Below are 57,671 nucleotides of genomic sequence, written 5' to 3' on the forward strand. Positions count from 1 at the left end.
CGAAGCGACTGATTGTGCAATCAAGCGACCAATGCCACTACCGAAGCGACTGATTGTGCAATCAAGCGACCAATGCCACTACCGAAGCGACTGATAACGCAATCAAGCGACCAATGCCACTACCGAAGCGACTGATTGCGCAATCAAGCGACCAATGCCACTACCGAAGCGACTGATTGTGCAATCAAGCGACCAATCCCACTATCGAAGCGACTGATTGCGCAATCAAGCGACCAATGCCACTACCGAAGCGACTGATAACGCAATCAAGCGACCAATCCCACTATCGAAGCGACTGATAATGTGCGAAGCGTGTTTCATGCTCCATGATTAACCTATAAATTTACGAATTAAAACAAACTAATATACGAATAGAGAGTATTTTGCATATATTTTTGAATAATAGTCTGAACATAGTGAACAATCTTTGCGTATTACTAGATTAATTAGTATAGTTGCTATAAGCTTCCATCTTTTAAGGTGAAAAGACCTCATAGAGAACCATTTTCAAGTCAAACATGTAAGCGCTTACAAGGTGGAGGGAATGTTACGAGGGGGTTACGAGTTGAGGAAAAAGAAAATGCGTGCATTAGTATCTGTATTATTCGGAGTAGTGCTTGTTCTTTCTGGATGTGGTGGAGGAGCAAAAAATATTGCAATAGGGCCTCCAGCAAGTGAAACGAATAATGTGTCGAAATTGATTTTGAAAGCCTACGAAATTGAGGATGATGATTACAAAGCATTCCTGGAAGGTTTTGGGGACGCCGCAGATGGAGTCCAAGATGGAAACATTGATGTTTCCATCGGGATACTTGGACTGCCGGCTGCAAGTATCGAAAGTTTGCAAGCTTCTGTTGGTGACGTGAAAATGCTTGGACTTTCAGATGACGCGATAAAGTATATCGAAGAGAACTCAGGTTATAAAAGACTCACAATACCGAAAGAAACATATGACTTTTTAACAGAAGATATTGAAACGGTTACCGCATATGCAATTCTTCTAGGCAATACTGACACGATTGATGAGGAACTTGGCTATGAACTTGCCAAAAGCATGATCGAGAATGCCGATGAAAATACGCATGCCCAAGCCAAACAGATGACGTTGGAAAATGCACTTAGGGGTGCGGAAGGACTCTTAATTCATCCTGGAGCCAAAAGATATTATGAAGAACAGGGGCTGACGGTTGAAAATGAGGTAGCGAATTTGACTGCGAATGCAAAGGATAGGAAAAAGGAGTTCATCCTCGGGACAGGTAGTCAAGGCGGAACGTATTATCCGCTTGGAGGAGAGATGGCGAACCTTTGGAATAAGAATATCAATGGGATGAATGTAACGAATACGGAAACAGGTGCTTCGGTTGAAAATCTTTCGTCGATTCGTGATGGGCAAATGGATCTTGGAATGTCAGTGCATGTTCCAGCCCAGCAAGCGCTAAAAGGAGATGCCGATTTCAAAGGGAATGAAGTGAAAAATGCGGCTTTCATCGGTCATATTTACCCCGAAGTCGTTCAAATCGTCACAAGGGAAAAGTCGGAAATAAATAACCTTGAAGAATTGAAGTAAAACGGATTATAGGACTTATCTGCAAACAGGAAGGGGGCGGAGTATGAAAGGTCAGAAAGTCATTGAAGCACAAGATATTCTTGAAAAGTATGATAAGGAGAATCAGTTTCGTACTGAAATTGGAAAGTGGGCATGGGTTGTAACATTTCTCGGTGTCGCACTTACAATTTTTCATTTATATACGGGATACTTCGGGGTTCTCCCTTCACAAAAGCAGGGGGCGGTCCATCTCGGGACTGCGCTAGGAATCATATTTCTTCTCTACCCCGCAAGAAAGGCATGGAGAAAGACACAAAAAACAGTGCCTTGGTATGATATTATTCTTGCATTTATGGCGATGTATGTGACATATCACAAAATCATTTTCTTCGATTCAATTTTACAAAGCAGGATTTCCGGTTATAGCACGCCTGATATGATTATTTCACTGCTCGGAATCGCCCTCGTTCTTGAAGCGACGAGAAGGACGGTTGGTCTTCCGATTGTTATCGTGGCTAGTGTCGCAATTCTGTATGCGATTCTCGGAAACTATGTTCCGACACAAATCCTTTCGCACCCAGGGTTTTCGGTCGATCGGACTGCAACGAATCTATGGTATAGAGAAAGCGGTGTGTTCGGAACACCGATTCAAATTTCAGCGAAGTTCATATTCCTCTTCCTATTTTTCGGAGTGCTTCTTGTCAATACGCCGATTGGTAAGTTTTTTAATGACCTCGCTTTCTCATTAACTGGAAAATATACAGGTGGGACAGCAAAAGCAGCAGTGGTTGCGAGTGCACTTCAAGGGACGGTTTCCGGTAGTTCGGTTGGGAATACAGTCGCAACAGGATCATTTACAATTCCGATGATGAAAAAAGCTGGATTCAAACCAGAGTTTGCAGCCGCAACCGAAGCTTCAGCTTCAACAGGGGGGCAGATTATGCCTCCGATGATGGGAGCGGCTGCATTCATTATGATGGAGTACCTAGGTGTCAACTATTCTACAATCATGTTAGCTGCCCTTATTCCTGCTGTGCTCTATTTCACTGGTATATTCATCGGTACGCATTTCGAAGCGAAAAAATTGAAAATTTTTGGTTTACCGAAATCTGAATTACCGGTATTTAAGAAAATTATGATTCAAAATGGGTATATGCTTACCCCATTGTTTGTTATTATTGGTACGATTATGTCAGGTTCTACACCGCAACGCGCAGCCCTTTATGGTATTCTAGCAGCTTTCCTCGTCTCGTTCATCCGAAAAGATTCACGTATGAATTTCCGAAAGATTGTCTATGTATTAGAACAGGGAGCTAGAGTTGCATTGCCTGTCGTTGCGGCTGTGGCGACTGCCGGAATCATTGCGGGTGTTGTCAGCATGACGGGTCTAGGTGCGAAGTTTGCTTCAGGTATCATTGCTTTGTCGAACGGACATCTCATTTTAGCACTAATTTTCACAATGATTGCCTGTATTATACTTGGAATGGGGCTACCAACAACGGCGAACTATGTGGTGACAGCGACGATTGCCGCGCCTGCATTGATTAATGAGTTTGGCATAGCTCCGATAGCTGCACATATGTTCGTATTCTATTTTGGGATTGTTGCGGATATTACACCACCAGTCTGCCTTGCTGCCTATGCAGGTGCGGGCATCGCGAAAGCGAATCCATTTAAAACGGGTGTCACAGCGGTAAAGCTAGCGATTGCGGCTTTCATCATCCCGTATGTGTTCATCTATAACCCAATACTGGTTTTTGTCGATGTCACTCCAATGAAGCTTATATTGGGGATAACAACTGCATTACTAGGCATGATTGGAGTGAGCAGTGCTGTTATCGGTTATTTCATACGTAATTCAAGAATGTGGGAACGTTTTACCCTGTTCGGCGCGGGGCTTATGCTGATTATTCCTGAACTGTTGTCAAGTGGAATAGGCCTTGTTTTAATTGTTCTCATATGGTTTATCCAAACGAAAAGACCAGAAGAAGAAAATGTTACTGAAGTTCTCACTGTTTAATGGCATTCAGCAGGAGTCACCCACTTCAATAAGTGGTGAGAGTTTGCAAAGTGTGTAGACAATTTAGTGGAGGTTCACCCCCCTGTTGGCCTAAAGACTCCGGCGTAGACAGGCAATTTTGAAAGGAGTCAATTGAGCAAGCTCACTTCCTACTTGATGGCCTACACGATATAGGTCATGTCAACAATGCCACAGGACACTGCGGCGTTGTTGACGACTCAGGTTAGTTAGCGGGGAATGTTCATCTTTTTAAAACTTCGTAATTTCACCATCAGATTGCCTTCCTTCTTTTATATCGAATTTGCCACTCGTTTTTCGTAGGAATGAAAGTGCTGCAAGTAGTATCTAACTTGTATGGCAGTTAGTAATTCTATGAAAACCATCCACAGAAAAATGGTCAATAGACGATTGAATCTCCTAATCGGATTGAAAGGATATGCATGAGCGCTTTCCGTACACTCATATTCCGTGGGATATACTTAAGAAACAGTCCCATTGCGGCAAGTGGTGTTTACGAAGTAAGAAGCAGAACTATAAGAATGAAAAAGATTTGTACGACTTCGAATCCAGAACTGATTTCCTCTAAAAGGATACTGGTCGTAGCTCGGGCAATCGCTCAAACTATCATGCAATCACAAAACAATTACAAAAAAGCTTTCCTATATAATAGGAAAGCCGTGAATATCAATTAAGCCGATTAAAACGTTTGAAGCCTGTGAATTTATCTTTCCAGTATATTGAACTAAGCGAAGTGATTTCAACTTTTTTAGTTCCGGAGTGGATGAAATTGTTTCCCCCAAGAAAAATCCCTACATGTGAGATGCCGCTCTGATATGTATTTTCGAAAAAGACTAGGTCCCCAGGCAATGGCTTGTCCACATAGTAGGAATTGGTATACATGCCGAGCGTGTCCCATCTAGGAATATATAATTCTGCATTATTGAATACATGGTATATAAATCCGCTACTGTCGAAACCCTCCACCGTTGATCCTCCCCAAACAGAGGGAGTATCAAGAAAGGGGAGTGATGCTTCGACTGCTGCAAACTGAGTCCCTTTGGAAGAGGTGGATTTTTTTGTAGCGGATGTCGTCTTTGTACCTCCGGACTTGCTAAGGGAACTAGCCGGAGGTAATGTTTTTTTTGGCACTATGGATGACTTCGGGTTCGAAACCTTTCCAGGTACAATTAATTTCTGATTGACATTTATTGTGTCTGAGGTAAGTTTGTTCAAGGTCATCAATTCATCTATGGTTAAGTCGTGTTGCGAAGCGATTTGCCAGAGTGTATCACCTAATTTGACAGTGTAGAAACTAGTCGTTGAAGCTAGATTAGCAGTGAATGTGTTCTTGGGCACAACGGATGATTTTGGATTTGAAATTTTTCCAGGTACAGTTATCGTCTGATTGATTTTTATTGTATCAGATGTAAGATAGTTCAAGTTTAACAATTCGTCTATCGTTAATTTGTGTTGCTTAGCTATTTTCCCAAGTGTGTCACCTGCTTTGACGGTATAGGAGGCAGTTGTTAACTTCGGATTAGCGGTTACTGTTTTCTTGGGAACTATGGCTGACTTTGAATTAACTTCTTTCCCATATATAACTAATTTTTGTTTAATTTTTATTGTATCAGATGTAAGATTGTTCAACTTTTTCAATTCTTCTATAGTTAAGTTGTGTTGCTTAGCTATTTTCCCAAGTGTATCACCTGATTTGACAGTGTAGTAGTCAGCCGCTGCATCTGCATTCCCTGTTGTGATGAACGTCGCAAGGACAAGCATCGCCAGCAGTGGAAAAAAGATCCTCTTCTTCTTCATCATTATCCATCTCGTCCTCTCTATGATAATCTGTTAGTTCACATTCCTTATTCCTCTATTCTATCGGCCTATTAGGCGACATTTCCATATGCAAAAGAATTAAATTTGTATTACAAAAATATTACGATAGATTTATTGTAATAAGTGTCAAATTTCTTTGCGATAAAGGATGAATCGTTTTTTGAAATTTAATTACAACAAATTGCGCTATTTTGAGGATGTTACTATTACCATCATTAACCTTAAATGGGTTCCGAATGGTAACTGTAACGGTGATAACCTATTCGTACATCAAATTTACTTCGCTTAGCTCTTGTAAAGGTTCCAATCTAAGATATACTTCTATTAACCATTGGTCAAATGGGGAGTGAAACGATGCCATCTCATAAATCGGCATCTCAAGAGTTAACAAAAGGGATGATCGTACAAAATGCTCGTACATTGTTTGTTGAAAAAGGTTTTCAGGGTGTATCTATGCGAAGCATCGCTAAGGAAGTTGGCTGTACGCATGGCGCGCTTTATTATCACTTTAAAAATAAAGCAGAATTGTTTTATGCAATTAAAGATCAGATGGTAGAAAAGAATATCGCTGAACGATTATGGGACTTGTTTGAAGAGCTTTTGGACGTTGTCATTACTGCGCTGACTGAATCGGGAACTGTTGACATCCTAGCCTTCAAAAAGTCTCCTGAATATATACACATCAAGGAGTTATTTGAGGACTCCTTTTTGGGGAATCAGTTATTTGGGGACGATAAAGCTGCTTAACGATGCAAATTGGAATAGGGGAAAAGCCTTATGATGGCGCGGGAATTCAGTGGAAAGTGCTGCTTGTAAATCCCATGTTTAGGGGTGCGAAACTTAAGTAATTTCATTTAATTTACTTGCAAGGAGGAATCTGGTTTATTTATCCTCTACTGGGATGGGGAATTGGGATTGTGGTACACGGTTTTTCCGTTTTCGGAGGCCGTCTGTTTTTCGGGGCTGATTGGGAGAAACGGAAAATCGACAAGTATATGAATAGGAAATCATAAGTACTCTTTTACCGAAATATAAAAACCGGCCCCCATTTCAAAAGGGAGTCGGTTACTTTCATTTAAAACGTATATTGTTTCAATAAACTTTCAAGCTTCAACGCAAGGCCGATATTTCCTTTCACCTTTAGTTTGCCCATCATGAAGGCCGCTGTCGAATTCAAGTTGCCTGCAAGTAATTTCTTAAAGTCTTTGACACCCATTTTGAGCGCACAATCGACTTCACCGGGATCGCCGGTAACTATTTCAGCTTTGCTATCTAATAGCTTCAAACCATACATGCCACCATCTTCACCGGATAAATCGAACGAATACGATGTGTTCATTCCTTCGATAGGCCCAGGTTCACCGTTCAGTTTTCGATCGATTTCATTCCAAATAGTTGCCATTGTCATTTCATCAAAGTTCATTGTCAACAGACACCCCTTCAAGTTAATGAATACTCATTCATTATACCATCGAAATAGTAGGGATGCGGAACCATCTGAAGATTACACGCGTTTTTTAGAAAATGGGATGAGGGTGACGCCGATGAGTGCCCCAACAATCGCGGGAACGAGCCAACCAAGCTTTTGATCATAAAACGGGAGGTAGGCAAGCAATTTAGTGATTGGCGTGACATTGATATCTGCACCGCGTAATCCGTCAAAAATACTGACGAATGCCGTTGCAAGAAGTGCCAGAATGTATACAATCGGTCTTCTGCCAAACCATTTGTCAATGAATGACATAAGCAACAGAACGATGGCGAGTGGGTAAATCATAAGCAAGACCGGAATTGAGATTGAAATCAGTTCAGTTAATCCGACATTTGCAATAAGCGCACTGAATCCTGCAAAAATGAGCACGAATGTCCTATAAGAATAACGCGGAAATAGTTCTTCAAAATATTGTGCACATGCTGAGACGAGCCCGATAGATGTTGTTAAACAGGCGGAAATGATTGTAATGGCAAGGATGACTGACCCGTAAGGCCCGTATAATACTTTTGAAGCCAGTGCGAGAACTGTTCCACCATTGGCTTGTAAACCGATTGCATCAACGCTTGTCGCGCCAATGAATCCAAGTGAAATATAGACGAGTGTCAATCCAACTGCAGCGACGACACCAGCAAAGATCATTGCTTTCATGACCGCACGGCTTTCCGTGACACCTTCCGCCTTAAGCGTATTAATAACGACAATACCAAATACAAGTGCTGCAATGACATCCATCGTCAAATACCCATCGACGAAACTGCGGAAAAATGGATGCGTGGTAAAGTCGCCTTGTGGTTGCCCGATAACCCCCATCGGCGATAGTATGCTTTTTACCGCAAGCGCTCCGATGACAAGGAACAGGACAGGCGTCAATATTTTTCCGATACGATCGACGAGTTTCGCTGGATTCAAAGCAAGTGCCACTGTGATGAGGAAAAAGCCGATTGTGAACAACGCAAGTGGCCAACTGGAACTTGCCATACTTTCCGATAAAAACGGGATAATCCCAATTTCATAAGAAACAGTAGCCGTTCGTGGAATACCGAAAAACGGACCGATTGCCATGTAGACAACCAACGTGAAAATGGTTCCGAAAGCAGGGTGGACACGTCCGGCAATCGTTTGCAAACCGCCACCCGCATTGGCGATTGCAAGAATAGCGATAAGTGGCAAACCTACTCCAGTAATAAGGAATCCAGCCATGGCGATGAATAGTTCATCCCCGGCCAATTGTCCGAGTTTGGGTGGGAATATGATATTTCCAGCTCCAAGGAACAAGGCGAAGAGCATAAGCCCGATTATAAAGTTCTTTTGCATAGACAATTGAACTGCATCTCCTTGAATAAATGTATTCTGAAATTAATCCTTTATTATTATAGCCCGAAAGTTATGTAATCGTCTAATTAACTTGGTAATCAATTTGCAGTCTGTGCATAAAACGTACACCGCAATAAAAAAACGCACACTGATTTCTAGAATCAGTGTGCGTTAATTATGAATTTATCGTCCAATCGGCCAGTCAAATGGAACTGATCCAGGAGGTGAGTGTCTCATAATATCAAACATCGGAATTGTATATGCGAATAGGATAAGCGCAATTGTAATAGCAATCCACAAATACCAGTTTTCAAGAATTTTAGGCGATTTTTCAGCATCTTCTTCCTCGTCTGCAATCGGGAACTCTTCAACACCACGTGGTGCGAAGAAACTGAGTTGGATGAAAATGTAGACCATCAAAATGATACCGATGAACAAAATCGTCCCACCAACCGCTTGTGCAAGTTGATAATTGAGCCATGTAGCAACTTGTTCTCCTCCTGCGTATTCAGAGAAGCTGGAGCGGCGTGGTCCACCGATAAGACCTTGGATATGCATGGAACCGGACATGATTGCCATACCGAGTGTCCAGACGAATGCTTGGATGATACCGAGTTTGTTCAACTTCGGCGTTAATCTTCTTCCTGTCAGATGCGGCACTAGCCAATACGTAATTCCAAAGAATGTTAAAACGACAGTTGTTGCGACTGTCAAATGGAAGTGACCTGTAATCCAAATCGTATTGTGGACAAGCGCATTCATTTGGTAGGATGCGTTGATGATACCACCTGCACCGCCTGGGATGAACGCAAGCATTCCAATAAATGGAGCAAGGAACCGCACATCTTTCCACGGAAGTTTCTTAAACCAGCCAAAAAGACTGGTGAACCCTTTTTTGCGTCCAGCTGCTTCAAATGTGGCGAAAAGCGAGAACGCTGTCATCAATGAAGGGATGATAACCATGAATGTCAAAATAACTTGAATGAATTTCCAAGTAGGATCGATTCCCGGTTCAGTAAGCTGATGGTGCAACCCTACCGGAATCGAAAACATCAAGAATAAAATGAACGCCAATCTTGCAAGTGAATCACTAAATATTTTTCCGCCAATAATTTTCGGGATGATTGCATACCATGCCATGTAGGCAGGAAGCAACCAGAAGTAGACGAGCGGGTGACCAAAGTACCAGAATAATGTACGGCTTAGTAATACATTGATTGTTTCTGCGTAGCCGAGTGACCATGGGATGAACTGAACGATAACAGTAGCTGCCAATCCAAGAGTAGCGATGAACCACATAATCATATTAATGACGACCATGAAGGCTAGAAGTGGTGATTTCTCACCTTTATGTGCTTTCTTCCAAACGTAAAGTTGACGGAAGTTGACGAAAGCGGCAATCCAGCTCCCGACGACAACAAACGTCAGCCCAATGTAAAATGCCGGATGGGCGCGTAGTGGCGCATAGAATGTATACAATACAGATGCCTGACCAACGAGGATTGTCACTGCAGCCATGGCGGTACCGATAAGCATTATCCAGAATGCCAACCATGCAGCTTTTCGTTGTTTATCAGAAATACCGACTGTTTTCCCCATGAGCGAGTTTTGGAAGCCGATAATGAAAAAAGTAGTAAAGACAAGGCCGAGAATCACGCCGTGTACTGTTAGGAGCGTGTAGTAATCGATGCCGAATGGCAATGTGAATTTACCAGAACGTACAAGTGTCTGCAACAGCCCCATCAGACCTCCAATGAGAAGAGATGCAAATGTAACGTGCATAAAAGCCATATACAACCTAGACTCTTGTTTAGAGAATAATAGGTAATTTTTAGACATTATTCATACACCTCCACTGTTCCATACATCTGGTGATGACCGACGCCACAGTATTCATTACAGACAACAGTAAAAGTCCCGGTATTTTTCATTACCGTCTCATAACGGCTGATGTGGCCGGGCTCAACCATCATATTGACGTTGGTTCCCGCAACTTGGAAGCCGTGTACAACGTCCTTTGAAGTAATTTGATAAAGCACTGTGGAATCTTTCGGGATACGGATTGTTTTGACCGCTTTCTCGTCTATGTCTGTTCCAAAATCATAATTAAAAGCCGAAGCGACCATGTTGACGATATATTTCCCGTCTGCCACTTCGCGAACGCCAAGGTTTTCAGGTTTGAAAGCCTCATATGCCTCCACGTTTTGTGGATCGATTGTTTCGATATGGCTTTGTGGATGAGTTCCTTTCCAGAACGCGGCAAAACCGATAATAAGTAAGAAAAGTGCGAGCGAGCCTAATCCGAGAGTGAGCCATATTTTTTCGTATTTATGCAAATGCATAGTTTACCCTCCTAACATATAGTCGTTATCTAGATAGAAATAGTGCGTACAGCCCGAACCAAGCTATAAGGATGAAGATACCTAACAACATGACGGAAATAAAAGTCCCTTTTAAATTAATAGAAGATTCGTTTTGGCTTGGCTGTTGTTGCTTTGGATTTCCTTTCCCCATTGTTACACCTCCTCTTCATGATGCAGTAAATCCTTCTTACCTTTATCATAAACATGCGGTCGAATATGGGAATTAGGGTAATCCCTATGTCAGTCGAAAAAAGGCCTGATTTCACAATTTGTTCACACTTCCTTCATACTTTAGACAAAGTAGTATGCTAGTTTTTGAAGAGTTCCAGCTTAGGAAAGGGAAGGCGGCGAATAGAGCTGAATGAATTTCATTAGAGTTGACCATATTCAATCTGAAAATTACAATGAAGGAATGGCGAAAAATTAGTGAGAGAAGGTTGAATTGAATGAGAAATTTAAACCATGTAAAAGTTGATAACGCAGAAAAAGGTGCTGAACTTACCTATAATATTATAAAAGAGGAACTTGAGAGTGGCCGATTGCATGTGCTTGGTCTTGCAACAGGAAGTACGATGGTTCCTGTTTATAAGGAATTGACTAAATCGAATCTAGATTTTACGAATGTAGTTACTTTCAATTTAGATGAGTATGTTGGGGTAACGGCAACAAGTCCGAATAGTTATGCCTATTTTATGGTGGAACATTTATTTAGTAAGAAGAAATTCAAAGAAACACATATTCCTAATGGTATGGCGGAGAATTTAGATGAAGAATGCGCAATGTATGAAATGTTTTTAGAAAAAAATCCGCTCGACATTCAGCTTCTGGGTGTTGGAGAAAATGGCCATATCGCGTTTAATGAACCAGGGACATCATCCGACTCTGTTACACACGAAGCCTATCTAACCGAATCGACACTAGGTGTGAATAGCCAATATTTTGAGAACGATGATAAAATTCCCGAAACGGCTTTGACGATGGGGATTTCTTCGATTATGGGTGCGAAAAAATTGATTTTGCTTGCTTTTGGTGAAAAAAAGAGGCCCGCAATTAACAAGCTTCTTGAAGGAAATGTACTGGCTGACTGGCCAATTACGGAATTATTGAAGCATGATGATTTAATTGTCATTACTGATCTAGAGATTTAACTTTATTTAGCAGAAGTCACCCACTTTAATAAGTGGTGAGATGAATGCAAAGTGTGTAGAAATTCAAAATCGCTGCTGAATAAAGTTAAAGCCCCCCAGCGTATTTGATTAGTGAAATTTGAAACCGCATTCCGCTTATGGAATGCGGTTTTTTATATAGTTTGGATCGTTTATTTACAAAAAAAAACGACTATATTACACAAAACTCTTTTATCATGTTTTATGTAACGATGTTGTTACATAATTGTAATGTAACAACGGTTTGAATCATGTTAAAGTTATTTTAGATTATTTGTCAGATAAATTAACCCTATTGGAGGAACATATGAAACTTACATTTGCTATGAAAAAGACGGTTTTGATCAATGCAATGGTATTTTTATTACTTGTCGCGCCTTTTACAGGACAGGCTGAAGCCTCATCTAAAGCAGACTCAATATCTAATACTGCAACAAGCCTCTCAGGGATTAAGTATGCTTATGGTGGTACAACTACTAGCGGGTTTGATTGCTCAGGTTATGTTAGTTATGTTTTTAAACAACATGATGTTGATTTGTCACGTACATCATCTGGTATGTATGCGTCGGGAATGGCTGTTAATAAAGCGGAATTAGAAACCGGAGATCTTGTATTTTTCAATACATCCGGTAGTGGCGTTTCGCATGTAGGGATATACATAGGTGATGGAAGTTTTGCGCATGCATCCACATCAAAAGGAGTGCGCGTTGATAAGTTGGACGACCCCTATTATTGGGGTGATCGTTTCGTAGGTGCAAAACGCATCTCGGGTGTGAATGCAGTTGCTTCTACAAAATGAACATTTGAAAAAAACGTGGGTTCGTCATTTGACGGACCCACGTTTTTTTATTGCTCAGAAAGTTAAGAAAGTGTGTATAATGTAACATCTAAGTTGCGATTAGAATACTAAAATTACGTGTAGCTTGAGTAAATATAAAAAGCTGCACGACTAGGTCGGAATCTCTCTGACTTAGTCGTGCAACTTTTTATACGTTTAAGCGTTTTGCTGTGGAACCCGAACTGTCCAGCGGGAAAAGTCAGGTTCCTCTTTTTGGATCATTTCTTTTGGGTAGATAAAGGTCCATGGTTTTGACGTATTTGCTTTAACTGATAGTGAATCAAGTGAAAATGAACCTTGTGCGACAAGATCACCGGCTGCATCAATTAGCTCGAGAGGGAGATTCTCGATGTTGATTTGCTTTGAATGACCGTTCCGGATGAATATGGAGGCAGCGATGCTTCCATTATCCTGCGATTTAACTTGGAATCCACTAATATTTACTTCGCGTGGTTTTAATTTCGGGAGACCTTCAACGACTTTTGAAAGTTCTACTTTTTGTTCGTCTGTCAGACCATCTTCCCAAGCTTGTTCTAGTTCAAGTTTATGAGGAACCATCGATTGGACGTTGAATGCCAGTTTCCAGTTTTCTGAAGGTGGTTGTTCCGAGAAGATATTGTCTTTCGTAAAGACAAACACCCAAGGTCTCGCACTGCGAGCCGGAATATCACCGAGTTCCTTTAAATCGAATTCGTCTGAAGCGAGTGTCTTTCCATCTTCATCAAGTACCAACAGTTCAACCGATCCAACCGAAATCTGTTGATCGAGTGAAGAACGGAAAAATGCTTTTACGAGCCAGCTACCGTTAGCTGGCTCGACATCGATGTCGATGCCGGATAGGGAAATTTGGTTCGGTTTGAGTGGTTCGAGTTCATTCGACAGGAAACGGAAGACATAATCCTGCTCTTGTGGAACGTCCCATTCAGGATGAAGAGAGAGCGTTGTCTCGACTTCGTCCGTATTTACTGATTGGTTTACGCCGTCAACGATTTCTTCAGAACCAACTATGCTATCTAATCCTGTTTTTTCAGCATTCTTAAAAAAAGAAAAAAGTTTCATTGTTATACCTCCTGATGTTCAGTAATGAGTTTCATAAAGCCAATTACTTCAGATGCGATGTCCCGACGCAGCTTCTGATAATGTGTACCGAATAGCTGCAGTCCTTCACGTTGATAAATGCGCATCGGATCTTCTTGACTGTAAGAACGAAGTCCGATACCTTCTTTCAAGCGTGTCATGACTTCAAGGTGCTTAACCCACATCGTGTCGATATAAGTCAATTTAACCTGTGGAATCATCTGATTAACTTGTTCATTTTCTGAGAATGAATCGATAAAGGCAAGCAAGTCAGCGAGTGGGGCCTCGTATGCCTTCAAAACATCAGTTGGCTTTTGAAGTGTACGTGGAATGGAAACAGCGTCTAAAAGCAAGCCATTCATTGTACGCTCGATACGGTCAAAATTCCAAAGATCTGGTGTTTCCTCTTCAGGGCAACTATCGAAAACAACAAACTCCACTGTCTCCTCAAGCATCGTTTTCAACTGACCAAGGATGTTCTCACCTTTGAGTACTTTATCGCGAAGTGAGTAGATTACTTCGCGTTGGTCATTGATGACATCATCGAGTTTTAAATTGTATTCACGCATGGAATAATGCGCACCTTCGACGATACGTTGTGTTCGTTCTGTCAGTTCATCAACTTCAGAATTGAGCACAAGTCCATTATCACCCAACGTTATTTTTTTGAGAAGTTTTTCAAGTTCGTCCTTGGCGAAACGTTTGAACATATCATCTTCAAGGGATATGAAGAATCGGCTTTCTCCTTGGTCCCCTTGTCGTCCCGAGCGACCGCGTAGTTGATTGTCAATACGACGGCTTTCGTGTTTTTCCGTGCCAAGTACGAAAAGTCCGCCATTCTCTTTGACTCCTTCACCAAGGACAATATCGGTTCCGCGGCCAGCCATGTTTGTCGCAACGGTAATTTGTCCGTGCTGTCCGGCTTGAGAAATAAGGTGAACTTCCTGCTCAACGCTTTTTGCGTTCAATAAGTGATAATCTAATTTATATTCATCCAAATACTTGACGACTTCCTCAGACTGTAGGATGGATGTTGTCCCAACTAGAACAGGTTGCCCTTGTTTATTACGATGGGCGACTTCTTTTGCCATCGCTTTATATTTTTGCCCAATTGTTTCATAGACTAGGTCAGGGGAATCAATTCTTGCGCGTGGACGGTTTGTTGGGATCTGAATGACTTCCATACCATACACTTCGCGAAACTCTTTTTCTTGTGTTTTCGCAGTACCTGTCATCCCGCAAAGTTGTGGATACATTCTAAAGTAGTTTTGAATTGTAACTTGTGCCTGCGCTTTGTTCTCGTCTGTAATCGGTAGGTCCTCTTTCGCCTCGATTGCCTGGTGGAGTCCATCGGATAGGGTACGCCCTTCCAAGATTCGACCAGTGAACATATCGACAAGCTCAATTTTTTGGTCTGTTACAATATAATCGACATCACGTTTGAAAATGACATGTGCACGCACTGCTTGAATCATATAGTGGTAAAGGGTCTGATGTTCCAACTCATATAAGTTATCTATGCCGAACGCTTTTTCAACTTTTTCAATACCTGTATCAGTAAGTGAAGTTGCTTTTGTTTCATCATCAAAATCAAAGTCAACTTCAACTTTAAATCGCTGTGCAAGTCGTGCTGCAATTTGATGAAGATCCGCATCGGCCTGCATTTTTCCAGCGACGATGAGCGGAGTTTTTGCTTCATCGACAAGGATGCTGTCAACCTCATCGATAATGGCGAAATGATACGGACGCTGTACTTTTTGCGCGGCTTGCTGAGCCATGTTATCACGTAAATAATCAAAACCGAATTCGGTTCCAACTCCATACGTAATGTCCGCATTGTAAGCGGCTTGTTTTGCCGGACCTTGCATCATCGGCAGGTTAATGCCAACTGTAAGGCCGAGGAAGCGGTGAATCTGGCCAATCTGTTCGTAGTCCCGTTTTGCGAGGTAATCATTCACTGTAATGACGTGAACACCTTTACCTTCAAGTGCTCGGACGTAGGACGGAAGGGAAGCGACAAGTGTCTTCCCTTCGCCGGTAGGCATTTCAGCGATGTTTCCTTCTGATAGGACGATACCACCGATAAGCTGTACGTCGAAATGACGCATGCCAAGTACTCGTTTAGATGCTTCGCGGACGACGGCGAAAGCGTCAGGGATAATGGTTTGGATGGTATCTCCTGATTGGATTCGATTTCGAAATGTGTCGGACATGCCGGTTAATTGTTCATCTGACATCGCTTCGTATGTAGATTCCAATTTATTTATTTGGTCGACAATCTTCCGGTATTTTCGGAGTTGCCTTTCGCTCGTATGATTTGCACGCTTGAAAATGGATAACATGATTGAACGCTCCTTTTTTCTAATCCTTAATAAGGACCCGTCCCCATTTTATCAAAAAGAACGGTAAATGACTACCTTGAGCTGATAATTATCTAATAGCCGAAGGGAAGAGACAGAGGATGGAGCGAGGTTGAGGAGAGAAAGGTAAGTCAGACTGAGAAAGTGGGGGATGGAAAATATTTAGCTAGTAAAGTGCTTTCCTTGTCTAGACATGTTATAATACTGTTGATTTGATAAATTATGATTTTTTTAGGGAGGAAGGACATGTTATTCCTTGCTGTGGCTGCCGCTTTTGTGGCATCCCTTATATTTACACCACTTGTCATTAAATTGGCATTCCGGATTGGAGCAGTCGATCATCCGAACTATAGGAAAGTACATGCGACTGTTATGCCGCGCATTGGAGGCCTCGCTATATTTGGTGCGTTTCTGGTTGGCTATTTCATATTACGGCCTGAAGATGAACACGCGATTGGTATTTTCATCGGCGCCCTCATTATTATTGTAACGGGATTCCTTGATGATATGTTTGACATTACTGCAAAAGCTAAACTTGCTGGTCAATTAACTGCAGCTATCCTAGTTGTCACTTGGGGCGGTTTGCAAATCGATTTCATCAATCTACCGCTTCTTGGTCAATTCGATTTTGGCTACTTGAGTATTCCTATCACGATTATTTGGATCATAGGCATAACGAATGCAATCAACCTTATTGATGGACTGGACGGATTGGCAGCAGGCGTTTCGACAATTGCACTTTTGTCAATCACGGTCATGGCAATAATTATGGGGAATGTATTCGTTGCCGCGACAGCTGCAATTCTCGCAGCAAGTTCACTTGGTTTCCTGTTTTTTAACTTTCATCCTGCGAAAATTTTCATGGGGGACACAGGTGCACTGTTTCTTGGTTTTATGATATCGGTCCTTGCGTTGTTAGGTTTCAAGAATGTTGCTGTTGTTTCACTCATTATCCCGATTATTATGCTTGGTGTCCCGATTTCCGATACATTTTTTGCGATTGTTCGTCGAATTCGCATGAAACAACCGATTTCAGCACCGGATAAGTCGCATTTACACCATTGCCTGTTACGCACGGGATTTTCCCATAGGCAAACAGTATTAATTATTTATGGTCTAGCCATCTTGTTTGGCGTTGCAGCAGTGTTGTTTTCGCAAGCGACGGTTTGGGGAGCGATTTTGCTCATCATTGTCATGCTAATTGTAATTGAATTATTCGTTGAAATCATTGGGCTTGCAGGTTCGAACTATCGACCATTATTAAATCTTGTCCGTTTGATTGGTAAGTAAAGATGAATATGTATCCTGAAAAAAACCGACCATACACCTTTTCACTAAGGTAGTATGGTCGGTTTTTTTAGATTTATGATAGAAATATAAAAATGCCAGGCGCTAATACGCACAGCATTTTTATATCAGGTTCAGTTATTGAAACGTTCTTCAGGGGCTTTATTTGCTGAACCGGTCAGACTGGAACTACTATCAGTTAGGCTAGAGGAATCAGGGATGATACCAAGATGTGCTTTTAAGAGATCTTTCACATTATTCAAATCTGTATCATCAAGCTTCCAAAAGTAAACTCTAGGCCTCGACTCATATTCTTTCCACCAATCGTCGCCTTTCAAGCTGATGGCGTCGACTTGTGGCATGCCGCCATTTGCATACTCAAAGAGCGCTGTTATCTCTTTGAATGTCATGTCAGTTTTCATGTTATCACCAAGGGCCTCGATGACATCACCATACTTCGTTATCGATTTGACTGAAACTGCTTCCTTCATGATTGACTGTAAAATCATTTGCTGGCGTTTACCACGTTCGACATCACTGTCAAGTTTGCGGGTCCGAGCAAGTGCCAGTGCATGCTTGCCGTCAAGATGTTGAAGGCCTGGTTTCAAGTGGATTGTGTATTTATCGTTCTCATCCTTTTCAATCCGATCGTATGGAACTTCGGCTTCAATTCCTCCAAGAGCATCGACAACATCAATGAACGCATTAAAATTCATCTTCACATAGTAGTCGACCGGGATGTCAAACATTTCTTCAACCGTTTCTATGGTAGCTTTTGTTCCGCCGAATGCATGAGCGTGCGTGATTTTGTCATGATATCCGACTTCTGGGATATAGACATATGAATCACGTGGAATACTGACAAGCTTTACTGATTTTTTATTCGGATTCAGTGTGGCAAAAAGAAGTGCGTCTGATCGGCTGTTACTATCGCCTTGATGTCGTACCTCACTGTCATCAACGCCAATGAACAGAATTGAAATGTTATCGTGTGCCGGTTCAACCTTTACTACACGTAAATCGGACTTCGGTCTATTGGGAACGGGTTCGTGTGACTCTTCTATCACTTTTTCAGCCTTGTTGAGCAATGTAGCCGCATAGGTTGCGATGACAAGAAAAGCTGATAGAGTGACGAGTAGGGATACTTTAATGGCTAATCGCTTTTTGGAAGGTTTGCTCTTCTTTTGATAATCTTTTCTCTTCATTCAAAGTTCCTCCGGAATCTGCAAGTAAATAATTCTCCCTAGCAGATCATATAAGTGACAAAATCCTATCAACTGATATAGACATCATCATGGGACACAATGGTTTAATTACTCATAAAACTAACACATTATCCATTATACTATCTTCTTCGCTAAACGTACACTGTTTCAGACATCGAATTCGAGAAACTCACTAGAAATCGACAGCATTTTCGCGTGCCCCCTAGTCAATTCAATCATCCATGAGGTGAAGTCACCTATTTCCCCAACGGCAACATACATGAAAAGGTCAACCCCATCTGTATAGGCAATTTCTTTTAATTGGTATTTTGATTTTCTTACTTCGTTCTCGACTTTACCAAGCCAAGTATAGTCAATTGTTACTTTCATTAAATAATGATGTTTCCGTTTGACAGTTCCTGTTGCAATGATTCCTTCTGTTGTTGCTCGACCGTAAGCACGTATCAGTCCACCCCCCCCCAATTTAATGCCCCCGAAATAGCGGGTTACTACGACGACCGTATCTTTCAGATTTTGCTTTTTTAATACTTCCAGCATGGGGATGCCTGCTGTTCCGGAAGGCTCACCATCGTCATTGGCCTTTTGGATTGTGTTATGTTCGCCAATTATATACGCAGAACAATTATGTGTCGCTGTATGATGTAGCTTTTTGATATTGTGGATGAAGTTAAGTGCTTCCTCCTCCGATTCAGCACGTTTCACATAAGTCAGGAATCTTGACTTTTGAATCGTTAACTCGCTTTCACCATAATTTTTAACTGTAGTATAATCTGCTCGCATTTGCGGCACCTCCGTCACTTGTAATGCAATTTTAATATCCATTTGGTCCTATGATGATATAATAAATGAAGTGTGAAAGGAATTCACCATTCCTACTACATTCCTTACATTACACAACTTCCCAATCTATGGGTAGGAGGGAATTTATTGAAGGGAAATTCAATTAATATTCAAGCGCTTGAAACCATTTTCAATAGTATGGTTCGTGTAATGGATCAGTCGAAGAATGATCTCTACATTATAAGTGAACAGAGCCGTCGAGACCTAGAAGAGATGCAAAAAGAGCTCATCCTTGTCAAGGAAGATATTTCCCGGGTAATAACTGAAGGAGATTACCTGGAGAAGATGACTCAACACTCTCGAAGGAGACTTGCGGATGTTTCGAAGAACTTTGTGTGCTATTCGGAAAGTCAGGTGAAGAGTTCTTATGAAACTGCGAATGATTTGTTTGTTCAATTATCTGTCAACAGGATGGAGGAAAAGCAATTACGAGGTCGGCGGGACGAATTGGAAAGACGTCTTGCTACCCTTTTAGAAACAATCATGCGGGCAGATCAACTTGTTACCCAAGTGGCGACTGTTGTTAATTACTTAACATCTGACTTGAAAGATGTTGGAGAAGCGCTTAAAACTGCGAGATATAAGAAAGAATTCGGTATACGAATTATTCAGGCACAGGAAGAGGAGCGTAAAAGATTGTCCCGTGATATTCATGATGGACCAGCGCAAATGATGGCGAATGTCTTGATTCGATCGGGATTGATAGAAAAAACATATGTCGAAAAAGGTTCTGAAGCAGCATTTTCTGAACTAAAAGACCTAAAGGACATGGTGAGAACCGCGCTTTATGAAGTGAGGCGTATCATATATGATCTTCGCCCTATGGCACTTGATGATTTAGGTTTGATACCAACATTGAAAAAGTATTTATCTACAATTGAGGAATATGAGAAAGGAACTACAATTCATTTCTGGGATACTGGAAATGAGCGACGTTTTCGCTCGGATTTGGAGGTGTCTATTTTCCGACTTGTGCAAGAAGCCGTAACAAATGCATTGAAACATGGAAAAGCCAAGGACATTTGGGTGAAAATTGAATGGCTTCGCGATATAATGAATATTAGTATTAAAGATAGTGGACAAGGCTTTGACAAAAATGAAGTGAAAGATAAGTCTTTTGGTATTATCGGTATGAAGGAGAGAATTGAGTTGTTAAAGGGAAATGTGACAATCAATTCAATGCCTGGTAGTGGAACGAGTATACTTTTTCAGATACCGCTACAAAATAATTTGTTGGACGATTAGATGTATTGGGAGGAAATCATGATGACGAAAATATTAATTGTAGACGATCACCAGCTTTTCCGCGAAGGTGTTAAGCGAATTCTAGATTTTGAAGATTCGTTTGACGTTGTAGCCGAAGGGGATGACGGATGCGAAGTACAGGCGCTTTATGAAGAATATGCACCAGACGTAGTCCTAATGGATATTAATATGCCACGCATGAATGGTGTTGAAGCAACAGAGCTTCTCATCGAGGAAAATCCCGATGCAAAAGTAATTATGTTATCAATTCACGATGATGAATCGTATGTTTCACATGCAATGAAAACAGGTGCACTTGGATATATGTTGAAAGAGATGGATACGGATGCAATTATTCAAGCAATTAAAGTCGTTGCGTCAGGTGGTTCATACCTTCATCCAAAGGTGACACATAATCTTGTAACGGAATTCCGCCGTTTAAGTGAGCGTGAACATAAGGGGTCATTTCAACAAAATGAAATTCGTCGCCCCCTTCATTTGCTGACAAAGCGTGAATGTGAAGTGTTGCAATTGCTTACGGACGGGCAAAGTAATCGAACGATAGGAGAAACGCTTTTCATTTCTGAAAAGACGGTTAAAAACCATGTATCGAGTATATTACAAAAGATGGCTGTGAATGACCGGACACAAGCAGTTGTCACCGCAATTAAGAACGGTTGGGTAGAAGTTAAGTAATCCCATTTTCGAATGAAGATTGAAGGGCCTTCCGCCGTTTGGAGCGGCCCTTTTACTTATGCGGGAGGAATAAAGATGAAAAAAGGACTTTTCGTAATGATCATGTCGAGCGTTCTCATACTTGGTGCATGTAGCAAGGATAGTACAGTTGTAGAAGAGAAGAAGGTGGGATTCAATCTGATAGGAGAGACGATTGAAGAGGTAGCGGGTGTCCCTGCTAATGAAAAAGAACAGATTTTGGCTGCATTTAATGCTTATATCGACGCATTCAACGACAAAGATATCGACCGATACATTGATACACTTTCGGAACGAACAGAGAGCTTTGATAAGATACAAGAGCGTGTGAAATTAGAGGATACATTCAGTAAATTGGATATTAAACGTGAAGTTTCTGATGTGGTAATCGTTAAGTATGAAGATGAGGAGGCTCAAGTGTTCACAAATCTTACAACTTCGGTGAAGCAGTTGGATTCAGGTCTTGAAACGAATCCGAGTGGTAGACAAGTTACTTTATTTACAAAAGATGATGGTGAGTGGAAAGTGGCGTCGGTCCATTATATTGGTAATGATGAGAAGAAGTAAATGTATTGAAAACCTCTGGCTATTATATTTTATTGAAAGTCATATAGTTAATACACCAGTATTCTTTATATAATGTAAACATCATGTAAACATCATGATGGGCTATTTTTAAGCTAAACTAATTCAAACAATTAGTTTAGCTTTTATTTATGATTAAAAATCCGATTTGGAATATTTATGAATGGAGCTGGTTCTCCTTCAAGGGTTATTCAAAGGAGGGGAAATTTACCTGAATCTGGTTGTTGATTTTTCACTAAAGAAGGCATATAGTTATTATAAGAACATATGTTTCTTGAAGGTGAGGAGTGGTTGCAATGGCTTTAATTTCTTCAGAGGCACTACCGCATTTTGAAAGCATGATTTATTTGCCAATGATTCTTATCATTTTAGAACAGGACCGAGATTCATTTAAAAAGGGCCCTTTCAAATTGAAAGGGCCCTATGTCAAACTAATTGACGATGCAACCAAGCTTGTACAAGCCGAACTAAAAGAAACAAGATTCTACTTGAGTCGCCATAATATGAAAGTCATACGCAGTAAGACGGATGATACATTCACCGAGTATGTATTCATACATGGAGGTTATGAAGATGAACGACGCTACTTAAACGTCCGCTTGCGTAACCGAACAGAAGAGTTACTAGGCATGTATTTTTCGTTAGTCAAGAAGTAAATCAGCGGTTGTTGAAATCGTTGAATTCCATAAAACTAGAAGGTCTACTCAATTGTTTTTGTTTTTTCAAGAAGTCTTTTTCTAAAATACTACAAAATGCATACTGCCGGTACATTGTCGTAGCTGAAATGTTTACTTTGAAGGAACGGTTATTTTCCATGTAGACGGTACAGCCAAGTGGGTTCGATTCTATATTATCAATCGCATGATATAAAAACCATACATTCTGTTCTGAATTTGGAGAGATTGTAGGTAAGAAAATACATGGTTTACCAAAGTCATTGGCTATGATAATTGGTGTTTTATGTCGTTTTCTTAGGGTGAGTCTGGCTGAATTCGTCGAATTTTGCAAGGAACCCCCATAATATTCACATGACTTTTTTATAATGTGAATTGGTTTTCTTGGAATGTATATCTCGCCGTTTCGTTCAATGACACGTGTAGATATTTTATTGTCTTGATAGATAGGTTGTAACATAAAAGTGTCGAAGGATACAATGTAATTTGAAATTCGTTGACATCTGTCCAAATAACTCCACCCCTTATAATTGTATGCACACAATATTATTATAAGTCAGAAAATTTTTTATGCAATGCTTTTTATGTATAATAGGGATTCTTTTATCTATTTGGTACTATGTGGATTGTTAGTTGTATGTTAATAGAAAATATGATTAAGCCCCAAAAAGGTTGTTCCCTTTAAAAAACATCCTGAAAACCACAACATATAGTGATCTGATTAACCATATACATACCGCATATGGCGCTATAAGTAGCCGTTGGACCTTTTTGGGGGCGAATCAAAATATAAGCATAAGATTATATTTCATTTCATTCTAAAATAACGGGTAATAAGACCCTGCTAAAAGCCTTCCACAAAATTTGGTGGAAGGCATAATTAATCTATTTCTGATACTCAAGTGCGGCAGAGCCTAAAGTCTTCGCAGCGAGAAGCATCGCATGTTCATCGATATCGAATTTCGGGTGATGGTGTGGGTACGGATCTGCTGGTTTCGCACCGGTAAAGAAAAATGTCCCAGGTACTACTTCAAGGTAATAGGCGAAATCCTCGCCGCCCATTTGTGGTTTACACTCAACGACAGTATCCACACCGAGAATATTTTCAGCTACTGATTTTAGGAATTCCGTTTCAGCTGGATGGTTGACAACGGCAGGATAGCCACGTTCGTAACTGAACTCAATTGTACAGTCGTTCCCAAGGGCAACTCCATCGATTACACGTCCTATTTCGCGCTCCATCAAGTCCCGAATTTTCGGATTGAATGTTCGCACAGTCCCACCTATTTTTGCTGAATCCGCGATGACGTTAAATGCATTATCTGCAATGAACGATCCAATAGATAATACAGCAGACTCAATCGGGTTAACGCGACGAGAGACAAGTTGCTGTAAATTCATAACAAGTTGTGAGCCAATGACAATGGCATCTTTTGTCTGATGGGGAGCTGCGCCGTGACCACCTGAGCCTTTGATTGTAATGTCAAAGCGGTCGGCCGCTGCCATGATAGGGCCTGCTGAATATTCAATGGTACCTGTGGGTGTCAATGACCATAAATGTGTACCGAAAATGGCGTCGACCCCTTCAAGGCAGCCATCTTCAATCATAGGTTTCGCTCCACCTGGGGCAAATTCTTCTGCATGTTGGTGGATAAAGACATATTCACCTGCAAGGTCTTCATGTAGCTCATGGATTGCTTTTGCCAGTTGAAGTAGGGTCGCGGTATGACCGTCGTGACCACATGCATGCATGACACCTGGAACAGTCGATTTGTAGGGTACATCTTTTTCGTCTTGAATTGGCAGTGCATCGAAATCAGCGCGAAGTGCAACAGTCTTTCCAGGTCTCCCGCCTTTGACACGTGCGACAACACCATTACCACCTACCCCTGTCTTTACTTCAATTCCCAGATCTGCATAGAAGTCATGTATGAATTGCGCAGTTTTCTCTTCCATAAAAGATAATTCGGGATTCATATGGAGATGGCGGCGTATTACGACCATGTTTTCATACGCATTGTCCAATTTCTCAAATAGTTGCTCTTTCACTCCAAAAACCCCTCTCAAAAATAGACTATAATAGATTGCATGGTAATCATTCTATTATATCAATCAATTGCTTTATGCTCAATCAATCGAGAAAAGCGTAAGCACCTGTTCAGAGACAGCAGGAATAAGACGGCTGGCGACGCGGCACACTTTGCCGCAAACAGGAGGGATGCAATTCAATCCAACCCCCGAACGGATTATGACGCGAGTCTCTAGTCGCTGAAGCTAGACAATCAAAAAAACGTGCCCCAGTAAGGAGTCACGTTTTTTCTTCTTCTTTTTTCTTCATCTGATATGTCGTTACGTAGGCGGCACCTGAGAAAATATGCGCTATGCTGTTAGCACCCACCGCAGTCGTATCTTCTGCGTGCGACCGTTTAAACGCAGAGGAGTTTTTCCAGCTTGTGAAATAAGAGCTGTCTGACCACTCTGTCAAAACAATATACGTATCGGAATCGAGTGGACGTAGCAGGCGGAAGGCGATAAATCCTGGTTCGTCATCTATCGCATTTGTTCGACTTTGAAAGCGGTGTTCGAAAACCGGACGTCCTTCATCTGAAACAGGAATATTGTTGAAAACAAAGTAACCATTTTTTTGAAGTGTACCAGATGAACCAATGACTTCGTAGCGACGCGGTACCTGAAACACTGTTTTCTTCTCCGTTTCATGGAGTAGAAGGGAATTACCTGCACCGTACATGACGAACATATTTTTTTCTGCGTGTTTCTCTTTCATCTTTTCCATGAATTCGGGTGTCCCGGATGTCAAAAAAATATTCATTGAGTAAAACCTCCTTTAATTCATCTACAACCTTCTATTTTCCCCTATTTCAGAAATTAAAACAAACATTGTCGAAAGTATGGCGAATAAAGTAAAAAAGGGGGCACAATTTTATGACAATCGGGCTTAACGCTATACATTGCAAGGTGAAACATCTATATTAAATACGGATATAGGATGCAAAAATTGATAGTAAAAATGAAAGTGGGTATAGAGTAGATGACAAAATTCAATGATACACTTCTCCGGGCAGCACGTGGCGAAAAGATTGACCATACACCCGTTTGGTATATGAGACAAGCTGGACGTTCGCAGCCGGAATATTTGAAAATTAAAGAGAAGTATTCTCTTGAAGAAATTACTCACCAACCTGAACTTTGTGCGTATGTAACAAAGCTTCCGGTCGATCAATACAATGTCGATGCGGCGATTCTTTATAAAGATATCGTAACACCACTACCGGGAATCGGTGTCGATGTCAAAATTAAGGCAGGTGTGGGTCCTGTCATCTCAAATCCAATCCGAACGGTCCAAGATGTTCAAAATCTAGGCGACCTTTCACCACAAGATGATATTCCATTTGTTCTTGAAACGATTAAGATATTGACCAAGGAACAATTGAACGTTCCACTCATTGGCTTTGCTGGAGCACCTTTCACGTTGGCGAGTTACATGATAGAAGGCGGTCCGTCGAAAAGTTATAATTTGACAAAATCGTTTATGGTTTCAGAATCGGAAGCATGGTTTGCGCTAATGGACAAACTGGCGGATATGACGATTACATATATTACTGCACAAGTAAATGCAGGTGCGAAAGCGATTCAGATTTTTGATTCGTGGGTAGGGGCTTTAAATGTCTCTGATTATCGGATTTTCATTAAACCGGTGATGACACGCATTTTTACGGAGCTACGTAAGTTGAATGTTCCATTGATTACATTCGGTGTAGGTGCAAGCCACTTAGCGAACGAATGGCATGACTTACCGGTTGATGTTGTAGGACTGGATTGGCGTTTGTCCATCAAAGAAGCGGGCGAGCGTGGCCTAACGAAACCGTTGCAAGGAAATCTCGATCCATCCCTACTTTTAGCGGATTGGAAAATCATCGAAGAACGTGCAAAAGGTATTATCGAGCAAGGCGTAGAACATGGTAATCATATTTTTAACCTGGGTCACGGTGTATTCCCAGATGTGAAGCCGGCGACATTGAAGAAACTAACTGAATTTATTCATGAAACGAGTGCACAGTTGCGTAAATGACAAATGAAGAGGTGAACTTGATGACTAAGAAAAAGATTGGACTTCTAGTGATGGCCTATGGAACGCCGTATAAAGAAGAGGATATTGAATCATATTACACGCATATTCGGCATGGCCGCCCACCTGCACCTGAGCAATTGGAAGACCTTCAGAACCGCTATGCAGCAATCGGCGGGATTTCTCCGCTGGCCAAGATTACCAAAAGTCAAGCGAATGCGTTATGCAATCGTCTAAATAAAGTGCAGGACGACATCGAATTTAAAGTTTATATCGGTTTAAAACATATAACACCGTTCATCGAAGATGCTGTACAAAGGATGCATGATGATGGAATCGAAGAAGCGGTCTCGATTGTATTGGCACCGCATTTCTCCACGTTCTCAGTTAAGTCATATAATGGCCGCGCGCAAGAAGAAGCAGACAAACATGGCATTTCAATTACTTCGGTCGAAAGTTGGTATAAGCAACCGAAATTCATCGAATATTGGGCGGATAAAGTGCGCGGTACGTATGAGAGTATAAGCGAAGAAGAACGAGCAGGTGCCTGTCTCATTGTTTCGGCGCATTCGTTGCCAGAAAAAATTCTTGCAAATGGTGACCCGTATGCAGATCAGTTAAAAGAAACGGCAGATTTGATTGCAGCAGCAGCGGGTGTTGAAAATTATGAAGTCGGATGGCAAAGTGAAGGGCAGACACCAGAACCATGGCTTGGTCCGGACGTTCAAGATTTGACGCGGGCCTTATATACTAAAAAGGGATACAAAGCATTCATCTATACGCCAGTCGGATTTGTTTCAGATCATCTTGAAGTGTTATATGACAATGATCATGAGTGCAAAGTCGTTTGCGATGAAATCGGTGCTTCCTATTATCGACCAATCATGCCGAACATCGATCCTTTATTCGTAGATTCGATGGTAGATGCGGTTTTGGAAAAAGTGAAACCACAATAAGTGGGAGGAACCAAAAGAAGCGAAATAATAAATATAGAAAGAAAGTGATGATGGACATGAATGAGCAAAATAAGAAAGTCGTCATCGTCGGTGGGGGAATTACAGGCCTCTCCGCAGCGTTCTATATGCAGAAAGAAGCACGTGAAAAAGGGCTTCCGCTCGATGTTATTCTCGTTGAAGCAGCGAACAGGCTTGGCGGTAAAATTCAGACGGTTAGACGTGATGGTTTTGTCATCGAGCGTGGTCCAGATTCTTTCCTCATACGGAAAAAAAGTGTTGGGGTACTTGCGGAAGACCTTGGTATTAAAGGAGAACTTGTGAAAAATGCGACAGGGCAGGCATATGTTCTCGTAAACGATGAACTCCATCCGATTCCAGGTGGTTCTATCATGGGCATCCCTACTGAAGTCGGCCCATTTTTGAAGACAAGGCTGTTTACGATGGCTGGTAAAATACGAGCAGCAGGAGACTTCATTCTTCCGCGCTCTGGCATTGAAGGGGATCAATCGCTGGGTAAGTTTTTTCGCAGACGATTTGGTTCGGAAATCGTCGAGAACTTAATTGAACCTCTATTGTCTGGTGTGTACGCAGGCGATATCGATCATATGAGTTTGGAATCGACATTTCCACAATTTTACGAAGTGGAAAAAAAACACCGGAGTCTCATTCTAGGGATGAAAAAAACGACACCTAAACAACTGCCGCAGAAAAATAGTCATGGTGCAAAGAAGGAAGGGGTTTTTCATTCATTCCGTAACGGGCTTGAAACCCTTGTGGAAGCAATCGAACAACAGCTCGAACCGGGGTCTGTTATGAAAGGGATTCGCATTGAAGGAATTGAAGAGCCTAAGACCTCCGAGGATAAGACGGTTCTCCAATTGAACGATGGACAGAAGATCGAAGTAGACGCTGTTATACTGACGACAGGTCATGAGGTGGCAAGCCGTTTGTTCGCTCCATATGATTTGCTGCAGGGGTTGAAAGAAATCCGAACCACTTCGGTGGCAACGATTGCGTTAGCCTTTCCGGAAGAATCTGTTGTGCAAGATAAGGAGGGAACAGGATTCCTTGTCTCAAGAAGTAGCGATTATTCAATTACCGCGTGTACGTGGACGCATCGGAAATGGCCAACGACAACGCCTGATGGAAAAATACTTCTACGGGCATTTGTAGGACGAGCCGGTGATGAAGCGATTGTCGACTTGTCAGATAGGGAAATCGAGAAAATCGTCCTTGCCGATCTCAGTAAAATCATCGAGATAAAAGGTAAACCTGATTTCACGATTATTACCCGTTGGAAAGAAGATCGGCCACAATACCGGGTTGGACATAAAAAACGGATTGAGGCAGCACGTGCAGAATTGAAAGTGAAGTTTCCTCAGATAAAACTGGCTGGCGCTTCCTATGATGGTGTTGGTTTACCCGATTGCATCGACCAAGGAAGAGTTGCGGTGAAGGAAGTTTTGGAAGAGTTATTTTAAATAAAAAAATAAAAACAGCTGTAGGAGTGTAAATCCAGCAGCTGTTTTTTTGTATTCATAAGATGTTGCAAAAGTCGCATTTATTGCCGTAGCACTCATGCTGCTCTTCAATTTCTTGGCCACAGACCTCACATTTTTTTGCAGGTAGGTTTTTGAAAAACTCGATGATGTTTTCAAGCATATTCGTATTCCCTCCTTTAATTTGTACTAGTACGGTATTTGTTATTATTAGTGTATTATAACAGATGAACAAATGTCAACACATTTCTGAACTTTTCGGTTAAAATAGTTTAGAACCTATTCAACTAAGGAGCGATTACTATGTTTTTTATTGATAATAAAGGAATTACAGACCCGCGTATTAACCTCGCAATTGAGGAGTATGCACTGAAGACGATGGATATCGACAAAGATTCTTTTTTGTTGTTCTATATCAATGAACCCTCCATTATCATCGGGAAAAATCAAAACACAATCGAGGAGATTGATACAGACTATGTGGAGGCGAACGGAATCCATGTTGTGCGTCGTCTTTCTGGCGGTGGCGCAGTTTACCACGATCTAGGTAACTTGAATTTTAGTTTTATTACGAAGGATGATGGCGAATCATTCCGCAATTTTAAAAAGTTTACTGAACCGGTTGTTGGGGCACTTGCGAAAATGGGGGTTAAGGCAGAACTGCTGGGGCGCAATGACATCCTTGTTGATGGACGTAAGATTTCAGGGAATGCACAGTTTTCAACAAATCACCGCATGTTCAGTCACGGTACACTCATGTTTGATACAGAAATCGAACAGGTTGTTTCTGCACTGAAAGTACGGAAAGATAAGATTGAATCTAAAGGCATAAAGTCCATTCGCAGCCGCGTTGCAAATATTTCTGAATTTCTACAAAAACCGATGACCATTGAACAGTTCCGATTGGAAATTTTGAAATCGATTTTTGAGGGTGAAGAGAACATTAAATACATGGAATTAACGGATGAAGATTGGGAGAAAATCCATGAACTCTCGAAAGAACGTTATGCGAATTGGGATTGGAACTACGGAAAATCACCAAAATTTAATATACAACACTCTCACCGATTTCCAGTCGGCGGTATCGATGTTCGTCTACATGTGAACAGAGGAATTATCGAGGATATAAGCATTTTCGGAGACTTTTTCGGTGTTGGAGAAGTGGCGGTTATTGAAGATGGTTTGAAAGGTATCCAGTATGATAGAGTATCAATCGGAGAAGCAATTAGTTCAATTGATATTCCAACGTACCTTGGTGGGATTACGAAAGAACAATTTTCACAGTTGATTTATTGAGAAAAAAGTGCGGAGCCTGACTATATGTCGGGCTCTTTTTGGTTTGAGATGAAGCGAAGCGACTGATTAAAGAGGTTAACCGACTGATTCCACTAGCGAAGCGACCAATTAAAGAGGTTAACCGACTGATTCCGCTAGCGAAGCGACCAATTAAGAAATTGAGCGACTGATTCCACTAGCGAAGCGACCGATTAAGCAATCAAGCGACTGATTCCACTAGCGAAGCGACCGATAAAGAAATTGAGCGACTGATTCCACTAGCGAAGCGACCGATAAAGAAATTGAGCGACTGATTCCACTAGCGAAGCAACCGATTAAAGAGGTTAACCGACTGATTCCACTAGCGAAGCGACCGATTAAGCAATCAAGCGACTGATTCCACTAGCGAAGCGACCAATTCCATTAGCGAAGCGACCGATTAAAGAGGTTAACCGACTGATTCCACTAGCGAAGCGACCGATTAAGCAATCAAGCGACTGATTCCATTAGCGAAGCGACCGATTAAAGAGGTTAACCGACTGATTCCACTAGCGAAGCGACCGATTAAGCAATCAAGCGACTGATTCCATTAGCGAAGCGACCGATTAAAGAGGTTAACCGACTGATTCCACTAGCGAAGCGACCGATTAAGCAATCAAGCGACTGATTCCACTAGCGAAGCGACCGATTAAGCAATCAAGTGACTGATTCCACTAGCGAAGCGACCGATTAAGCAATCAAGCGACTGATTCCACTAGCGAAGCGACCGATTAAGCAATCAAGCGACTGATTCCACTAGCGAAGCGACCAATTAAGCAAACAAGCGACTTATCACGCGCTATCTCTTTTTGCGTTATAATGAAAACAAGTGTGAAAGGGGAATGACCAATGGGAAATCACCGTATATTCATAGTTGAAGACGATCGAAAAATTGCACAACTATTAGCAGATACGCTCCGGAAATACCAATACGATGTAGCGATTGTTGAAGACTTCGATCGCGTCACCGTAGAATGCTTGGCATTCGATCCGCATCTTATTTTGTTAGACATCAATCTGCCTTCATATGATGGTTATTATTGGTGTCGTCAACTACGCCAACATACAATGTGTCCGATACTTTTCATCTCTGCGAGGTCAGGAGATATGGACCAAGTATTTGCGTTGGAAAATGGCGGAGACGACTTCATTACGAAACCTTTCCATTACGAAATCGTCCTTGCCAAGATAAGAAGTCATCTTCGAAGGTCATTCGGTGAATACGCTCCGAGTCAATCCGAACGGATGGTGAAACTGGGGGCGCTACATTTATATATCGAGCGGATGGAGTTGCATGTACGTGACAATATCGTTCCGCTTCAGAAAAAAGAGTGTGTCATCCTCGAACTGCTAATGGATGCCTCTCCGAAGGTCGTATCGCGTGAGAGATTACTTGAAGAGCTGTGGGACGACCAGTCCTTTGTTGATGAAAATACATTGAACGTCAATATGACACGTGTACGGAAAAAGCTTACTGATTACGGCATCCATTCAGCCATCGAAACGGTTCGAGGTGCGGGTTATCGATTTTTACCCGTACAGGAGGAGACATGAAAAAGTTCAGCCTATTCCTAAGGGAGCACTTGTCATTTATCGCATTTCAAACGTTTCTCGTGCTGTTCATTTTGATATTATATTGGTTGGATGGCTTTCGTAACGTTAATACGGCAATCTATTCAATTAGTATAAGCATGCTATTGACTGCGGGATTTCTCGGTGCGAAATTCATCATGAGACGTTCATTTTATACAGCAATTATAAGGAAACCAGAGAAAATGGAAGATGCGCTTATTCGTCATGCCCAATCTCCGGAACATAGGCAAACAACTGAATTCATGCGTGTCTTGTACAAACTTTATCAAAAAGAAGTGCAAACATTGTATGCGGCTCAACACCGACAACTTCATTTCATGAATCAATGGGTGCATCAAATGAAAACCCCGATTTCTGTCATCGGGCTGCTGTTGCAGGAGGAAACCGAGTTGAACCGTGATAGCATTGCTGAAGAAATCGAGAAAATTCAGCGTGGCCTTGATTCGATACTGGTGAATGCACGGCTTGAAACGTTTGAACAGGATATGCGAATTGAACGAATCGCTTTAAAAGGACTTGTACAAGAAATCCTGACGGAGCATAAGCGGCTGTTCATCACCAATGGGATTTTTCCAGTCATTTCGATTGATGACAACTATCTTGTTGCGACCGATATGAAGTGGATGAAAATCGTTATCGGTCAATTCATTACAAATGCGGTGAAATATACATTTGAAAAAGGAATGAAAGTCTATTTATCAGCGGAGTGCACGGAGAATGGTCTGAAACTTACCATCCAGGATGAAGGGGTCGGCATTCCGAAATCGGATTTGAAACGTGTCGCAAAGGCCTTTTTTACTGGTGAAAATGGACGGCTAACTGGGGAATCAACGGGCATGGGGCTCTACATCGCATCAGAAGTGTGCACTAGGCTTGGCCATCCGTTAACGATTGAATCGGAACTTGGAGTTGGAACTTGCGTAACAGTACTGTTTGAAAATGGAGAGGCGGGGAAGACGGATGACGCGGAACGCAATCGTGGAACTGACGGAAGTGACGAAAATCTATGAAGGAAAAGTGATGTACCGTGCATTAAACCGTCTTGATTTCGAAGTGGAAGAAGGGGAATTCGTTGCAGTGATGGGGCCTTCGGGTAGTGGGAAAACGACATTGTTAAACTTAGTTTCAACCATCGACGTGCCGACGTACGGACGTTTGATGATTAACGGTATTGAACCGGAAGTCCTTAAACAAAATGAACTTGCGCTATTTCGACGACGGAATCTAGGTTTTGTCTTTCAGGACATTAATCTTCTTCGAATGTTGACAGTTGAGGAGAACTTGGTCTTGCCGTTGACACTCGATGGTTTACCCGTTAAAGAAATGGAAAAGCGCGTCACGGAACTGGCAAATCAGCTCAACTTGAAGCATATTCTGGACCGTAGACCCGATGAACTATCTGGTGGACAAGCACAGCGCACAGCGATTGGACGGGCACTTATCCATAAACCAAAGATTATTCTTGCAGATGAACCGACTGGAAATCTCGATTCGAAATCTGCGAAGGATGTACTCGAATTACTTAGCCAAATCAACCGAACTGAGCGAACGACAGTCATCATGGTGACACATGATCCAATCGCTGCAAGTTACTGTGACCGCGTGTTATTCATCAAAGATGGCGAATTTTTCAATGAAATCTATAAAGACGAACGCCGTCAAACATTTTTCCAACGTATCCTAAACGTCTTATCGTTGCTCGGGGGAAACGTAAATGACCTTTCGTCAGTTCGCTTACCGTAACGTCGTTCGGAATAGGCGGATTTACGCAGCATTTTTCATGGCGAGCGTCTTTTCAGTTATGGTCTTTTTCCTATACTCCATGTTGCTATATCACCCCTCGATTGAAGACCGCTTTATACAGGACATCGCGTTTATGGGGATGGGTGTGGCAGAAATCATTTTGTATATTTTCACGGTTTTTTTCTTGTTTTATTCGATGCGGGCATTCCTACAGGCCAGATCGAAGGAATTCGGAATTTTACTCCATCTAGGAATGGCAAAACGTCAGTTGAATCGTTTGATTTTCATTGAGACGATGTTCATTGGGGTGGCATCGATTGCGGCGGGGACATTCCTTGGCTACATGTTTTCGAAGTTCTTTTTCATGATTGTTCGCGAAATTGTGCTACTACCGGCATTGCCTCTGTATTTTTCATGGCAACCATTCGCGCTTACAATCGGTGCTTTTATGAGTCTGTTCGTCATCATTTCATATGTGGCACCGGTGTTCATCCGAACGGGAAAAGTAGCGGATCTCATTCAGGGGGATACGGGAAAACAGACAGGGTATGATTATTCCAAAAGTCGCGGTTATCTTGGGTTGCTTTTTCTTGGATTGTCCTACGCCATGGCCGCATCGACGACCAACTCGATTGTCATCGGTCTCCTTTTTTTATTGCCACCATTTGCGACAATAGGAACCTATTATTTTTTTACGGATTCCCTGCCACTGCTCCTTCATAAAATACGGGGTAGAAAAAATCTATATTGGCGTGATTTATGGATGTTGTCAATATCGGAGGGCGTTGTGCGGCTTCGCGAAAACGCACGCATGTTTTTCATCGTGACAATTGTATCCACAGTAGCCTTTATGTCTGTTGGGATACTTGCCTCTCTCACTTCATTTGCCTCCCAGTACCGGGAAATGCATCCGCTTGGCCTTGAGTATCGGAGTAATTGGGAAAACGGACACGAGCAGAAACATATTGCCCAGCTTGAGGATGAACTAAACACGCATGAAATCGATTATACTCTGGTTCAATTTCAAATACTGCAACAGACTTCTTCATTCACGGACAATACCGTCGAGATAGTGAAGTTGTCTAATGTAAACAAACTTGCCTTGTCGTTTGGCCATCCGGCTGTGAAGTTGAAAGAAGGGGAGGCGATTTTCTTACCGCCGACCGTTTCATGGTACAAACAACTACGGGATCGATCCGTAACCACATTGCTAAAGGATAGTGGCGTGAGAGTTCGAATTAACGGGGCTTACCCATACCATTTGTTTTCAGCCTACTCGATTGGCATGAACGCCGTTATTTTGAACGATGTGGATTATGATAAAGTGTTGGAAAGCGAATCGACTCGAAACCTTTATTCATTTATGTACTATGCGTTCAATGTACCCGAATGGGAGAGAACGAGGGATATTGGCCTATCAATCGATGCATCAATAACGGAATCCCTTCTTTCTGAGACGGGTGACAAGTTATATTATTCATTTAAAAATCCTGGATTAAACTATTCAGTTTTGCGCACGACTTTTTCATTATTATTATTTATCGGGTTATTACTTGCAGCGGTACTTTTCTTGGCAGCAGGAAGCTTCATCTACTTTAGGTTGTATACGTCGCTTGAGCAGGATCGGAAACAGTTTGACGTGCTTCGGAGAATGGGCATTACGGACAGGGAATTCAAAAAAATTGTCAACCGGCAACTAATTCCACAATTTTTCTTTCCGTGGGGTGTTGCGCTTGTCCATAGTTCGTTTGCATTTTTATCGCTCCAAGTAATTTGGGATGAACTCGCAGAAATTTCTATTGTGAAAGAACTTATTTTCGTTCTTGTGGGCTTCACATGTATGCAAATTCTCTACTTCTATTTAATACGTTGGCGCTACTTGGCACATATTAAGGCATCGGAATAATTTTCCGGTGCTTTCTTTATGCTTCAGGATAATTGGACTCTCGTAATCTTGTATTTTCTGAACTTTTCTTATATAATGATTTAGGTAGAGTAATGAATGGCGATTCATTCAATTGAAAAAGGGGATGACGTATTGGATTTAGTTTCACGCGTACACGAAATGGCAAAAACACAACCGGGGAAAGCTGCATATCACTTTATGGGGAAAGATACATCGTATGCAGAGTTCGATCAATTGGTGTCAATATTTGCTTCAGCACTTCAAGATCTTGGCGTTGGCAAAGGGGATCATGTCGCGTTTCTTCTTGGAAATACACCACATTTTCTAATTTCATTATATGCAACGATGCGGATTGGGGCCACAGCAATTCCTGTTAATCCGATTTATACGCCGGATGAAATTACGTATATTATTCATAATAGTGATGCCAAGGCGGTTATTGCGCTTGATCTGCTTTTACCTCTTGTAGAACAGGCGGCAGATGCATTCCCATTTGTTGAACATTATGTGATCTGCGAAACGGTTCCGGAAACACCGGAGAAAATCGTGGCTTTACCGGATGCAGTGAAAGAAAAAGTTCGTTCATTTTCACAACTAATTGCAATAGGAAAACCAAATGTAGAACCTGTCGCTGTCGATGAAAATGAAACCGCTATCATTTTATATACGTCGGGAACGACAGGACATCCTAAAGGCGCGATGTTGACACATGGTAATTTGTATTCAAATGCACATGACGTTGCGGAATATCTTGGCTTTTCAGAGAGTGATCGAATCGTGGCGACTCTTCCGATATTCCATGTATTCGCACTAACTGTAGTCGTCAATGCGCCGCTTGTAAAAGGGGCAACGATTTTGCTTGTGCCACGTTTTTCGCCGACAGATGTGTTCAACATCGTGAAGGAGAAAGAAGCAACGGTGTTCGCAGGCGTACCGACGATGTACAATTTTTTGTATCAATACCCAGACGGTAAACCGGAAGACTTTGATTCCATTCGATTGGCAATTTCAGGTGGCTCTTCACTTCCAGTCGCGCTTCTTCATAACTTTGAAGAGAAATTCAATGTCCGGATATCGGAAGGCTACGGCTTATCAGAAGCTTCGCCTGTCACATGTTTTAATCCACTTGACCGGGAGCGCATTCCAGGCTCAATTGGGACAAATATTATCAATGTCGAGAATAAAGTCGTTGATGAGCTTGGTAATGAAGTCCCAGATGGAGAAGTCGGCGAACTAATTGTGCGCGGACCGAACGTCATGAAAGGTTACTATAAGATGCCTGAAGAAACCGAAGCGGCAATTCGTGATGGCTGGTTGTATACGGGAGATATGGCTAAACGAGATGAGAATGGCTACTTTTACATCGTTGATCGGAAAAAGGACCTCGTCATCGTAGGCGGCTATAACGTCTATCCACGCGAAGTCGAAGAAGTATTATTTACGCATAGAGACCTTGTCGAAGCAGCGGTTATTGGCGTGCCGGACCCAGATTTCGGCGAAGCAGTCCACGCATTTGTCGTCTTGAAAGAAGGAGCGTCTGTTGATGTGGAGAAGTTGACAACCTATTGTACAGCGCGTCTAGCGAAATACAAAGTACCGAAGCGTTTCGAGTTTCTAGATGAACTACCGAAGAATACGACTGGTAAAATTTTGAGACGGTCGTTGAGAGATCAAGTCACACAGTGAATGAATTGGCCTTCCTGAGGTATATGGGGAGGCTTTTTTGTGCGTTTTCGAGGGTAAGGGGGGTACAAAGTTGGAGCAGGGCCCTTACAGTTTTGGTGATAGCTCTCACAGTTCCACTGATTGCCATGACAGTTCGGCCGTGCCCTTACAGTTTCGGCGATAGTCCTGACAGTTTCACGGATTGCCCTTACAGTTCGGCAGGGCCCTTACAGTTTCGACGATAGCCCTTACAGTTTCACGGATTGCTATGACAGTTCGGCCGAGCCATGACAGTTTCGGCGATAGCCCTCACAGTTTCGCGAATAGCCCTTACAGTTTCACGGATTGCCCTTACAGTTCGGCCGGGCCCTCACAGTTTCGGTGATAGCCCTCACAGTTTCGCGAATAGCCATGACAGTTCGGCCGAGCCATGACAGTTTCGGCGATTGCCCTTACAGTTTCGCGAATAGCCATGACAGTTCGGCCGAGCCATGACAGTTTCGGCGATAGCCCTACAGTTTCACGGATTGCCCTTACAGTTCGGCCGGGCCCTTACAGTTTTGGTGATAGTCCTGACAGTTTCATCGATAGCCCTTACAGTTCCACTGATTGCAAAAAAGTCCACAGTAATTAAAACTTTATCCTGCTGATTTACGAATATACTTAAGAGGCGGCGATAATGATTCAGGAAGCATGTGGTGAACTATGGACAATGAAAAGCGTTGGATCAAAAAGATAAAGAAAAACGCCAGTGACTCCGCGGCGAATGAGCTCGTTTCGAACTATTACAAGGAAATGTATGCATTTAATTATAAGCAAACACTCGATGCTGATTTGTCACTTGACCTCACGCAGGAGATTTTCATAAGTGCCCTCCAGTCAATCAAAAACTACGACAGTACGAAGGCCTCATTCCGAACATGGTTGTACAAGCTGGCATCCAATCGGCTCGTCGATTATTACCGATCGAAGAGTTACAAATATGCGCAAATTGAACAATCCATCGATGACTACGAGTTTGAGGACGACTATGATATAGCTGAATCACTCGAGTACAAGGACGATATTGAAAAAGTCACTTCACTGGTCAACCAACTAGATACACATTCCCAGCAAATCATTCGGCTCAAATTGTTCGGGGATTATACATTGCAGGAAATTTCCACCATCGAGACAATTCCGCTTTCCACGGTGAAAACAAGATACTACGCGGCGTTGAAATTGATTCGAAAAGGAATGGAGGAGGCCAATCATGGATAGAGAAAAATTGTATATTCCAATGCCGAATGAACAGATGATCCACGCACAAATTGAACAAATCGTTGCAAGTGGTATGAAACAAAAGCAATCCTTCCCGTCTTATTTAAAATCCATGGTTCAACAAGTTGGCATGAGGCATTTATTCTCAGATCGTATGGAACTTTCCTTCATCCTGATTACGGCAATTGCCCTGTTAAGTGGATTATTACTCATGCCGGAACAAATACAAACCGACAAGGTGTATGCCTTTGTATTTCTCGTTTCACCGTTATTGTTCCTCGTTTTTTCAATCTACAGCTTTGCCAATAAAACCCGTAACGACACGTTTGAAGTTGAAATGGCGTGCAAATACAATGTCTATCAAATCACTGCTTTCCGAATGCTTGTATTCAGCGTTGTATCCGTTGTCGTCAATACGCTAGCCATCGCCTTGATAGTCATGGTGTCCGAAGACATTCTATTCATCCGGGCCTTCATGATTTCCAATACAGCATTGTTCATTTTTTCGATACTGTTCTTGTACGCTCTGATGAAACGACGCTCGACGGTTATCGTAGCTGCGACAATTGTAGGCTGGACCTTTGGAAATCTACTTTTACGTTTCGCAGACAACAGGTTGTACAGCGACATTCTTGTTGACATGCCGCTAGTTGTTTATGCGGTTGTCTTGATTGGTAGCCTTTATCTATACATGAATTATGTGAAGAAATTAATTCATTTCAAACAGACGGAAGGGGCTTTTTAACATGCTAGTTGTAAAAGATATGGCTAAACAATATGGGGATTTCACTGCATTAAAGGACATCAATCTGGAATTTACAAATGGACTCTATGGCCTGCTCGCTCCGAATGGCGCTGGAAAGACAACGCTTATCAAGATGTTGGCAACGTTAATCGCACCAACCAAAGGAGAAGTCTTATACAATGGGAAAAATATACTCAGCATGGATGATCAATACCGTGAATTACTCGGCTACCTGCCGCAGCAATTCGGTTATTACAAAAACTATTCACCAAAACAATATCTACTATACTTAGCTGCGCTAAAAGGAATCAGCAAAAAAGAAGCCGCGTTGAAAATTGATGAACTGCTGGAAAAGGTTGCATTAAGTCAAGTGGTTAATAAAAAGATGAAGAAATTTTCCGGCGGTATGATCCAGCGTGTCGGCATTGCACAGGCCTTATTGAATGACCCTAAAATCCTTATTTTAGATGAACCGACGGCGGGACTCGATCCGAAAGAACGTGCGCGCTTCCGCCATCTCCTATCTGAACTTGCACGGGATAGACTTGTCATCATCTCCACCCATATTGTTTCGGATATCGAATCCATCGCCAATGAAATCATCATGATTAAAAACCAACAGATTCTATATAAAGACTCGGTCGAAAAAATTTGCGAATTACTAGAAGGGCATGTCTATGAAACATCAATCGGTTATGAACAATTAGGAGTGTTTCGCAAGCAGTATGTGCTCCTTTCAGAAAAGCAGGAGCAAGGCAATATGATTGTCCGTTTCATTCACAAAGGAAATCCGGAAAACGAATGGCGACCTGTTTCCCCGCAGCTAGAAGATGTATTTCTCTACGAGTACCGAGATGAAATTGACGGGGAAGCCTGATGCGAATCTTCTACAATGAATGTAAAAAAGCATTCACTTCACCCATTTTTATTGCACTTCTACTCCTGTTTGCGGCTTTCAATATTTTTGTCATTGTTAATTCATCCGACCATAAGGAAGAACTAAAAGTCGCGAGCGAGTTGGTTGAGAAGTATGGAAGAACAATTACGGACCAATCATTGCGCCAATTCGAGCAAGATTTCCAGGTCGAACTTGCTGAATTAAAGAAAATCACAGGGAGGGAATACAGTAGTGTCTATGATTTTCTCGATGGATTGAACCATGAAGATCATGAACTCTATGATGAAAATGAGTGGCTGTTCATTAATCAATTACAGTTGAAAGAAATGTATGTAAGCATGGCGAAGGACATAGATGGGAACTATGCCCGAATTGATTTTAAAAAATTTGCGGAAGCGGAAATAGAAAAATATGGACTCGGCGGTGCCGCGGCGAAAACACTTCAACATGAATATGAAGAATTTTCAAAGCGTTTCGAGGAAATGAAGCAGAACGGCGAACATAAAGAGTGGTTTTTCGCAGGAAAAGCGTATTTCATGCATAGTCTTCTTTATCGATCGGTATTTATGCATATCATTATCGAGGCACTCCTGTTAATGGTGCTATCGACAGCCTTGATTACCAATTATGAATTTGAAAATAGGACGCATCTGGTTGCATACGCCACAACGCGGGGCAGAAGTCTCATGAAAGACAAGCTGGCGGCCTCACTAACGATGGCAACTAGTATCACGATTTTTTTACTAGCCGTCACACTCGGCACATTCTTCGTCGTTTTCGATTATTCGACTATGTGGGGAACCTCGATAAGTAGCGCATTCAATTGGGAGTACCAATACCCTTATGTATCTTGGTGGGATTTATCAGTTGGCACATTTTTGGTGGGAGTCATCGTAGTTGTCTATGTAGTGATGTTGCTATTTTCAGGCCTGACATTTGCGCTGTCCACACTAGTGAAAAACAGTTATATCACTTTCTTTCTCATGTCTTCCTTTTTCGTCATTGCGCTTCTCATACCAAGCTTCATGCTTACATCTTCAAATTTGCTATTCATTACGACGCATAATTTATCGTCGCTTGTACTAAATCCCCACCAATTGTTCATGGGAAGCAGCGGTCTTACGATGTTCAAAACCTTTGAACTGATGACGATTGGCTGCTGGACAATGATTACGATGTTATTCTGTATTTTTTCATTGAAACGGTTCAACAAAAAGGATATCCAGTAAGGGAGGGAAAATGATGCGGATTTTATGGAATGAAATAAAGAAAATTTTGACGTGGAAAGTGTTGCTGTTACTCATTCTTATCAATAGTGTTCTCTACTTTTTTGTGATTGAGTTTCATATTGAGCATTTCCCGAACGGTAGACCAGCGCTAGATTCATATAAAATAGCGACCCAAATGGTTGATAAATACGGAATAGATATGGATGAAGATGAAATTCTTGATTTCAAAAATGTGTATGATGCAGAAGTGAAGAAAGCCGATCGTTATTTGCAATCTAGGAAAGAGTTTGTGGAAGCAGGGATTGGTTCTTACGATAAATTCGCGAATTACAGTTGGGAAAACGAAGAACAAAGCGCGCTTCATGACAAAGTGTTTTTTGAGGAACAGGTCGATCTATTCTTTGAACTTCAAGAGAGAAGCAGACTAATCACTTTTCATGAAAATAGGAAAGTCTATCCCTATCCAAGTAATGCGACTGCCAAGCAAAAACTACGTTATGAGGAATTAAATACCGCAAAGCATTATCGAGTGTATACGGAACTAATAATCGATAATTTCAGGGAATTCATTTCCGATGTAGCAATCGCTATCTTATTTAGTGTTGTGTTAGTCATTTCACCGGCGATTCTAAAGGATCGTTCGAGACAGTTGCTTGGTTTGCAATATACGGCGAAAAAAGGTCGTCAACTGTATCTGACAAAAATTGCAGCGGGAATGATTTCGACATTTGTTGTGATAACGGCGCTGCTCATCGTCTATTTCAGTATTTATTCATTAAACAAAACATCCCTATTTTTCGATGTTCCGATTCATACGTTTATTGGAAATTATGCTTGGTACAATCCGACGTTCTTCCAATATATCTTGCTTTGTGTTGCTGCGATTTATGTTTTGGGTTTTGTCTTCGGATTGTTTGCCATGGCCTTTTCAAGTATTGTTTCGAGTATGGTGGCGTTGCTTGGTATCCAAATTCCACTCGTTGCCGGAATGCTCATTTTTGGCTTGAAACCGTTGTTAAGTTTTATCATCGGAATATGGTATCCGCAATGGTTGGTTCCGACATCGTATAGTGTGATGCTCATTGTTAGCGTTCTGTTCGTTGTTTACTTGACGACACGCGAGAAGCGGCGGGATATTGTAAATTAAAAGAAGAAACCCTTTCTGAGTCGGAAAGGGTTTTAATTTCGAATGCACTTGTTTGTTCAAAGAGTATTTGGGGGAAGGGAGCATCCATTTGGTGAGAATCAGATTTATGTTTAGAAGTTGTTTCGTTTCCTGCGGTTGCCGCAACAGGGGCGATGGTTATTAGAATTGCCTTGATTGCTGCAAGGGGGACGGTGGCTATTAGAATTGCCTTGATTGCTGCAAGGGGGACGATGGTTATTAGAATTGCCTTGATTGCTGCAAGGGGGACGATGGTTATTAGAATTGCCTTGATTGCCACAGCAAGGACGCCGATTACAGCAAGGACGCCGATTTCTGCTTGTGCGCAGTTTGTTCAGGGAAGTACATCGATTCCTGCTTGTACGTCGTTGGTTACGAGAAGTGCACCGATTCCTGCTCGTACGTCGTTGGTTACGAGAAGTACACCGATTTCTGCTTGTACGTCGTTGGTTCCGGGAAGTGCACCGATTCCTGCTCGTACGTCGTTGGTTACGAGAAGTGCACCGATTTCTGCTTGTACGTCGTTGGTTCCGGGAAGTGCACCGATTCCTATTTGTACGTCGTTGGTTCCGCGAAGTTCGTCGCCTGCGATTCGTACGATGTCTGTGACTGGAAGGATCTTGGAACATAAAGTTGCCTAATCCAGAGTGGTTAGCCCCTTCAACCGCTCTTTGAATCTCATCAAAGAAAAATAGTGACATGTCCATACCTCCTTTCTTAGTAGGTAGGGAAAGGAGATTGACACCTGTTCCTTTTCGTGGAGATACTTCGGAACTGCTACAAGAACCATTCCCTCTTCTTAAGGTACGTGGTTGTACCAAAAATGGTAGAGACAAATGCATACGCTTTAAAAATATATATTTCAACAGGGAAACACCGAGCATTTGCATACATACGAATAGGATAAAGCGAAACTTCTATCAGTGGAGGTTTTTCTGCCCGATGATGCGGGATAACAGTGAAGGGAAAGAATTCGCATGGATAATATAATGAAAATACCTGAATATCAGCTTTTTATTCATCCTATCGATGTAAGTGAACTTCGGAAAGACATTTGGATGGATGATCCGGTTTCTGCGAAGCTCACGATAAACAAAAAGAAATACGACATCGATATTGCATATCGTGGCTCCCATATCCGGGATTTTCAAAAGAAATCCTATCATATTACGTTTTATAAACCGAGTACGTATAGAAACGTGAAAGAAATTCATATCAACGCAGAATACAAGGATCCGTCATTAGTAAGAAATAAATTGTCCTTTGATTTTTTCAATGAAATAGGCTGCTTATCACCAAGGTCTCGATTTGTCTCCGTGAAATTGAATGGAAAAAATGAGGGGCTTTACTTAGAATTAGAATCAGTGGATGAGCATTTCTTGGAGAATCGACAACTACCGAAAGGGCCGATATTCTATGCGGTTGATGGAGATGCGAATTTTTCGTTAATGAGTGATCTTGATAAAGAAGTAAAGAAATCACTCAAGTTTGGCTATGAACAAAAAGTTGGAACAGAACAAGATGAAGTTCGTTTACAGGAAATGATTATCAAAATCAACACGATTTCAAGGGCTGAATTTGAAAATGAAATTGTGAAATACTTAAATGTTGAACAGTATCTCCGCTGGTTGGCTGGTGTTGTATTCACCCAAAATTTTGATGGTTTTGTTCATAATTATGCACTCTATCAGAATAGCGAGACGGGGTTATTTGAAGTCATCCCGTGGGATTACGATGCCACATGGGGAAGAGATGTAAATGGGGAAGTTATGGTGGAAGACTATTTACGAATCGAAGGATTTAATACGCTATCTGCAAGGATTCTCGACGTGAAAACATTTCGACATCAATACAAAAAGCTATTAGAAGTTATTTTGAATGATCAATTTAATGTAGACTATTTGAAGCCGAAAATACAGTGCATGCATGGGTTGATAAGGCCTTATATTCTAAAAGATCCTTATGTAAAAGACAAACTTGATCTGTTTGATAAAGAGCCAAAGTATATATTAGATTTTATTGAAGCACGTGGGAAATATATAAGGGGGAAATTAGGGACATTAGACTGATGGCATAAGTTAGTTTACCAATCAGAAGCCATAGTACCAAGTTCCACTGGGCCATGACAGTTTCAGCGATTGCCCTTACAGTTTCGCGAATAGCCATGACAGTTCCGCCGAGCCATGACAGTTTCAGCGATTGCCCTCAGAGTTTCGCGGATTGCCATGACAGTTCCGCCGAGCCATGACAGTTTCAGCGATTGCCCTCAGAGTTTCGCGAATAGCCATGACAGTTCCGCCGAGCCATGACAGTTTCAGTGATTACCCTTACAGTTTCGCGAATAGCCATGACTGTTTCGGCAATTGTCCTTACAGTGGAGCAAAATTTCCTATGGAGAATTAAATAATCTAGGGAAAAGGCTCTGACCATGCGACAGCACCCCAGAATGGAGGAGTGCTGTCGCATGGTCAAAGCTTTTCTTAATTCTCTCGATTCCTCCGGCGATTTGATCGATTGCGGGAATTACGTTGGTTTCCTTCAATAAGTCGTCCATTACGGGAAATGCTATGATTTTTGCTAGCCCTTCGTTGGTTCCTACGAGGATCCAGAGCCATGAAGTTTTCTAACTCCAAGTCATCTGCTCTTTCCATAGCTTTTTGTATTTCATCTTCAAAAAATAGTGACATGTCCAACCTCCTTTTCTGATTACTGAGAGAAAGGCGATTGATGCTATCAGCAACTTAAATTTCTTGTATTTTCCTTCCTCTCTTCTTAAGGTACGTCGTTATGGGAAGGGCGATAGGGACAAGTGCATACGGTTAGTAAATAATTTCACTATTGGATTTTCATGATAATCAGTAGCAATTATGGAATGAAAAAAGAACCAAGAAATGAGAAGTGGGTTCTAGGAAACGAATATATATACTACTAAAGGAGGCATATACTATGCTAAACGTGAAGGAGTTCTCAAAGGAGAGCGAGCCCATGTCAAAATCTAAAAAAATAGCTGTATCTAAAAAAAGACAACTCACCATACTGAAAGAGTTTTATGATTTCCTTGAAATAAACGATGAAGTAATTTGTGAAGTAATGGATGGTTTTCTTGTTATTAAACCTGTGGAAGAAGCCGTGGATTTTAGTGAATATATTCTACGGGATTTAATCCAGGAAGGTTTTGAATCTGGGGAAGAGATGCTAAAGGAGTTTACTTACCGTAAATCACAGATTCAACCCGCAATCCAGCAATTAATAGCTGAAAGTCGTGATGGGAAAGAATACTCTAGTACCGATGAATTTTTTAGGGATATGGAAGAGGATGAATAAGCAGGTGCCGATAGATTACAAGATTTTTCGGGCAGTTGACGAAATGAATACATAGATGAACGAAACCCCTTTCCATAGCGGAGAGGGGGTAATTGTTGATTAGCCAAAATAATAACTAGAAATCTGATTGATGAATTCTTCTTCAAGCTCCCCTTTTTTCTTCACGAGAACATACGTTGAAACGCTCGGCAAATCGAATAGGTCGAAATGTTGTTGCATAAGCCTCCCCTCAATCAATTCGCGTCGCACGATGGAATGGGGAAGAAACGAGACGCCAAGCCCTTCCTGGATGAACTTTTTGACGATATGCGCTTGTGTCACTTTCATCGTACGGATGCCGGGGACATGCTTATTAAGAGTGAACAGCAGATCGTCCCAAAAGACTGGATGGTGATGTGTGAACAAATAATTCCTTTGAAGTATGTCCATCAAGTCAATGGGCGGACCGCTTTCCTCGTCATATGGGTCAGTCGGCATGACGAATAAAATCGGGTCCTCATAGATTCGGATTGACTCAATGCTTTTGAATTTGGCGTCGAGCGCTGAAATACCAAGATGGACAGCACCATCGTCGACAAGTTGCTCAATCAGTTCTGATTCTTCAACGCGAATCGAGAGTTCGACATCCGGATGGCGCTCCATGAACGTTCGTAATAAGTACGGTAAAATCGTTTCGGCCATGAGCGGTGAAATAGCAATTATCCAATTCCGACGAAAGCCTTTTGTATAGGCATGCATCCGGTTCAAAGTTGCGTCAACATCATCAGTAAGGCGTAGCGCTTCCGGATAAAATCGTTTGCCCGCGTCGGTCAAGGTGACGCGGTTATTCATTCTGTCAAAAAGTTTTGTACCAAGTTGCTCCTCCAGAAGTCGAATATGCACCGTAACACTCGGCTGTGATAGCATCAATTTCTCGGCTGCCTTACGGAAATTCAGTGTTTCCGCAGCAAGGGTAAATGTTTTTAGCCACTGATAATCCATTAGGTACCTCCTTCTTAATTAAAAAAATTAATCAATTTAATGAAAAATATTTAATTTATCTAATCATAGCTTCTCCTTATACTAAAGAAAAGAAGGAGGAGTCGCTATGTTTCAGAAAGGGTTAAAGGATGTTGTTGCGGTGCATACGAAAATTGCATCGGTGGATGGAGATAAAGGTGAACTTCGGTATCGGGGTGTTTTAGTAGGTGACCTCATTCCGTCCCATTCGTTTGAAGAAGTGGCGTATTTCATTTGGCAAGGCGAACTTCCGGGGGAAAATGAACTTCGCAACTTGCAGGGGAAAATGATTGAAGGAAGGGAACTCCCTGACCATATTGGAGCGATTATTGATGCGCTTCCTGCTGATATGTCGCTAATGGATGCGATGCGGACGGTGATTTCTGCTTATGCACACGTAGATTTTAAGGACAGAACAATAGAGGAACAAGCTATTATTTTGACGGCTGCACTACCTGTGGTCATTTCGCGACATTACCGGAATATGAAAGGGTTGTCAATTGTCAAGGCTAATCCGAATTTATCCCACACGGCAAATTTCTTGTGGATGTTGACGGGTGTTCTTGCGAATGAAGTGCATGTCGAGGCGCTGGAAACGTATTTAAAGTTGACGATGGAACATGGATTGAATGCATCTACATTTGCGGCACGCGTGACAATTTCAACCGAGTCGGATCTGACTGCCGCGATTACATCGGCGCTTGGAACAATGAAAGGCCCGTTGCACGGAGGTGCGCCGTCGGGTGTCATTGATTTATTGGAAGCAATTGGGTTGACTGAAAATATTCGCCCAGTTGTCGAAGAGAAAGTGAAAAGTGGCGAGCGAATTATGGGATTTGGCCATCGAATCTATAAAACGGAGGATCCGCGGTCGATTCTTTTGAGGGATAAATGTGTCAGCATGTCGGGAAAAGACAGTTGGTTGGATCTTGCGACAGAAGCAGAAAAGGAAATTATTGCTTTGCTGGAAACGTACAAGCCAGGGCGTAAATTGTACACGAATGTCGAATATTATGCGGCGGCCATCATGCGTTCCATTGAAATGCCGCCAGAGCTTTTTACACCGACATTCAGTGCAGCAAGAATTGTCGGATGGACAGCGCACGCGATGGAGCAGTTGAATGACAATACGATTTTCCGTCCGCAATCGGTGTATGTGGGAGAATTGGTTGAGTAGGGAGCGGTAGTTTGGCGGGGTGAGCCCTGACAGTTTCGCGGATAGCCATGACAGTTCGACTGGGCCATGACAGTTTTGCCGATTGCCCTTAGAGTTTCGCGGATAGCCATGACAGTTCGACTGGGCCATGACAGTTTTGCCGATTGCCCTTAGAGTTTCGCGGATAGCCATGACAGTTCGACTGAGCCCTGACAGTTTTGCCGATTGCCCTTAGAGTTCCGCGGATAGCCATGACAGTTCGACTGAGCCCTGACAGTTTCGTCGATTGCCCTTAGAGTTTCGCGGATAGCCATGACAGTTCGACTGGGCCCTGACAGTTTTGCTGATTGCCCTTAGAGTTTCGCGGATGCCATGACAGTTCGACTGGGCCATGACAGTTTTGCCGATTGCCCTGACAGTTTGGCGGATAGCCATGACAGTTCGACAAATAAGTCTCCTTCGCGGGGAGGCCCTCATTTTTATTTCCGCAAATAAAGGAAAACTGTTCCGAGTGTCGAAATAAGTAGATAGAGAGAGTATAAGGGGGAATGTACAATGGAAAAACGTAAATTAGCAGTGGGAGATCTATTTAACTTGCAGTCTGTGACGGATCCGCAGTTGTCGCCGGATGGCAAGGAAGCGGTGTTTGTGAAAACGCATATTGATGAAGAGGAAAATAAGTACATAGCGAATTTATTTCACGTGGATGTAGCGTCGAATGAAGTGACGCAGTGGACACATGGGGAAGGTCGAGTTTCATCGGCGAAATGGTCTGCAGATGGCAAGCAGATTGCGTTTTTATCGAACCGTGAAGAGGCTAATCAGGTGTTCATTCTATCCGCGAGGGGCGGCGAAGCGAAGAAATTGACGTCGTTTGAAAAAGGCGTGTCGAGTTTCCTTTGGTCGCCATGCGGCAATGAAATCTGGGTGAACGCCGTTGTTAAAGAGAGTAAGACGTTCACGGATAAAGAAGAAAAGGATGACAAGAAAAAGTCGGAACCGTACCGTGTGACGAAAATGAAGTACCAATTGGATGGAGTAGGGCTGTTACCACAAGATACATTCCGCCAAATTGGTGTTGTCGATATTGCAACAGGCGATGTAACGCAGTTTACGGGGGGTAATCATCAGCACACATTACATGCTGTTTCCCATGATGGAAAGAAATTGGTCATCGGTGTCAATCGGGAAGAGAACCAAGATTATGAGTTCCGACAGCCGCTTTATATTGTCGATGTAGAAACAAAAGTGGAAACCGTGCTTATCGATGAAGATGGTTATTACGGTGGCGCAAAGTTTTCATTTGACGATAGATTTATTGCGTTCGTAGGTTCGGACCGCAAACTTCAAAATGCTACTCATTCCGATTTGTATATCTTTGACACGGAAGACAGTACACGCATGAATTTGACGGAAAGCCTTGACGCGCCACTTGGGGACAATGTTGTGGCGGATCATCAGCAAGGGGCAGGTGCACCGAGCGTGGTCTGGACGAGAGATAATTATTTATATTTCCAAGTTTCGACAATGGGTGATGTCCGTTTGTATTTCGCGACGCTTGAAGGGGAATTGTACCCAGCAACGCCTGATAATGAACATGTCTATGGGTATGCTATTTCGGCAGATGGTGAGTTCGCGCTTGTCACGGTCAGCGATGCTGGTAATCCGGGAGAGCTGTATAAGCATGTAATTGCTACGGGCGAACGTGAAACCCTTACTTCATTCAACAAAACATATTTGGAAGAAGTGGAACTCGTTGAACCTGAAGCAATCGTATATAAAGGAGCGAAAGAATGGGATGTACACGGTTGGCTCATGAAGCCAGCTGGATACGAAGAAGGTCAAAAATATCCACTCATCGTTGAAATTCATGGCGGGCCGCATGCCATGTTTGCGAATACGTTTTTCCACGAGATGCAGTTATTGGCGGCGCAAGGATATGGCGTGCTTTATGTCAATCCACGCGGTAGCCATGGCTATAGCCAGGAATTCGTTGACGCAGTGCGCGGTGATTACGGTGGTGGTGATTACGAGGATATTATGACGGGGTTGGATGCGGTTATTGCGGAAAATGACTGGATTGACACGGGCCGACTTGGTGTGACAGGCGGCAGTTATGGCGGCTTCATGACGAACTGGATTGTCGGTCATAGCAATCGTTTCAAGGCGGCAGTGACGCAACGTTCGATTTCAAACTGGATTAGCTTTTTCGGCGTATCTGACATCGGCTATTATTTCAGCGATTGGCAAATCGGTGCCGATATGACAGATGTGGACAAACTATGGGAACATTCACCATTGAAGTACGCGAAAAACGTTGAGACACCACTGTTAATCTTACATTCAGAAAAAGATTTTCGCTGCCCAATTGAACAGGCAGAACAACTATATATTACATTGAAAAGTATGGGGAAAGAAACAGAATTTGTTCGCTTCCCAGACGCAGATCACAACTTATCGCGCACCGGCACGCCGAACTTGCGCGTAGCGAGGTTGGATGAGATTACGGGCTGGTTCGCGAAATACTTGTAATTGAGCCGGAGGAACATAATTGACTTATACAAATAAAGGCATCACAATTCGTCCAATTAAAGAACAGGATTTACAACGCATATGGGAATTGAGCTTCAAAGACGAAAATCCCGAATGGAAAAAGTGGGATGCGCCGTATTATGAACATCAGACAATGACATATGAAAAATTCTTGGTGGGGAAAGACAAAATCATCGCGCAGGATCATTATTGGTGCATCGAAGTCAATGGTGAACTAATCGGCACAATTAGTTATTACTGGGAGCACAAACCGTCCCTTTGGCTTGAAATGGGCATCGTTATATACGAACCGCGCTATTGGAGCGGTGGCTACGGAACGAAAGCACTCGCCATGTGGATGGATCATTTATTCAATGAAATGCCACTGGTCCGTGTCGGCTATACAACATGGTCGGGAAATGAGCGGATGATCAAAGTCGGCGAAAAACTAGGTATGACACAGGAAGCACGACTACGAAAAGTTCGTTATTGGAAAGGTACGTATTACGATTCCATTCGGATGGGCATCCTTCGCGAGGAATGGGAAGCGTACAAGGCTTTATGAATGCGATAGGGATCTAAAAGCCGATTCCAGACTAAGGGAAAGGGGGAGTATACCCTTTCCTCTTTAGTATGTCGGAAGTTTGTGGATATTTCTCTGGATTCAGATTGTATAGTTATACAAAAAGAACTATTATTAAATCATGATACATATAGGAGTGAATTAGATGGAACAATTTGCAAGTGTTCGGGTGGAAAAAGATTATATTGGTGAGAAAAATGTGCCAGCGGATGCCTATTACGGGATTCAGACGTTGCGAGCTGTTGAAAACTTCCCGATAACCGGCTATCCGGTGAATGAACATCTTATCAAAGCGATTGCCATCGTTAAGAAATCAGCGGCACAGGCAAATCTCATAACGGGTCAACTTGATGAAAAAGTAGCGCAAGCAATCATCCAAGCGTCCGACGAAATCATTGCGGGTCAATTGCATGACCAATTCCTTGTTGACCCAATCCAAGGCGGTGCGGGAACATCCATGAATATGAATGCCAATGAAGTCATCGCGAACCGCGCATTGGAAATCCTTGGACAACCGAAAGGCAGTTACACAGTAATTAGCCCGAATACGCATGTCAATATGGCACAATCCACGAACGACGCATTTCCGACAGCAATCCATATTGCCGTTCTCGCAAAAGTTGCAGATCTTCTTATTGCAAGTGAAGCATTGCATGCGACATTTAAGAAAAAAGCAGTGGAATTCCATCCACTATTAAAAATGGGGCGCACACATTTACAAGATGCGGTTCCAATTCGTCTAGGTCAAGAGTTTGAGGCGTATGCCCGTGTGCTCGGTCGGGATATTGGGCGGATTAGTCTGTCACGCCAATATTTATATGAAGTGAATATGGGCGCAACTGCGGTTGGAACGGGCTTAAATGCAGACCCGATGTACATTGTAAAGGTCGTCCAGTTTTTATCCGAAAACAGTGGGTTTGACTTAATGTCGGCAGAAGATCTCGTTGACGCAACGCAAAACACGGATGCCTATGTACAAGTTTCCGCAGCTTTAAGAGGCTGCATGATTAACATGTCAAAAATTTCAAATGACCTGCGTCTTATGGCATCAGGTCCAAGAACAGGACTTGCGGAAATTTCACTGCCTGCTCGTCAACCGGGCTCGTCCATCATGCCAGGAAAAGTCAACCCCGTCATGGCGGAAGTGATGAACCAAGTCGCATTCCAAGTGATCGGAAATGACACGACAATTTGTCTGGCATCTGAAGCAGGTCAATTTGAATTGAATGTCATGGAACCTGTTCTTGTGTTCAATCTATTGCAATCCTTGGAAATCATGACGAACGTCTTCACCGTATTCCGCAATTTTTGCTTGGATGGCATTCAGGCACACGCAGAACATATGGAGAATTATGTAGATAACAGTATTGGAATCATCACGGCCATTAATCCACATGTCGGCTATGAAGCGGCGGCTGCGATTGCGAAAGAGGCACTGGAAACGGGCAAACCAATCCGAGAGCTCTGTATCGCAAGCGGGATTCTCACGGAAGAGGAACTAGATGTCATTTTGCATCCCTTTGAAATGACGAATCCAGGGATTTCGGGCAAAGAGTTATTGAAGAAAAAAGAATTAGTGCGGGTATGATCAAGTTGAAATTCCATCAGCGGTAGGGTTTATCCCCTACTGCACTTATTTGTTTTACTGAATCTTTTGCAAGTTCAATACATAAAGTGTTACAATTAATGGCAAATGGTGGATGAAAGGGTGAAAATGAGCCTGTAGATTAACAATTGGAGCGTGAACGAGTGGTACTATACAATGTCATGGAAGAAGTCATACACGATGTGCTTATAAAATATAAAGACCAATTGCATTTAACTTGTAAATGTGAACGATGTTTAGACGATATCATGGCAATCTCTCTCAATTCCCTTCGGCCACGTTATATTGTAAATAGGAATAATGGACCCTATGTCAGGGCAGAATATGAAGCAGATTGTCAAGGAGCTACAAATATTTTGCTTACCATTACCAAAGCGGCAACACAGGTTTCAAAAGATCCACGCTGTCATTCAATAAATTAACAATGAAAAACGAACTCTCAGCCACCATGAGGAGTTCGTCTTTTATTTATCATAATAAAAAGTGAGTACTCACGGATTCAGAGTGGAATACTCGGCGCTTATAGTTAATTGGTTAATAAAGTCTTCAATTACACATATTATTACTTATTAGGCATATGTCAAACAACAAATTTGGGTGTTCCTATTGTATCCGAACCGGCTATCGTTTTACATTAATAATTATAGTGACACTATATATGGTGTGGATGTGATTGATGGTTGAGCAGAAAAGAAAGGCTTTTCGATGAAATTAAAATAAATCCGAAAGATCGAAGCTTTAGAGGAATTAAATAATTATTCGAAAAGTATGGTTTTGTTGTGACTAAAAGTAGTGGAAGAGGTTCTCATTGCCATGTATACCACAATGTTTACACGGATATAAGGTGGACTCTATCAAAGAAGCAACCAATTAAGAAATCAAGCGACTAATTTCGCACTCAGTTTTAGCGGGCTCGCATAAAAAAGAAGGGGGCATCAAGCCCTCTTCTTTTCATTTTCCCTTGAACTCAGGTTTCCGCTTCTCAATAAAAGCATTCAACGCCTCAATCCGATCCTCGGTAGGAATCGTAATTTCATAGGCTTTCCGCTCAATCGCGAGTCCTGTTTGCAAATCGACATTCATTCCCTGTTTAATCGCAAATTTCGCTTGCTGCAATGCAATCGGACCATTTGCTAAAATGGAATCTGTAAAATCGGCTGTCACTTGGACTAATTCTTCTGGCGCAGCCGTTTTCGTCACAACCCCGTAGTTCAGCGCTTCTGAAGCTGTTAGTTTCCGCGCAGTCAAAATGAGTTCAAGTGCTTTCGCTTCACCGATTAGCCGTGGTAAACGTTGTGTTCCGCCGGCCCCTGGAATAATCGCAAGCCCCGTTTCCGTCAAACCCATCAGAGCAGTATCGGCTGCAATTCGAAAATCACAAGCAAGGGCAAGTTCCATTCCACCACCAAATGCAAAGCCATTCATCATTGCAATTGTCGGTTGTGGTAAGTTTTCAATTGCCGAAAATACTTCACCAATTTTATAAATATTTCGCTTCACTTGTAAATCTGTTAGCGTTTTCCGTTCCTTTAAATCCGCCCCCACGCTAAATGCACGATTGCCAGAACCTGTGAAAATGACGACACGGATATCGGGATTGATGCGAAGCGACTCAGTAATTTGACCAAGTTCCACCAACATATCATAATTGAAAGCATTCATCGCTCCTGGACGGTCAAGCGTCACGAATGCGAGATTCCCCTTTTGTTTATAATGAATTGAACTCACACTAAAATCCCCCTTAAAAACGATATCTCATAAGTGAAATATACCATTATTCTAATGTAGATGCGAGCTTGAAAGACTATAGCTTTAGGAAAATCAATTGGCTACATTGTATAAACTTGGTATACTAATTGAAATGAGGTGAATGGTATTAATATATTTGTCGGTAGGCAACCCATACTAGATATAAATGAAAAAATTTATGGGTATGAATTACTATACCGAAACAGTGAAAAAAATTCTTTTCCATGCATTAATCCTGATCAAGCAACAATCGGATTGCTCATTAATACGTTTCTTTCAATCGGAATCGATAGACTTGTTGGTAAAAATATGTCATTTATCAATTTCACAGGCGAGCTGCTTGAACAGGAGATTATTTACAATTTAGACCCGAACCGCATCGTCATTGAGATTCTTGAAAATGTTGAAATTACCACATCGTTTATTGCAAGATTACGTAAGCTAAAAAGGCATGGATTTAAGCTAGCTCTTGATGATTTTATCTTACAAGATCAATACAAAGTGCATTCCAGTTTGTTCAAACTTATTGATTTTATAAAAGTTGATTTTCTGAATACAACTTTTTCTGAACGTAAACAAATTAAGGAATTTACTGATGATTACCCATGCATCACATTACTTGCTGAAAAAATCGAAACAGAAGAACAATTCAGGCAAGCAAAAAAAAATGGCTACAAGCTATTTCAAGGCTATTTCTTCGCCAAACCAGAAATCATCAAAGGGACTGAAATTCCCCCGAATGTCAATGTCTATTTTCATATTATTGAACAACTTAATGTGAAAACGCCGAATATTACTGAAATTGCTGGACTTATCATGCGAGATATGTCGCTGTCATACAAATTACTTCGGTACATCAATATCCACGGTGTAGGGATTCCGAAAAAAATCAGTTCCATTAAACAAGCCCTCATTATTATCGGACTACGCGAAACGAGACAGTGGTTGAATGTACTTGCATTGCAAGAGCTGGGAAGTGGTAAAACTAACGACCGTATTAAAGTACTTATCGAATATTCTTTAATACGTGCGAAAATGTGTGAACTGTTAGCACAAAGATCCGGAAAAGAAAATGCTGCCGAGTATTTTCTTGCCGGAATGTTTTCCCTCATGGATAATATATTGAATTGGAGTTGGGAAGATATTTTGCCACTCATCTCATTGTCGAATAAAGTTGCAAGTACCTTAACTGGAGAGAAGACAGAAATTACGCCGTATCTACAACTAACGAAAGCTGTCGAACGTTTCGATTGGGAATGTGTTGAACATCTTGCCAAGGAAGTGGGCATTGACTACGCTGAACTAAGCGGGTATTCGCAAGAAGCAAATCGCTGGGCGCAAAGTTTGGAATAGAGTGGATCGTCCACCTGGTTTGACCAAGGGTGGACGTTTTTTTAATTGCAAACTCATGCCACTTTAATAAGTGGCATGAGTTTGCAAAGTGTGTAGACAATTCAGTGGGAAGCGACCAATTCCGCTCCAGAAGTGACCAATTCACAACTCAAGCGACCAATTCCGCTCCCAAAGCGACCAATTCACAACTCAAGCGACCAATTCCGCTCCCAAAGCGACCAATCCACAACTCAAGCGACCAATTCCGCTCCCAAAGCGACCAATCCACAACTCAAGCGACCAATTCCGCTCCCAAAGCGACCAATTCACAACTCAAGATAGATTAAAAAGATAAGCGCGTATATAAGTTGAATTTACGTTTTATACTTTTGCTGAATCTACACAAGCTTGTTTGACGCGTTTGTTTCAACTATTCAAGTATAAATGGGCCGATGATTTTTCGTTCGACTCCTACTATAAATGTTGATGTATCAACGGTTCAGGCCGCTGTAAGAGCGACGGAAAAATTTTTCGGTACGCTGAATACCAGTGTTTTTTTGATGTGTGAAGATCTAACAGTTTATAGGTACGCTACTCGGTCACCGCTTATATAGATTATTTCGAACTCCCACAACCTATGATAAGTACAGAACAAAAAGTGCCAGCGGTTTTTCGAGGTCACTGAAAGAGGTACAAAACTAATTTCGGAAAACGATATACAATGCAAATAAAATAGTGAGACACTACGTGTAGTAGGTATTCATCTTTTTTTCATTCAAATATGGACTTTTTCAGTGGCCTAGATTTTCCTTAGTAGATTTCCCCCTAATTTTGCGTAGACTCCTCTTACAGTTTTTAATTACTTTTTCATTCCCATTCTCCTACTAATTAGGTAGAATAGGTGATAGCAACTGAAAAATTTAAGGAAGACGGAGGTGTCACAAATGACAAAACCATTCGATTCTACGGTTAGGGATTTTCTCGCCGGACGTATTTGGCTCCGTCTGCACACCCCTTTTCCAACCGAAACAATCGACAAACACATCGAATCACAACATATCCAAACTATCCAAGGCATCAAATCCCAAAAAAAGTTCGCCAATCAAGTCCGACATTTCTGTAACCGCTGTGAAAACGATACACAATCACGCTTCACCACATTTGACTGTGCAAAATGCAACGGGCCTTGTACCTATTGTAGGCACTGCATCAAAATGGGGCGCATTTCAACATGCACCGAACTCATCGTTTGGAACAGTGAGCCACCTGTATACCCCTTAGAGCATGCATTAACATGGGGAGGGATACTCACATCCCAACAACAAAAAGCATCCAACGAACTGATAGAGAGCAACAATAAACGCCTTCCGCATCTCATTTCCGCAGTCTGTGGAGCTGGTAAAACAGAAATCCTATTTGAACCGATTCACAAACTGCTCACACAGGGAAAGCGAGTCTGCCTCGCAGCGCCGCGAGTCGACGTCATCCTGGAACTCGAACCGCGTCTTCGTACAGCATTTCCAAACACCGCAATTGAAGCACTGTATGGCGGCTCGGAATCTACAATAGAGTCTGCCCAGCTCATCCTAGCAACAACACATCAACTTTACCGATTCCGTCACGCTTTCGATGCTATTTTCGTCGATGAGGCTGACGCCTTTCCTTATACGGCTGAAGAAACACTAAGGCGCGCAGTCCGAAAAGCGGCGAAGCCACAAACTCCTATCCATTACGTCACTGCTAC

At 42.1% G+C, this 57,671-nt stretch carries 51 protein-coding genes and 3 pseudogenes (1 of these 54 running past the window's edge); 36 read left to right on the forward strand and 18 right to left on the reverse strand.

Features of this window, described 5'->3' with window-relative positions:
- Positions 1–565: 565 nt before the first annotated feature.
- Both H4683_RS10040 and H4683_RS10045 read left to right on the forward strand, forming a co-directional pair.
- Positions 566–1,567: a TAXI family TRAP transporter solute-binding subunit gene (locus H4683_RS10040; RefSeq protein WP_225942019.1), complete on the forward strand. Its 1,002-nt coding sequence runs from the start codon at positions 566–568 to the stop codon at positions 1,565–1,567.
- Positions 1,568–1,610: 43 nt separating this feature from the next.
- A complete protein-coding gene (locus H4683_RS10045) occupies positions 1,611–3,566 on the forward strand; it encodes a TRAP transporter permease (protein WP_192598706.1) in 1,956 nt (651 codons plus the stop codon).
- A gap of 684 nt (positions 3,567–4,250) precedes the next feature.
- Here H4683_RS10045 and H4683_RS10050 read toward each other — a convergent pair.
- Complete coding sequence (locus tag H4683_RS10050; RefSeq protein WP_192598707.1) at positions 4,251–5,384, reverse strand: C40 family peptidase; 1,134 nt, start codon at positions 5,382–5,384, stop codon at positions 4,251–4,253.
- A gap of 372 nt (positions 5,385–5,756) precedes the next feature.
- Here H4683_RS10050 and H4683_RS22375 point away from each other — a divergent pair.
- From H4683_RS22375 to H4683_RS10060, 3 genes and pseudogenes are all read left to right on the forward strand, one after another.
- A pseudogene (locus H4683_RS22375) lies at positions 5,757–5,951 on the forward strand (TetR/AcrR family transcriptional regulator); the annotation flags it as partial.
- Positions 5,928–6,149 (forward strand): annotated as a pseudogene (locus H4683_RS22380) (IS4 family transposase); the annotation flags it as partial. The pseudogenes H4683_RS22375 and H4683_RS22380, both read left to right, overlap by 24 nt.
- Before the next feature lie 116 nt (positions 6,150–6,265).
- The gene (locus tag H4683_RS10060) at positions 6,266–6,415 is read left to right on the forward strand and encodes a 2TM domain-containing protein (protein ID WP_225942020.1); all 150 of its coding nucleotides are present in this window, start codon (positions 6,266–6,268) and stop codon (positions 6,413–6,415) included.
- Between the two features lie 62 nt (positions 6,416–6,477).
- Here the strand turns inward: H4683_RS10060 and H4683_RS10065 are convergent, their stop codons facing one another.
- The 5 genes from H4683_RS10065 to H4683_RS10085 all read right to left on the reverse strand — a co-directional run bounded on the left by H4683_RS10065 (position 6,478) and on the right by H4683_RS10085 (position 10,725).
- Positions 6,478–6,825, reverse strand: a complete 348-nt coding sequence (locus H4683_RS10065; RefSeq protein ID WP_225942028.1) for an SCP2 sterol-binding domain-containing protein — start codon at positions 6,823–6,825, stop codon at positions 6,478–6,480.
- Between the two features lie 81 nt (positions 6,826–6,906).
- Positions 6,907–8,211, reverse strand: a complete 1,305-nt coding sequence (gene brnQ, locus H4683_RS10070) for a branched-chain amino acid transport system II carrier protein (protein ID WP_192598810.1) — start codon at positions 8,209–8,211, stop codon at positions 6,907–6,909.
- A 183-nt stretch (positions 8,212–8,394) separates the two neighbouring features.
- A complete protein-coding gene (locus H4683_RS10075) occupies positions 8,395–10,050 on the reverse strand; it encodes a b(o/a)3-type cytochrome-c oxidase subunit 1 (RefSeq protein WP_192598710.1) in 1,656 nt (551 codons plus the stop codon).
- Positions 10,050–10,553: a cytochrome c oxidase subunit II gene (locus tag H4683_RS10080; RefSeq protein ID WP_192598711.1), complete on the reverse strand. Its 504-nt coding sequence runs from the start codon at positions 10,551–10,553 to the stop codon at positions 10,050–10,052. The genes H4683_RS10075 and H4683_RS10080 overlap by 1 nt, the downstream gene beginning before the upstream one ends.
- Before the next feature lie 25 nt (positions 10,554–10,578).
- Positions 10,579–10,725 carry a cytochrome c oxidase subunit 2A gene (locus tag H4683_RS10085; RefSeq protein ID WP_192598712.1) on the reverse strand — a complete coding sequence of 49 codons (147 nt, stop codon included), beginning with the start codon at positions 10,723–10,725 and terminating at the stop codon, positions 10,579–10,581.
- A gap of 295 nt (positions 10,726–11,020) precedes the next feature.
- Between H4683_RS10085 and H4683_RS10090 the strand changes: the two genes are divergently transcribed.
- Both H4683_RS10090 and H4683_RS10095 read left to right on the forward strand, forming a co-directional pair.
- Positions 11,021–11,722 carry a glucosamine-6-phosphate deaminase gene (locus H4683_RS10090; RefSeq protein WP_192598713.1) on the forward strand — a complete coding sequence of 234 codons (702 nt, stop codon included), beginning with the start codon at positions 11,021–11,023 and terminating at the stop codon, positions 11,720–11,722.
- 325 nt (positions 11,723–12,047) lie between these two features.
- Positions 12,048–12,539 carry a C40 family peptidase gene (locus tag H4683_RS10095; RefSeq protein ID WP_192598714.1) on the forward strand — a complete coding sequence of 164 codons (492 nt, stop codon included), beginning with the start codon at positions 12,048–12,050 and terminating at the stop codon, positions 12,537–12,539.
- Positions 12,540–12,734: 195 nt separating this feature from the next.
- Here the strand turns inward: H4683_RS10095 and H4683_RS10100 are convergent, their stop codons facing one another.
- Together H4683_RS10100 and secA2 are read right to left on the reverse strand one after the other, a co-directional pair.
- Positions 12,735–13,637, reverse strand: a complete 903-nt coding sequence (locus tag H4683_RS10100) for an accessory Sec system S-layer assembly protein (protein ID WP_192598715.1) — start codon at positions 13,635–13,637, stop codon at positions 12,735–12,737.
- Between the two features lie 2 nt (positions 13,638–13,639).
- Entirely contained in the window at positions 13,640–15,997 is a 2,358-nt protein-coding gene (gene secA2 / locus H4683_RS10105; protein ID WP_192598716.1) for an accessory Sec system translocase SecA2, read from the reverse strand.
- 264 nt (positions 15,998–16,261) lie between these two features.
- On the opposite strand from secA2, the gene H4683_RS10110 reads away from it, so the two are divergent.
- Positions 16,262–17,305, forward strand: coding sequence for a glycosyltransferase family 4 protein (locus tag H4683_RS10110; protein ID WP_192598717.1), 1,044 nt, complete (start codon positions 16,262–16,264; stop codon positions 17,303–17,305).
- Between the two features lie 131 nt (positions 17,306–17,436).
- Here the strand turns inward: H4683_RS10110 and H4683_RS10115 are convergent, their stop codons facing one another.
- Positions 17,437–18,507 carry an LCP family protein gene (locus H4683_RS10115; RefSeq protein WP_192598718.1) on the reverse strand — a complete coding sequence of 357 codons (1,071 nt, stop codon included), beginning with the start codon at positions 18,505–18,507 and terminating at the stop codon, positions 17,437–17,439.
- 168 nt (positions 18,508–18,675) lie between these two features.
- Positions 18,676–19,308, reverse strand: coding sequence for a YigZ family protein (locus H4683_RS10120; protein ID WP_192598719.1), 633 nt, complete (start codon positions 19,306–19,308; stop codon positions 18,676–18,678).
- A 147-nt stretch (positions 19,309–19,455) separates the two neighbouring features.
- On the opposite strand from H4683_RS10120, the gene H4683_RS10125 reads away from it, so the two are divergent.
- The 4 genes from H4683_RS10125 to H4683_RS10140 all read left to right on the forward strand — a co-directional run bounded on the left by H4683_RS10125 (position 19,456) and on the right by H4683_RS10140 (position 22,568).
- Positions 19,456–20,613: a sensor histidine kinase gene (locus H4683_RS10125; RefSeq protein ID WP_225942021.1), complete on the forward strand. Its 1,158-nt coding sequence runs from the start codon at positions 19,456–19,458 to the stop codon at positions 20,611–20,613.
- A gap of 21 nt (positions 20,614–20,634) precedes the next feature.
- The gene (locus H4683_RS10130) at positions 20,635–21,309 is read left to right on the forward strand and encodes a response regulator transcription factor (protein ID WP_192598720.1); all 675 of its coding nucleotides are present in this window, start codon (positions 20,635–20,637) and stop codon (positions 21,307–21,309) included.
- Between the two features lie 75 nt (positions 21,310–21,384).
- The gene (locus H4683_RS10135; protein WP_192598721.1) at positions 21,385–21,894 is read left to right on the forward strand and encodes a YybH family protein; all 510 of its coding nucleotides are present in this window, start codon (positions 21,385–21,387) and stop codon (positions 21,892–21,894) included.
- A 314-nt stretch (positions 21,895–22,208) separates the two neighbouring features.
- The gene (locus tag H4683_RS10140) at positions 22,209–22,568 is read left to right on the forward strand and encodes a YhjD family protein (protein WP_192598722.1); all 360 of its coding nucleotides are present in this window, start codon (positions 22,209–22,211) and stop codon (positions 22,566–22,568) included.
- A 1-nt stretch (position 22,569) separates the two neighbouring features.
- Here the strand turns inward: H4683_RS10140 and H4683_RS10145 are convergent, their stop codons facing one another.
- From H4683_RS10145 to H4683_RS10155, 3 genes are all read right to left on the reverse strand, one after another.
- Positions 22,570–23,130, reverse strand: a complete 561-nt coding sequence (locus H4683_RS10145; RefSeq protein ID WP_338062447.1) for a competence protein ComK — start codon at positions 23,128–23,130, stop codon at positions 22,570–22,572.
- Positions 23,131–23,471: 341 nt separating this feature from the next.
- Entirely contained in the window at positions 23,472–24,635 is a 1,164-nt protein-coding gene (locus tag H4683_RS10150; protein WP_338062448.1) for a M20 metallopeptidase family protein, read from the reverse strand.
- 259 nt (positions 24,636–24,894) lie between these two features.
- A complete protein-coding gene (locus tag H4683_RS10155; protein ID WP_192598724.1) occupies positions 24,895–25,416 on the reverse strand; it encodes an antibiotic biosynthesis monooxygenase family protein in 522 nt (173 codons plus the stop codon).
- Between the two features lie 219 nt (positions 25,417–25,635).
- On the opposite strand from H4683_RS10155, the gene hemE reads away from it, so the two are divergent.
- The 3 genes from hemE to hemY are packed head-to-tail and all read left to right on the forward strand — an operon-like array spanning position 25,636 to position 29,110.
- On the forward strand, positions 25,636–26,676 hold the full coding sequence (hemE, locus tag H4683_RS10160) for a uroporphyrinogen decarboxylase (protein WP_192598725.1): 1,041 nt from the start codon (positions 25,636–25,638) through the stop codon (positions 26,674–26,676).
- A 20-nt stretch (positions 26,677–26,696) separates the two neighbouring features.
- Positions 26,697–27,629, forward strand: coding sequence for a ferrochelatase (hemH, locus tag H4683_RS10165; protein WP_192598726.1), 933 nt, complete (start codon positions 26,697–26,699; stop codon positions 27,627–27,629).
- Positions 27,630–27,685: 56 nt separating this feature from the next.
- On the forward strand, positions 27,686–29,110 hold the full coding sequence (gene hemY, locus H4683_RS10170) for a protoporphyrinogen oxidase (protein WP_192598727.1): 1,425 nt from the start codon (positions 27,686–27,688) through the stop codon (positions 29,108–29,110).
- Between the two features lie 55 nt (positions 29,111–29,165).
- On the opposite strand, the gene yhfH is transcribed toward hemY, so the two are convergent.
- Positions 29,166–29,291: a protein YhfH gene (gene yhfH / locus H4683_RS10175; protein ID WP_192598728.1), complete on the reverse strand. Its 126-nt coding sequence runs from the start codon at positions 29,289–29,291 to the stop codon at positions 29,166–29,168.
- Between the two features lie 140 nt (positions 29,292–29,431).
- On the opposite strand from yhfH, the gene H4683_RS10180 reads away from it, so the two are divergent.
- The 12 genes from H4683_RS10180 to H4683_RS10235 all read left to right on the forward strand — a co-directional run bounded on the left by H4683_RS10180 (position 29,432) and on the right by H4683_RS10235 (position 43,287).
- Positions 29,432–30,424 carry a lipoate--protein ligase gene (locus H4683_RS10180; RefSeq protein WP_192598729.1) on the forward strand — a complete coding sequence of 331 codons (993 nt, stop codon included), beginning with the start codon at positions 29,432–29,434 and terminating at the stop codon, positions 30,422–30,424.
- Between the two features lie 867 nt (positions 30,425–31,291).
- A complete protein-coding gene (locus H4683_RS10185; protein WP_192598730.1) occupies positions 31,292–31,996 on the forward strand; it encodes a response regulator transcription factor in 705 nt (234 codons plus the stop codon).
- Entirely contained in the window at positions 31,993–33,045 is a 1,053-nt protein-coding gene (locus tag H4683_RS10190; RefSeq protein ID WP_192598731.1) for a sensor histidine kinase, read from the forward strand. Before H4683_RS10185 ends, H4683_RS10190 begins: the two co-directional genes overlap by 4 nt.
- Positions 32,996–33,778, forward strand: coding sequence for an ABC transporter ATP-binding protein (locus H4683_RS10195; RefSeq protein WP_192598732.1), 783 nt, complete (start codon positions 32,996–32,998; stop codon positions 33,776–33,778). The genes H4683_RS10190 and H4683_RS10195 overlap by 50 nt, the downstream gene beginning before the upstream one ends.
- Complete coding sequence (locus H4683_RS10200) at positions 33,750–35,684, forward strand: FtsX-like permease family protein (RefSeq protein ID WP_192598733.1); 1,935 nt, start codon at positions 33,750–33,752, stop codon at positions 35,682–35,684. The genes H4683_RS10195 and H4683_RS10200 overlap by 29 nt, the downstream gene beginning before the upstream one ends.
- 132 nt (positions 35,685–35,816) lie before the next feature.
- Positions 35,817–37,370, forward strand: coding sequence for a fatty acid--CoA ligase family protein (locus H4683_RS10205; RefSeq protein WP_192598813.1), 1,554 nt, complete (start codon positions 35,817–35,819; stop codon positions 37,368–37,370).
- 684 nt (positions 37,371–38,054) lie between these two features.
- Positions 38,055–38,609, forward strand: coding sequence for an RNA polymerase sigma factor (locus H4683_RS10210; protein WP_192598734.1), 555 nt, complete (start codon positions 38,055–38,057; stop codon positions 38,607–38,609).
- Entirely contained in the window at positions 38,602–39,354 is a 753-nt protein-coding gene (locus H4683_RS10215; protein WP_192598735.1) for a hypothetical protein, read from the forward strand. The genes H4683_RS10210 and H4683_RS10215 overlap by 8 nt, the downstream gene beginning before the upstream one ends.
- A 1-nt stretch (position 39,355) precedes the next feature.
- Positions 39,356–40,231, forward strand: a complete 876-nt coding sequence (locus H4683_RS10220; RefSeq protein WP_192598736.1) for an ABC transporter ATP-binding protein — start codon at positions 39,356–39,358, stop codon at positions 40,229–40,231.
- Complete coding sequence (locus H4683_RS10225; RefSeq protein ID WP_192598737.1) at positions 40,231–41,481, forward strand: hypothetical protein; 1,251 nt, start codon at positions 40,231–40,233, stop codon at positions 41,479–41,481. Before H4683_RS10220 ends, H4683_RS10225 begins: the two co-directional genes overlap by 1 nt.
- 13 nt (positions 41,482–41,494) lie before the next feature.
- Positions 41,495–42,628: a hypothetical protein gene (locus tag H4683_RS10230; protein ID WP_192598738.1), complete on the forward strand. Its 1,134-nt coding sequence runs from the start codon at positions 41,495–41,497 to the stop codon at positions 42,626–42,628.
- A gap of 152 nt (positions 42,629–42,780) precedes the next feature.
- On the forward strand, positions 42,781–43,287 hold the full coding sequence (locus tag H4683_RS10235; RefSeq protein ID WP_192598739.1) for a hypothetical protein: 507 nt from the start codon (positions 42,781–42,783) through the stop codon (positions 43,285–43,287).
- 3 nt (positions 43,288–43,290) lie between these two features.
- Here the strand turns inward: H4683_RS10235 and H4683_RS22385 are convergent.
- Positions 43,291–43,536 (reverse strand): annotated as a pseudogene (locus tag H4683_RS22385) (hypothetical protein); the annotation flags it as partial.
- A gap of 87 nt (positions 43,537–43,623) precedes the next feature.
- Between H4683_RS22385 and H4683_RS10240 the strand changes: the two are divergent.
- Entirely contained in the window at positions 43,624–44,715 is a 1,092-nt protein-coding gene (locus tag H4683_RS10240) for a CotH kinase family protein (RefSeq protein ID WP_192598740.1), read from the forward strand.
- A gap of 411 nt (positions 44,716–45,126) precedes the next feature.
- Here H4683_RS10240 and H4683_RS10245 read toward each other — a convergent pair whose 3' ends face one another.
- Positions 45,127–45,333 (reverse strand): hypothetical protein, encoded by a 207-nt coding sequence (locus tag H4683_RS10245; RefSeq protein WP_192598741.1) that lies wholly within the window; start codon positions 45,331–45,333, stop codon positions 45,127–45,129.
- Between the two features lie 259 nt (positions 45,334–45,592).
- Here H4683_RS10245 and H4683_RS10250 point away from each other — a divergent pair, with 259 nt between their 5' ends.
- Positions 45,593–45,970, forward strand: a complete 378-nt coding sequence (locus H4683_RS10250; protein ID WP_192598742.1) for a hypothetical protein — start codon at positions 45,593–45,595, stop codon at positions 45,968–45,970.
- A 99-nt stretch (positions 45,971–46,069) separates the two neighbouring features.
- Here H4683_RS10250 and H4683_RS10255 read toward each other — a convergent pair whose 3' ends face one another.
- Positions 46,070–46,951 (reverse strand): LysR family transcriptional regulator, encoded by an 882-nt coding sequence (locus H4683_RS10255; protein WP_192598743.1) that lies wholly within the window; start codon positions 46,949–46,951, stop codon positions 46,070–46,072.
- Between the two features lie 106 nt (positions 46,952–47,057).
- Here H4683_RS10255 and H4683_RS10260 point away from each other — a divergent pair, with 106 nt between their 5' ends.
- From H4683_RS10260 to H4683_RS22390, 5 genes are all read left to right on the forward strand, one after another.
- The gene (locus H4683_RS10260; RefSeq protein WP_192598744.1) at positions 47,058–48,146 is read left to right on the forward strand and encodes a citrate synthase/methylcitrate synthase; all 1,089 of its coding nucleotides are present in this window, start codon (positions 47,058–47,060) and stop codon (positions 48,144–48,146) included.
- Between the two features lie 534 nt (positions 48,147–48,680).
- Entirely contained in the window at positions 48,681–50,657 is a 1,977-nt protein-coding gene (locus tag H4683_RS10265) for a S9 family peptidase (RefSeq protein WP_192598745.1), read from the forward strand.
- Positions 50,658–50,676: 19 nt separating this feature from the next.
- A complete protein-coding gene (locus tag H4683_RS10270; RefSeq protein WP_192598746.1) occupies positions 50,677–51,222 on the forward strand; it encodes a GNAT family N-acetyltransferase in 546 nt (181 codons plus the stop codon).
- A gap of 163 nt (positions 51,223–51,385) precedes the next feature.
- A complete protein-coding gene (aspA, locus tag H4683_RS10275; protein ID WP_192598747.1) occupies positions 51,386–52,828 on the forward strand; it encodes an aspartate ammonia-lyase in 1,443 nt (480 codons plus the stop codon).
- A 179-nt stretch (positions 52,829–53,007) separates the two neighbouring features.
- Positions 53,008–53,268, forward strand: a complete 261-nt coding sequence (locus tag H4683_RS22390) for a late competence development ComFB family protein (RefSeq protein ID WP_225942029.1) — start codon at positions 53,008–53,010, stop codon at positions 53,266–53,268.
- 529 nt (positions 53,269–53,797) lie between these two features.
- Here the strand turns inward: H4683_RS22390 and H4683_RS10285 are convergent.
- Complete coding sequence (locus H4683_RS10285; protein ID WP_192598749.1) at positions 53,798–54,574, reverse strand: enoyl-CoA hydratase-related protein; 777 nt, start codon at positions 54,572–54,574, stop codon at positions 53,798–53,800.
- 138 nt (positions 54,575–54,712) lie between these two features.
- Between H4683_RS10285 and H4683_RS10290 the strand changes: the two genes are divergently transcribed.
- Together H4683_RS10290 and H4683_RS10295 are read left to right on the forward strand one after the other, a co-directional pair.
- Positions 54,713–55,948, forward strand: coding sequence for an HDOD domain-containing protein (locus H4683_RS10290; protein WP_192598750.1), 1,236 nt, complete (start codon positions 54,713–54,715; stop codon positions 55,946–55,948).
- Between the two features lie 923 nt (positions 55,949–56,871).
- Positions 56,872–57,671, forward strand: partial view of an ATP-dependent helicase ComFA gene (locus H4683_RS10295; protein ID WP_192598751.1) — the 5' portion only. It continues 580 nt past the right edge of the window; the window shows 800 of its 1,380 coding nt (coding positions 1–800); the start codon lies at positions 56,872–56,874; its stop codon lies beyond the right edge, outside the window.

The organism is Sporosarcina limicola (assembly GCF_014873855.1).
Taxonomy (GTDB): domain Bacteria; phylum Bacillota; class Bacilli; order Bacillales_A; family Planococcaceae; genus Sporosarcina; species Sporosarcina limicola.

What these genes read in the sequence shown, in the direction of transcription:
- hemY (WP_192598727.1), top strand. Translation starts at nt 27,686, where the DNA reads ATGAATGAGCAAAATAAGAAAGTCGTCATCGTCGGTGGGGGAATTACA.
- H4683_RS10120 (WP_192598719.1), bottom strand. Translation starts at nt 19,308, where the DNA reads ATGCGAGCAGATTATACTACAGTTAAAAATTATGGTGAAAGCGAGTTA.
- H4683_RS10095 (WP_192598714.1), top strand. Translation starts at nt 12,048, where the DNA reads ATGAAACTTACATTTGCTATGAAAAAGACGGTTTTGATCAATGCAATG.
- H4683_RS10225 (WP_192598737.1), top strand. Translation starts at nt 40,231, where the DNA reads ATGCGAATCTTCTACAATGAATGTAAAAAAGCATTCACTTCACCCATT.
- H4683_RS10230 (WP_192598738.1), top strand. Translation starts at nt 41,495, where the DNA reads ATGCGGATTTTATGGAATGAAATAAAGAAAATTTTGACGTGGAAAGTG.
- H4683_RS10075 (WP_192598710.1), bottom strand. Translation starts at nt 10,050, where the DNA reads ATGTCTAAAAATTACCTATTATTCTCTAAACAAGAGTCTAGGTTGTAT.
- H4683_RS10255 (WP_192598743.1), bottom strand. Translation starts at nt 46,951, where the DNA reads ATGGATTATCAGTGGCTAAAAACATTTACCCTTGCTGCGGAAACACTG.
- H4683_RS10090 (WP_192598713.1), top strand. Translation starts at nt 11,021, where the DNA reads ATGAGAAATTTAAACCATGTAAAAGTTGATAACGCAGAAAAAGGTGCT.
- H4683_RS10115 (WP_192598718.1), bottom strand. Translation starts at nt 18,507, where the DNA reads ATGAAGAGAAAAGATTATCAAAAGAAGAGCAAACCTTCCAAAAAGCGA.
- H4683_RS10065 (WP_225942028.1), bottom strand. Translation starts at nt 6,825, where the DNA reads ATGAACTTTGATGAAATGACAATGGCAACTATTTGGAATGAAATCGAT.
- aspA (WP_192598747.1), top strand. Translation starts at nt 51,386, where the DNA reads ATGGAACAATTTGCAAGTGTTCGGGTGGAAAAAGATTATATTGGTGAG.
- H4683_RS22390 (WP_225942029.1), top strand. Translation starts at nt 53,008, where the DNA reads ATGGAAGAAGTCATACACGATGTGCTTATAAAATATAAAGACCAATTG.
- H4683_RS10240 (WP_192598740.1), top strand. Translation starts at nt 43,624, where the DNA reads ATGGATAATATAATGAAAATACCTGAATATCAGCTTTTTATTCATCCT.
- H4683_RS10220 (WP_192598736.1), top strand. Translation starts at nt 39,356, where the DNA reads ATGCTAGTTGTAAAAGATATGGCTAAACAATATGGGGATTTCACTGCA.
- H4683_RS10250 (WP_192598742.1), top strand. Translation starts at nt 45,593, where the DNA reads ATGCTAAACGTGAAGGAGTTCTCAAAGGAGAGCGAGCCCATGTCAAAA.
- brnQ (WP_192598810.1), bottom strand. Translation starts at nt 8,211, where the DNA reads ATGCAAAAGAACTTTATAATCGGGCTTATGCTCTTCGCCTTGTTCCTT.
- hemH (WP_192598726.1), top strand. Translation starts at nt 26,697, where the DNA reads ATGACTAAGAAAAAGATTGGACTTCTAGTGATGGCCTATGGAACGCCG.
- yhfH (WP_192598728.1), bottom strand. Translation starts at nt 29,291, where the DNA reads ATGCTTGAAAACATCATCGAGTTTTTCAAAAACCTACCTGCAAAAAAA.
- H4683_RS10050 (WP_192598707.1), bottom strand. Translation starts at nt 5,384, where the DNA reads ATGATGAAGAAGAAGAGGATCTTTTTTCCACTGCTGGCGATGCTTGTC.
- H4683_RS10185 (WP_192598730.1), top strand. Translation starts at nt 31,292, where the DNA reads ATGGGAAATCACCGTATATTCATAGTTGAAGACGATCGAAAAATTGCA.
- H4683_RS10180 (WP_192598729.1), top strand. Translation starts at nt 29,432, where the DNA reads ATGTTTTTTATTGATAATAAAGGAATTACAGACCCGCGTATTAACCTC.
- H4683_RS10100 (WP_192598715.1), bottom strand. Translation starts at nt 13,637, where the DNA reads ATGAAACTTTTTTCTTTTTTTAAGAATGCTGAAAAAACAGGATTAGAT.
- H4683_RS10235 (WP_192598739.1), top strand. Translation starts at nt 42,781, where the DNA reads ATGGTTATTAGAATTGCCTTGATTGCTGCAAGGGGGACGGTGGCTATT.
- H4683_RS10215 (WP_192598735.1), top strand. Translation starts at nt 38,602, where the DNA reads ATGGATAGAGAAAAATTGTATATTCCAATGCCGAATGAACAGATGATC.
- H4683_RS10200 (WP_192598733.1), top strand. Translation starts at nt 33,750, where the DNA reads ATGACCTTTCGTCAGTTCGCTTACCGTAACGTCGTTCGGAATAGGCGG.
- H4683_RS10155 (WP_192598724.1), bottom strand. Translation starts at nt 25,416, where the DNA reads ATGAATATTTTTTTGACATCCGGGACACCCGAATTCATGGAAAAGATG.
- H4683_RS10110 (WP_192598717.1), top strand. Translation starts at nt 16,262, where the DNA reads ATGTTATTCCTTGCTGTGGCTGCCGCTTTTGTGGCATCCCTTATATTT.
- secA2 (WP_192598716.1), bottom strand. Translation starts at nt 15,997, where the DNA reads ATGTTATCCATTTTCAAGCGTGCAAATCATACGAGCGAAAGGCAACTC.
- H4683_RS10245 (WP_192598741.1), bottom strand. Translation starts at nt 45,333, where the DNA reads ATGTCACTATTTTTTGAAGATGAAATACAAAAAGCTATGGAAAGAGCA.
- H4683_RS10195 (WP_192598732.1), top strand. Translation starts at nt 32,996, where the DNA reads ATGACGCGGAACGCAATCGTGGAACTGACGGAAGTGACGAAAATCTAT.
- H4683_RS10210 (WP_192598734.1), top strand. Translation starts at nt 38,055, where the DNA reads ATGGACAATGAAAAGCGTTGGATCAAAAAGATAAAGAAAAACGCCAGT.
- H4683_RS10265 (WP_192598745.1), top strand. Translation starts at nt 48,681, where the DNA reads ATGGAAAAACGTAAATTAGCAGTGGGAGATCTATTTAACTTGCAGTCT.
- H4683_RS10140 (WP_192598722.1), top strand. Translation starts at nt 22,209, where the DNA reads ATGGCTTTAATTTCTTCAGAGGCACTACCGCATTTTGAAAGCATGATT.
- H4683_RS10045 (WP_192598706.1), top strand. Translation starts at nt 1,611, where the DNA reads ATGAAAGGTCAGAAAGTCATTGAAGCACAAGATATTCTTGAAAAGTAT.
- H4683_RS10130 (WP_192598720.1), top strand. Translation starts at nt 20,635, where the DNA reads ATGACGAAAATATTAATTGTAGACGATCACCAGCTTTTCCGCGAAGGT.
- H4683_RS10085 (WP_192598712.1), bottom strand. Translation starts at nt 10,725, where the DNA reads ATGGGGAAAGGAAATCCAAAGCAACAACAGCCAAGCCAAAACGAATCT.
- H4683_RS10135 (WP_192598721.1), top strand. Translation starts at nt 21,385, where the DNA reads ATGAAAAAAGGACTTTTCGTAATGATCATGTCGAGCGTTCTCATACTT.
- H4683_RS10260 (WP_192598744.1), top strand. Translation starts at nt 47,058, where the DNA reads ATGTTTCAGAAAGGGTTAAAGGATGTTGTTGCGGTGCATACGAAAATT.
- H4683_RS10190 (WP_192598731.1), top strand. Translation starts at nt 31,993, where the DNA reads ATGAAAAAGTTCAGCCTATTCCTAAGGGAGCACTTGTCATTTATCGCA.
- H4683_RS10080 (WP_192598711.1), bottom strand. Translation starts at nt 10,553, where the DNA reads ATGCATTTGCATAAATACGAAAAAATATGGCTCACTCTCGGATTAGGC.
- hemE (WP_192598725.1), top strand. Translation starts at nt 25,636, where the DNA reads ATGACAAAATTCAATGATACACTTCTCCGGGCAGCACGTGGCGAAAAG.